Source organism: Streptomyces kunmingensis, from assembly GCF_039533535.1.
In the GTDB taxonomy this organism is placed as follows: domain Bacteria; phylum Actinomycetota; class Actinomycetes; order Streptomycetales; family Streptomycetaceae; genus Streptomyces; species Streptomyces kunmingensis.
Genome location: NZ_BAAATS010000002.1, coordinates 293095 through 347690 on the forward strand (window position 1 = coordinate 293095; position 54596 = coordinate 347690).

Here is a 54596-nt window from a genome sequence, read left to right on the forward strand (position 1 = left end):
TCGCCGCGCTGTCCCGGGAGATTGGCGGCACTGAGGTCCTTCTCGGGGTTGGCCCCGTCGTTCTGCGCGTCACTCACCGCAGCAGCCCCTTCATCTCGATCGTCGGAAGCGCCTTGAGTGCCGCTTCCTCCGCCTCGCGGGCCGCCTCCTCGGCGTTCACGCCGAGCTTGGAGGACTGGATCTTCTGATGGAGCTTGAGAATCGCGTCCATCAGCATCTCGGGCCGGGGCGGGCAGCCGGGCAGATAGATGTCGACCGGGACGACGTGGTCGACGCCCTGCACGATCGCGTAGTTGTTGAACATGCCGCCGGACGAGGCGCAGACCCCCATGGAGATGACCCACTTGGGGTTGGGCATCTGGTCGTAGACCTGGCGCAGGACGGGCGCCATCTTCTGGCTCACCCGGCCCGCGACGATCATCAGGTCCGCCTGGCGGGGTGATCCGCGGAACACCTCCATGCCGAACCGCGCCAGGTCGTAGCGGCCCGCGCCCGTCGTCATCATCTCGATGGCGCAGCAGGCGAGGCCGAACGTGGCGGGAAAGACGGACGACTTGCGCACCCAGCCCGCGGCCTGCTCGACGGTGGTCAGCAGGAATCCGCTCGGCAGCTTTTCTTCGAGTCCCATTGCTCTGTGGCTCCCGGTCTCCCCTAAACGGGGCTCAGTCCCATTCCAGGCCGCCGCGCCGCCATACGTACGCGTACGCGACGAAGACGGTGAGCACGAAGAGCAGCATCTCTACGAGCCCGAAAACCCCCAGGGCGTCGAAGGTGACGGCCCAGGGGTAGAGGAAGACGATCTCGATGTCGAAGACGATGAAGAGCATCGCCGTCAGGTAGTACTTGATGGGGAAGCGCCCGCCACCGGCCGGCGTCGGGGTCGGCTCGATCCCGCACTCATAAGCCTCTTGCTTGGCCCTGTTGTACCGCTTTGGACCGATAAGCGTGGCCATGAGTACGGAGAAGATCGCAAAGCCTGCCCCGAGGGCTCCCAGTACGAGGATGGGCGCATACGCGTTCACCGCTCCCCGCTCCTCTCAGTCGGCACTGACTGCTGGCGTTTGCAAGGGCCCGCGCCCCCGCCCCTCCCGTAAACGATCGAAGATCGCTTACATGTGAAGCAGGTCACAAGCCCAACTTGCCCCGCATACTATGCCCGCCACTCTGTGATCTGCGACACGGGGTGCGCCAACTACTTTGTGATCTCCACCACCTGACGAAGGATCATGAAGTCGGATGAGCGGTGATCTTCACACTCGAAGCGCCTGAGTGATCACCAGTGGTGACAACTTGCCTCGTCATCGCTGGTGGGAGCCACGTCGCACTATCAAGAGGTGGGTCATGCGGGCAAATTGGTGCTGGACGCGAGTGGCTGATAATGGATGCCGTTCACACATCAGAGGGAGAGGTGTGGACGGAAGTGGACGCGAGGGCGACCCCTAGGGGTCGCATGTGACCTGCATCACGCATCATGGATCGTTGCGGAAACCGGGCTTGGCCAACGGTGTCAACGAGTGGTAGGCGTCGGGCAATTCGGACGAATTGCGAAAACAGCGTGATCACAGCCTCGATCAAGGCTGTCCGTATTGCCCTTTACGGCGTCAATAAGGGCCGCCGCGCCCGGGATTCACGCCGCAGCTTCACAACTGTGGCGCACCACACGTTTCTTGATGGGAACCGTGAAGCCCTGATAGCGGTTGTACTCATGTCCCACACCGCTCACATACCCAGCCACCGGAAGCCCCGCCGCAGCGCCTCGAAGATGGCCCTGCGTGCCGGAGTCACCGGTGGCGTACTCAGCACCCTCGCCGTGGCTGGTGCGTCCGGTGCGGCGAACGCTGCCGAGCCCGTGACGCAGACGCTCGAACTGCCCACGCTCACCACCGACCTGTCCTCCCAGGTGGCCCAGTCCGCGGCCGCCACCCAGCAGGCCGCGGCCAACTACCAGCTGCAGGCCGAGCGCGACGAGGCGTTCGCCAAGGCCGCCGACCAGGCCAAGAAGGACCAGGTCGCCGCCGAGAAGAAGGCGGAGGCCAAGAAGAAGGCCGAGGCCGCCGCCAAGGAGAAGGCCGAGCGCGAAGCCGCCCAGCAGGCCGCCTCCCGCTCCAGCGAGCGCACGACGCTGTCCACCGCCACCACCACCGCGGCCGCCCCGGCCAGCGGCTCCGTCGGCGCCGTCATCGGCTTCCTTCAGGCCCAGGTCGGCGACGCGTACGTGATGGGCGGCACGGGCCCCAACTCGTGGGACTGCTCCGGCCTCGTCCAGGCCGCGTTCAAGCAGGCCGGCGTGGACCTGCCGCGCACCTCCCAGGAGCAGTCGACCTTCGGCACCTCGGTCTCCCTGTCCAACCTCGCGGTCGGCGACATCCTGTACTGGGGCGGCGCGGGCTCGGCGTACCACGTCGGCGTCTACATCGGTAACGGCCAGTACCTGGACGCCGCCAACCCCTCCAAGGGCGTCGTCATCCAGGACCTGTCGGGCTACCCGGCGAGCGGTGCGGTCCGCGCCCTGTAAAAGGCTCTGCCCTGTAAAAGGCTCTGCCCTGCAAAAGGCCTCTGCCCTGTAAAGGGCCTCTGTACGTACGGCGAAGGCCGCCGCACCCCGGGATGGGGCGCGGCGGCCTTCTCGTGTCGTGTACGCGGCGTCAGGCGGCCCTGCGGCGCATGACGAGGACGACGGCCGCACCGAGCCCCAGGACGACGACGGCGATGCCGCCGATGAGCAGCATGCCGCCGGCGCCGGTCAGCGCGAGTCCGCCGCCCGAACCGGAGCCCTGGTCGCCCGAGTCCCCGCCGGACGAGCCGGAGTTACCGGACGTACCGGAAGAACCAGACGTATCGCCGCCCGCGCTCGGCGACGGGCTCGCGGAGGCGCCTCCGTCGGACGAGCCGCCCGCGGACTGACCGTCGTCGGTGCCGTTGAGCACGATCCAGGCGGTGTTGTTGGACTGCTCAGGCTCGTTCGGGTTCTCCCAGGTCGGCAGCGCCACCTTGCCCTTGGCGCCCTTCACGACCTTGTCGATCCGCAGCTCGAAGGGGAACGTCAGCTCGGCGTCCTCCAGGAGCGGCGTGGACACCCAGCACAGGTAGCCCTTCACACCCTCCTCGATCGTGGTGGAGTTGCAACGGTCCGCAGCCTTGGTGACCGTCGCGCCCTCGGGCACCTCGACCGTGAAGGCGATCGGCTCGCCGCCGGAGCGCAGCGCGCTGAGCCAGCCCGGGCCGTCGTTGCGGAACCCGATCTCCGCCTTCACCGTGGAGCCGGCCGCGCCCTTCGCGGAGGCGCCGGTCAGGACCAGGTCGTAGGTGGTGGTGCTGGGCAGGTCCAGTTCGGCGTAGCGCGTGTAGTCGGCCGGGGCGGTGCCCGTGGCCTCCTTCAGCGTCAGGGGCGCGCCGGTGCCGGGCGTGTAGCCGTCACCGTCGAGAAGCGCCTTCGCCTTGGCGGGGGCGACCGCGGAGAAGCCGTAGTTGACGATGTCGTAGAGCGCGAAGTCGGCCGTCTTCACCTTCAGCGGCTCGGCGAGGGCGTAGGCCTTGCCCGCCTCGTAGGTGCCGGGGAAGGTGCAGATCGCGTCCGTGCCCCGGCGCAGCAGCGGGCCGTCGGTGGTCGCCTTGTACGCGCAGTTGCCGTAGCTGTCCGGGAAGCTCAGCCCGCGCGAGCCGTGGAAGCGCAGCACGGCGCCGTCGGCGGCCATGCCGCCCACGTTGCGGAAGCCCACCGGTGCCTCGTACGTGTCACCGGCCTTGAAGCCCTTCGGCTCGGCCAGCTTGTGACCGAGGAACTCCGGGCCGCCGACCAGCACGTCGGTGGTCAGCGGGGTGAAGTCGACGCCCTCGCCCTCACCGGTGACCTTGATGGAGCCGAAGTCCCCGGCCGCGCTCTCGCTGTTGACGTCGAGGCGGATGCCGCCGAGCCGGTTGTAGTCCTCGCCCGCGTTGATCTCGTAGCCCGCGCACTCGGCGGTCAGACCGCTCGCCTCGCAGGGCAGCTTCACCTTGGCGACGCCCTTGAGCCCGGTGGCATCGATCTTGATCTTGTAGTCGCCCTGGTGGACGACGGGGATCACGCCGTCGTCGCCCGGCTCGTCGCTGCCCGGCGCCGCGAGCCGCAGGGTGACCTGGGGCTCGGTCGCGTCGCCGTTGTCGCCCTGCAGGGACAGATCGACGCGGTTCTCGCCGGTGATCGCCACCGTCAGCGGGGCGTCGTCGGCGGCGAGGGCGGGCGCGGCGGCCGCGAGCCCGCCGCCGGACAGTGCCACGGCCGCGGCGAGCCCGAGGGCCGCTCGGAAGGCGGAGCTGCGCATCTGACGTCTCATCAACGCTCTCTCGTAGTCGGAGGGGGTGTGCCGGTTCACGGCACACCCCCTCCGACTACGCACCCGGGCCGAACGTTGCCCTCGGACGCGTCACAGGATCATCACAGGTCTCACGCGCACACATCGACGCCCACTTCTCGAAGTGGGCGCCGATACAAGGCAGTCGGGCTCAGTCCTGCGGGGCCAGCTCCCCCATCGCGCCCCAGCCCTCGTTCGGGATGTCGGCGTTGATGATCTCGGGGGTGGAGGCGATGAGCGGGGCCATGGCCTCGAGTCCGGCCTTGAAGTGGTCGGAGGCGACGTGCACGGCGCCCGCGTCACCGTCGCGGAAGCCCTCCAGGAGGACGAACTGGTTCGGGTTGTCGACACTGCGCGACCAGTCGAAGAAGAGGTTGCCCTCCTCGGCGCGGGTCGCCTCGGTGAACGCGGCGGTCTTCTTCAGCCAGGTATCGGCGTGCTCGGGGCGGGCGGTGAACTTCACGGCGATGAAAATCATGGCTCCACCCTGCCCCGATCCCCCCATACCGGCCAAGTCGGGAAGGCGTCAGGCCTTCGGCGCGACCTTGCTCAGGCCGTTGATGATGCGGTCCATGGCGTCGCCGCCCGTCGGGTCGGTGAGGTTCGCCAGCATCTTCAGCGTGAACTTCATCAGGATCGGGTGGGTAAGGCCGCGCTGCGTCGCGATCTTCATGATCTTCGGGTTGCCGATCACCTTCACGAAGGCGCGGCCCAGCGTGTAGTAACCCCCGTAGGTCTCCTTGAGGATCTTCGGGTAGTTCTGCAGCGCCAGTTCGCGCTGGGCGGGGGTGGCGCGCGCATGGGCCTGCACGATGACGTCGGCGGCGATCTGCCCCGACTCCATGGCGTACGCGATGCCCTCGCCGTTGAACGGGTTGACCAGACCGCCCGCGTCACCGACCAGGAGCAGCCCCTTGGTGTAGTGCGGCTGCCGGTTGAAGGCCATCGGCAGGGCGGCGCCGCGGATCGGCATCGTCATGTTCTCCGGCGTGTAGCCCCAGTCCGCCGGCATCGACGCGCACCAGGCCTTGAGGACCTCGCGCCAGTCCAGCTCCTTGAACGCCTTCGAGGAGTTGAGGATGCCGAGGCCCACGTTCGACGTACCGTCGCCCATGCCGAAGATCCAGCCGTAGCCGGGAAGCAGGCGGTCCTCGCCGGGGCCGCGCCGGTCCCACAGCTCCAGCCAGGACTCCAGGTAGTCGTCGTCGTGGCGGGGCGAGGTGAAGTACGTACGCACCGCGACACCCATCGGACGGTCCTCGCGCCGGTGCAGGCCCATGGCGAGGGAGAGCCGCGTCGAGTTGCCGTCGGCCGCGACGACGAGCGGGGCGTGGAAGGTGACCTCGGTCTTCTCCTCGCCGAGCTTGGCGTGCACGCCGGTGATGTGGCCGGTGCGGTCGTCGACGATCGGCGCGCCGACATTGCACCGCTCGTACAGCCGCGCGCCCGCCTTCTGCGCCTGGCGCGCGAGCTGCTCGTCGAAGTCGTCGCGCTTGCGGACCAGGCCGTAGTCCGGGTAGCTGGCCAGATCCGGCCAGTCCAGCTGGAGACGGACACCGCCGCCGATGATGCGCAGGCCCTTGTTGCGCAGCCAGCCCGCCTCTTCGGAGATGTCGATGCCCATGGAGACGAGCTGCTTCGTGGCGCGGGGCGTCAGACCGTCACCGCAGACCTTCTCGCGCGGGAACGCGGTCTTCTCCAGGAGCAGGACGTCGAGCCCCGCCTTCGCGAGGTAGTAGGCGGTCGTCGAACCGGCAGGACCGGCTCCGACGACGATCACGTCTGCGCTGTACTCGGAGAGGGTCTTGGGTTCGGTCACTGCGGGTTCTCCCCAAGGCTCGAAAAGAGTGTGCCGTGCGGCACGGACATGGGCAGTCTATTCAGCGGTACCGATCACCCAGCCGAAGGGCCAGCCCATGAGTCGAGTCCTGCCCGCCGTGGATCTGCGCGTCCCCACCCACGAGGACGCCTTCGCCTGGCACCGGGTCTTCGACGACCCCGACGTCATGGAGTTCCACGGGGGTGCCTCGGCCGAGCTGTCCGTGTACGAGGAACTGACCGCGCGCCAGCGCCGGCACGACGCCGAGCGCGGCTTCTGCCTGTGGACGATGACCGACGGGGACCGCCAGGTCATCGGGTTCACCGGCGCGCAGCCGTGGGACCGCCCGTGGGGCCCGACCGGCGAGATCGAGATCGGCTGGCGGCTCGGCCGCGCGCACTGGGGCCAGGGGTACGCCACGGCCGCCGCCCGCGCGACCCTGGAGCGAGTCCGGGAGGCGGGCATCACCAGCGTCGTCGCGATGGTCGACGCGCTCAACGAACGCTCGATCGCGGTGACGCGGCGCCTCGGCATGGAGCGCACGGAGACGTTCGTGACACCGTCCGGGCGCCAAGGGCACTGCTTCAGACTGGAGTTGTAGGGGCGGCGGACGGCTTCCGGCTCGAGTGGTGGGGGCGGTGGCCCGCGTCGGGGCGTTTCGCGCCGCGCCCCGCGGGGCTACCCTTCCGGTACCTCCTGGGGGTGACGTCCGTGCACATACCACCCGAGAACCCCGAGTACGCCGAAGGCCTGCCGGAAGTCCGGGTTCCGAAACTGGTCGGTCTGATGGCGGTGGACGCGCGCGACACGGCCGAGACGCACGGCGTGCGACTCACGACCCCCGACCGGCCCGACCACCCGCTGCCGACCGTCGACCACGTGGTGCGCCAGTACCCGCCGCCCGGCGCCGAGGTGCCCCGGGACGCGGCGGTCACGATCTGGTTCGACCTCGGCGAGGACGAGGGCGGCGGAGGGGGCGCGGGCGTGCGCGTGCCCCGCGAGCCGGGCCCGCGGGGCGGTGGCATCCGCCGCGAACTGGACGAACCGGCCGAGCCGTTCAGCCCGTGTCCGTTCAGCCCGTAGTCGTCCGGTCCGTGTCCGGCCCGGTCCGTTCAGTCCGTGTCCGTGAGGCGCCAGGAGTCGAGGCCGATCCGGTAGGTGCCGGCCAGCTCGGACCAGGCGTCCTCCTGACCCGTCAGGAAGATCGTGTACTCGGTGCCGTCGGCGGCGATGTACGACTGGTCGATGCCGTGGACGGTCTGCCCGCCCTCGTCCTCGTACGTGTACTCCCAGATGGCACCGGGCTCGCCCTGGAACGTGTTCGTGTCCAGGAGGATGCGCTCGTAGTTCGTCTTCTTCTTGTCCTCCTTGAGGTGCTTCTCCATGGCGAGGAGGTTGTCGTGCGACGTGTAGTCCGCGTCCGGGATGACGCCGACGACGTACTTCTCCACGCCGGTGCTGCCCGCATAGGTGATCTGGCTGCCGTTCGCGACGCCGGTGCGGTCCCAGGCGTCCGGGATGACGAACGAGAAACCCTGGTCGTCGAAGACCTGGTGGTACCCGTCGGGCACCTCCGGCATGTCGGTGGGCGCGGCGGTGTTGCCGCCGATCGCCGGGGACGGCGACTCCATCGCGGACGGTGACGCTGTCGGGGTCGGCGTCGGTGAGGTGGACGGACTCTGCCCCTCGGTCCGGCTCGTACCCGGCTTGCCGTCGTCGGTGTCCTTCTTGCCGCCGTCGTCCTGGAGCAGCAGGACCCCGGCCGCCGCGCCGCCGCCGATGACGAACGCGCCGACGATGGTGCCGACCCAGACGCCGACGCGCCGCTTCCGTGACGGGCCCGCGGCGGGCGGCGGGGCGAGCTGGAAGGTGCCCGGGGCGTACGGGTCCTGGGGGTGCCCTGGGGTGTACGGCGCCGGGACCGGCGTGTGTTCTGGTGTGTACGCCGGTGGGGTCGGCGTGTGCTCCGGCGTGTGCGCTGCCGGGTCCTGGCCGGGCAGCGCGGGCGACGAGCCGCCCTGGGTGGGCGTGGGTGGTTGGCCGCGCGGCCGGCCCGGGGTGAACGTCGGGGCCTGGCCGGGCGGCGGCCCCGGGGCGAAGACCGGAGCCTGGCCGGGCATGGCCGGGAGCGGGGCCGGGACGATCGCCGTGCCGACCCCGGCCATCTGCATCAGATACGGCGCGAGGAACGCGGCGCCGCCGATCCACAGCAGCCCGAACAGCAGCGCGTCCGGCACGCTCAGACCCAACTCGAACCGGCCCGACCCGCTGCCGAAGAAGTCGAGGTCCCCCGCGAACCGCACGCCCAGGCCGCCGACCCCGGCGAGCAGCAGGAACAAGCCGAAGAAGAGTCCCGCGGACAGGAATTGCTCGCGCCGGTCGAGCGAGCGCCGGGCCGCCAGCACGCCCACGACCAGGGCGCAGATCAGCCCGACGGCGAGGGCGTAGACCAGCGCACCCGAGCCGAGTTCGTCGCCGAGCCGGGACAGGCCGAACGACTCCTTGTCGTAGCCGCCGCCGAACGACGACGAGCCGCGCCCCTCGGCCTCCAGCGGCGCGCCCCAGCACAGGCCGAGCACGGCGAGGGCGAGGTTGGGCAGCAGCATCAGGACGGTGCCGAGCGCCGCCGCGGCCGAACCGTCGAATTCGGAGGAGTCCGCGAGGTCGGACGGGCTCGAGCCGCCGTCCTCACCGAAGATCGCGAGCCCGGTCCAGCCGAGGGCCGCGGCGATCAGCAGCACCCATCCCATGGCGCGCACGGCCGTACCGAAGGCCCGCACCAGCATGCGCAGGCCCGGGCGGGCCGCCGCCACCCGGTACTTCAGGTCATCGCCGTGCAGCACTCCCCCGGCCACCACGAGCGAGAGCAGCAGCGTCCACAGCGCGGTCAGGAACGGCGCCGTGGACAGCTCCACGCCCTGGATCCCGGGCTGCCCGATCAGCCCGAGCACCAGCGTCGCGCCGGTCACCAACAGAGCGACACGCACGGCCGCTTCGAGTCCCGCGCTCGCACCCGCCGACCCGGCCTGAGTGCCGACCGGTGTGCCGACCGGTGTGCCGACCGGTGTGCCGGGGGCCGTCCGCGCGTACAGGCGCGTGCGCAGCATCCGTACGCCGATGACGAGCGCCACGATCCACACCACCGTGACCAGCAGCGGGATCACGGAGAGCGACGCGGTGCCGGAGGAGCCGGAGTCGTAGCCGCTGTCGTAGAGGGAGTCGCCGGAGCCGCCCCCGGAGATCTCCAGGCTGCCGCCGAGGCCCTGGAGCAGCACGGCCAGCGCGATGCGCATCCGGTCCGCGAACCCGACGACGACGTCGTCGGAACCCTGCCCGTACGAGGGGACGGCGAAGGCGAACGCCGCGATCAGCAGCAGGCCGACCGGCCACAGCGCGGCCTGCGCCGCCCCGGCCCAGTCGCCGCGCAGCGCACGCCCGAAGAACTGCCCGACGGCCGAGGGCTGAGCGGGCACCGGGGCGTAGGCGGGAACGGGCGGGGCGCTGGGCGGAACGCCAGGTGGTGCGCTGGGTGGTGTGGGCGGGGGTGCGGCCGGAGACCGTTCCCGCCCACATCTCATGCAGAAGCGGGCCTCTTCAGGAGCCTCGGCTCCACAGTGCGGGCAGAACGACGGCATCGGGATGCTCCGTGATGATCCGGGGACAGCCGGGTGACACACCGTCACCGGGCGTCACCACGTAATCAACGGACTCATCTTTCCCGCGGCGCGGTTCCCGTCAACTGCATTGCCTGGAACGCGACTTACTTGATACCGCGGTGCAACGCGACGATGCCGCCGGTGAGGTCGCGCCAGGCCACCTTGGACCACCCGGCGCCCTGGAGACGGGCCGCCAGCTCCGGCTGCGTCGGCCAGGTACGGATCGACTCGGCGAGATAGACGTACGCGTCCGGGTTCGAGGAGACGGCGCGCGCGACCGGCGGCAGGGCCCGCATCAGGTACTCGGTGTAGACCGTGCGGAACGGGGCCCAGGTGGGGTGACTGAACTCGCAGATGACGACGCGGCCGCCGGGCTTGGTGACCCGGTACAGCTCGCGCAGCGCCAGGTCGGTGTCCTGGATGTTGCGCAGCCCGAAGGAGATCGTCACCGCGTCGAACGTGTCGTCCCTGAACGGCAGCCGCATACCGTCACCCGCGGTGAACGGCATCCACGGATGGCGCTGCTTGCCGACCCGGAGCATGCCGAGCGAGAAGTCACAGGGCACGACGTACGCGCCGGCCCGCACGAACGGCTGCGAGGACGTGGCCGTCCCGGCGGCCAGGTCGAGGATCTTCTGCGCCGGGCGCGCGCCGACCGCCTTCGCGACCTCCTTGCGCCACAGCCTGGCCTGTCCCAGGGACAGCACGTCATTGGTGAGGTCGTACTTCTCCGCCACGTCGTCGAACATCGAAGCGACTTCGTGCGGCTGCTTGTCCAGGGATGCGCGGGTCACTTGACCATTGTGGCAGTACGGGGTCCCTCGCCGGGTGACCGGGATCCGTCTGCCGGGCGGGGTCGCGCTGTCGGTGCCGGTCGCGTCGTGGTTGCTCGCGCCGTTCCCCGCGCCCCTGCCGAGCACGACTGCGTCTGCCCGGTGCGGTCGCACTGTCGAGTGCGGGTCACGTCGTGGCTGGTCGCGCCGTTCCCCGCGCCCCTGAGTGCCTGCGGCTTCGCCGCGCCCTCCCCGGGCGGGCGGAGCTCGCTTCCAGGGGCGCGGGGAACTGCGCGAGCAACCACGACGCACCCGCGGACGGGGACCGGGTCACACCCCTCGGCCCGCGCTCAGCGACCCCGGTACACGAGCCGGCCGCCGATCACCGTCGCCACGCAGGTACCCGCCCCCCGCGCAACAAGCTCCGCGCGATCCGCGACATCGAACACCGCGAACCGGGCCGGACGGCCCACCGCGAGGCCGGGCAGGAGCACCAGCGGCTTCGGGGAGAGGGAGACCGGCCCGGGCAGCCCGTCGGGGCGCGCCGCGAAGACCAGCCCGGACCGCTGCGCCACCTCGATGACCGGCTTGGCCCGCAACTCCCCGGCCAGGGCCACCGTCCCGTGCGCGAACAGCCGCTGCACCCCGCGCCGGGCACTCGCCCCGAGCCGGGACGGATCCGCCCGGAAGATCTCCCGCGCCCGCTCCCCGCCGATCGGCACCGTGCCGTACGTGTCGGCCTCACGCGGATCGGGGTGGTACGTGTGCTCCAGGATCTCCGGACCGTACGGGTTGAGCAGCCCGGGCGTGAGGATGCCGGGCCAGCGCCGCACCCGTGCGTCCGGGTGGGCGGCGGCCAGTTCCTCGTACGGGCCGAGCGCCTTGACGTGCTCCCCGTCCACGAGGACGGACGTCTCGGCGGTGGCGTGAAGTGTCAGCACGGAGGAGGTGTGTCCTAGTTGGTCGCCACGAGCTTCAGCTCGGGGTGCGCCGTACCGCCGTCGATCGCGGTGGACGAGATGTGCGACATGACGCGCTCGTCGACCGGGTCGTTCGCCGGGTCGTCGTGCACGACGAGGTGCTCGTACGTGGTGGCGCGCTGCGCCGGGACGCGGCCCGCCTTGCGGATCAGCTCGATGATCTCCATACGGTTGGAGCGGTGCTTGGCACCGGCCGAGGAGACCACGTTCTCCTCCAGCATGATCGAGCCGAGGTCGTCGGCGCCGTAGTGCAGGGACAGCTGACCGACCTCCTTGCCCGTCGTCAGCCAGGAACCCTGGATGTGCTGGACGTTGTCGAGGAAGATCCGGGCGATCGCGATCATGCGCAGGTACTCGAAGAGCGTCGCCTGCGTACGGCCCTTGAGGTGGTTGTTCTCCGGCTGGTACGTGTACGGGATGAAGGCGCGGAAGCCGCCCGTGCGGTCCTGTACGTCGCGGATCATGCGCAGGTGCTCGATGCGCTCCGCGTTCGTCTCGCCGGTGCCCATCAGCATGGTGGAGGTGGATTCGACGCCCAGGTTGTGGGCCGCTTCCATGATCTCCAGCCAGCGCTCGCCGGACTCCTTCAGCGGGGCGATGGCCTTGCGCGGGCGCTCGGGGAGCAGCTCGGCGCCGGCCCCGGCGAACGAGTCGAGCCCGGCGGCGTGGATGCGCTGGATCGCCTCCTCCACCGACACCTTGGAGATCCGCGCCATGTGCTCGACCTCGGACGCGCCCAGGCTGTGGATGACGAGCTGCGGGAAGTCCTTCTTGATCGCCGCGAAGTGCTTCTCGTAGTACTCGACGCCGTAGTCCGGGTGGTGCCCGCCCTGGAACATGATCTGCGTGCCGCCCAGCTCGACCGTCTCCGCGCAGCGGCGCAGGATGTCGTCGAGCTCCCGGGTCCAGCCCTTCTTGGTGTCCTTCGGGGCCGCGTAGAAGGCACAGAACTTGCACGCCGTGACGCACACGTTCGTGTAGTTGATGTTCCGCTCGATGATGTACGTCGCGATGTGTTCGATCCCCGCGTACTTACGGCGGCGGATCGCGTCGGCGGCGGCGCCCAGCGCGTGCAGCGGGGCGTCACGGTAGAGCTCGACGGCCTCTTCGGGGGTGATGCGCCCACCGGCGGCGGCACGGTCGAGGACGGCGAGGGTGGACTGCTGCGCGGCCTTCTCGGTCACCGGGCGTGCCCCTTTCGGAGGTTCTGAACAAAATCAGGGCGGACCGTCTCAGCGTACGTCAGGCCGCCAGAGCACCCAGCAGAACCCCCACGCAGGCCCCCACGATCATGAAAGGGCCGAACGGCACCTCCGACCTGCGGCCTGCTCGCCGGAACACGATCAGGACCCCGGCGTACAGACCGTTGAACAGCACCCCCGCGAACGCCCCGAGGAACAGCACACCCCACCCGTACCAGCCGAGCGCCGCCCCGAGCCCGAGCGCCAGCTTCACGTCCCCGAACCCCATCCCCTTCGGGTAGATGAGGAGCAGCAACAGGTAGCCGCCGCCCAGGCCCGCGGCGCCGAGCAGCGCGCCGCGCCAGGAGCCGCCGGGCTCGGGCAGCGCGGCGGCCGCGCCCAGCGCAAGCAGCGCGAGAGCCGCCATCGGCAGCGTCAGTACGTCGGGCAGCCGGTGCACGGCGAAGTCGACCGTGGAGAGCAGCACGCCGAGCGGCGCGAGCAGCAGCCAGGCGCCGAGTTCGGGGCGGGTGCCGGTGGCCGCGGCGAGCAGAGCGCAAACGAGGGCGGTGCAGGCCGCGAGGACCGGCGTACTCGGCCCGTACCGTGCGGTCCCGAGCCAGCCTCGGATCGGCCGGCCCGATGGATCCACCACGCGCCACGGCTCCTCCGGCTCCACGGAGAGGCGGTAGGCGGGGCGGGGCAGGAGCAGGCCTGCGGCTGCGCCCCAGAGGGCGGCGACTGTGATCAGTACGGCGGGGGAATCCAGCAATGCCATTGGTGCCATTGGTCCCATCGGTCCTGTCGAGCCCATCAGACCTGTCGAACTCATCGGTCCCGTCGAACCCATCGGTCCTGTCGAACCCATCAGTCCCGTCGAACCCATCAGACCTGTCGAACCCATCAGACCTGCCGAACCCATCAGTCCCGTCGAGCTCATCAGTCCCGTCGAGCCCATCAGTACGTGTAGGAGACCTGGCGGCACGTCAGTCCTTGGGGACGCGGGTCAGGTCCGCTGTGGGGTTGCCCGCCTGCGGATACTGCGAGGAGTACTTCAACGCCGCGCCGTCGCGTGTGAGGTGCACCGTGTGGGTGCCCTTCGCGCAGGTGCCCGGGTTGTCCGGCGCCGCCTTGCCCCCGGCCACCAGCTCCTTGCCGTCGGCGGACCTCAGCGTCAGCACGTCCACGCACTGGATGCCCAGCGGGTCCGTCGACGTCACCGTGCCGACCCGCTTGCCGACAGCGGCCTGCTTCAGGTCGACCCGGAACGTGCCGAAGGAGATGCCCGCCTGAACCGCCGGGCCGTCCCACGCGCCGAGGAAGAACTCCGGCACGGCCGCCGCCCCCGTCGGCTGCGCCGATCCCGACGGTGGGGCCGAATCCATGGGCGGGGCCGAGGTGGCGGGTGCCGTGTCGTCCGCGCCCGCTCCCTTGCCTCCGCTGTTGCTGTTGTCCGGCAGCATGTTCACCACGAACACCCCGCCCACCGTGACCGCCGCCAGCGCACCGGCCACCGCGAGCGCCACCGAGCAGCTCAGCCTGCGGCCCCGGCCGTCGGGGGACGTGGGCGTCGACGTCGCCGACACGGAGACGGAGAAGCGGCCCGGGGTGGCGTCTTCGAGGTCCGGTACCGGGCCGGGTTTCGGATTCGGTTCCGGTACCGGTTCGGGGCGCTGGCGCGGTACCGGACTCGGTTCGGGGTGCGGTACCGGTTCTGGTGCTGGTGTGTTGTGGGGCGGCGTCCCGTACGCGGGGTCCGGTGGGCCGAAGACTCCTGCCGGCGCATGGCCCCCGGTCATCGAAGGGTTCGTGAACCCGACCGGGCCCGACAACGGCGCCGCCGGAGCGCCCTCCAGGTCCAGGAGCTGCACCGCACTGCGCGACACCTGCTCCACCAGCGCCCTGGGCAGCCAGCCCGCCGCCACCAGCCGCGCCGCCCCCTCCGGCGCGAGCCTCCTCGCGATCTCCTCCGGCGTGGGCCGCGCCGCCACCTCCTTGGCCAGGCAGGCCGCGGCCACCTCACGCAAGTCGCCGGTCAGCGCGCCCAGTTCGGGCTCCTCGTGTACGACCTTGTAGAGCAGCGCCGCGGACGAGTCACCAGGGAACGGGGACGCGCCCGTCGCCGCGTACACCAGGACCGCACCCAGTGAGAACACGTCCGCCGCACCGGTCACGCCCTTGCCCAGGATCTGCTCGGGCGCCATATAACCGGGCGAGCCGATGGAGACCCCGGTCGACGTCAGCGACGCCGTGTTGTCGGTCGCCCGGGCGATGCCGAAGTCGATGAGCCGCGGCCCGTCCACCGTCAGCAGCACGTTGGAGGGCTTCACGTCCCGGTGCACAAGGCCCAGCCCGTGCACCGCCGCCAGCGCCTCCGCCAGGCCCGCGCCCAGGACCCGTACGGAATGTGGGGGGAGCGTCCTGGCGCCGGCGGGGCTGAATCCCGTACCCGTACTCGTATCGGTGTCCGGGCCCGTCGCGGGGCCCGCCGCCTGGGCCAGGGAAGGGCCCGCCACATAACCCGTCGCCACCCACGGCACCCGCGCCCCGGGGTCCGCGTCGAGCACCGGCGCGGTCCACGCCCCGCCGACCCGCCGCGCCGCGTCCACCTCACGCCTGAACCGCGCCCGGAACTCCTCGTCCAGCGCGAAGTGCGGGTGCACCACCTTCACGGCCACGGTCCGCCCGCCGGCGCTGCGGCCCAGATACACCCGGCCCATGCCGCCGTGCCCGAGCCTGCCGAGAAGCCGGTAAGGACCCAGCGTCGTCGGATCGTCGGCCTCCAGCGGCTGCATCCCGTGAACCCTCCCCCGGACTCTCCCCCAGTACGCCAGAACTGCGCGTGTGCCTCAGCAGCGTAGTCCCGTGGCACGAATGCCGTGTGTTCACGTTGATTTCATACCGGCCCCGCCCAATTCCGTCCCGGCGTTCAACCCCGGCGTTCAACTGAATTCCGTGACGCACCCCCGCCGAATTCCGCGCGAGTCCGGCAAAATGTCAGCGGGAGAGCAGTTCCACCGTCACGTCCGCGGGAAAGCCCGTCGTCGGACCGACCCGACGCGCGAACTCCGTGACGCCTTCCAGCTGCGCCGGCCCGAACCGGAAGTCGAGCGTCGTGAAGTACTCCTCCAGAACGGTCTCGTCGAAGACCTCCCAGCGCGCCGCCTGCTCGGCCACCTTGGTGACCTCCTCCAGCGACACGTCCCTCGACGTCAGGAACGCCTCGTGCACCTGCCGCGTGATCGCCGGCTCCCGCGCCACGTACTCCTTGCGCGCCGCCCACACCGCGAAGACGAACGGCAGCCCCGTCCACTCCTTCCACATGGCACCCAGGTCGTGCACCTGCAACCCGAGCCGCGGAGCATCATGCAGATTCGCCCGCAGCGCCGCGTCCCCGATGAGCACCGCCGCCTCCGCGTCCTGCATCATCAGGCCCAGATCCGGCGGGCACGTGTAGTACTCCGGCCGTACGCCGACACGCTCCTCGAGCAGCAACTGCGCCAGCCTGACGGACGTACGCGACGTGGAGCCGAGCGCCACGCGCCGTCCGTCGAGCTGGTCCAGCGGCACCTGCGACACGATCACGCACGACATCACCGGGCCGTCGCAGCCGACCGCCAGGTCCGGGAACGCGACCAGCTGGTCCGCCGCCTTCAGGAATTCGACAAGGGTGATCGGGCCGATGTCCAGGTCACCCTGGACCAGTCGCTCGCTGAGCTTCTCCGGGGTGTCCTTCGTGAGCTCGAAGTCGAGGAGCGATCCCGTCCTGGCGAGGCCCCAGTACAGGGGCATGCAGTTCAGGAACTGGATGTGGCCGACGCGCGGACGGGTACGCCGCGCCGCCTGAGGAGTCTCGGGAGAATTGTCCACATCGGTGAGGCTAGACCCCATGAGGTACGGTGCATGCTCCGGGTTGCGCACCCCGCCGGTCAACCCGCTTCGGGCCTCCGTCAAACCTCCGGGTGACGTGATCTTGCCCCCTATTGCTTTCCGCTGCCTGCGTGCTAAGCTCGCCGCAAGTTGCAGTTTGGTTTCCCTTGCAGTACAGAGCCTGCGGAGCATGTAACCGCAGGCTCTCGTCGTATTCAGACTTTTGCAGTTGTTCGCAAGTGCATTTGCAGGTTCTGGAGCAGGGCGACCCTTTGGCCCATAGGAGGGCTTATGGCTACCGGAACCGTGAAGTGGTTCAACGCTGAAAAGGGCTTTGGCTTCATCGCCCAGGAAGGCGGCGGCCCGGACGTCTTCGTCCACTACTCGGCGATCAACGCGAACGGCTTCCGCTCCCTCGAGGAGAACCAGGCCGTGACCTTTGACGTCACGCAGGGTCCGAAGGGCCCGCAGGCGGAGAACGTCACCCCCGCCTAATCTCTCCTGATCACGCGGCCAAGGCCGTGATCTGATCCGGAACCTAGCGCAGTACCCAAGGAGCCCCGCTCCCCCGCCGATCCTGTCGGCCGGGTGAGACGGGGCTCCTGCCTTTGGGGGCTCGTCCTGGGGTTTTGTTTTGTATTCCCTTGCGTCACCCGTGCATTTTTGCGCCCTTCAAAACCTTGTCCACCGCATTGCGCGGGCCGTACACCGCCATCCCCACCAGATCCAGGTCTGCGGAGGCCACCGCCCTTACCGCCGCCCTGTTGTCCGTGTCATTGCCCGTGGCGAACAGGTCCGAGGTGAACACCGCCCGCGGCAGCGCCCGCTGCAACGCCTTGCCGTGCGCCGCCGTGAGCACCTCCTTGCCGCCCTCGAAGACGAGCACCGGCTGCCGGAACATCGGCAGATACTGGGTGTCGTCCCCGTCCACGTACGGCTCCCCCACCACCTCGGGGACCTGCGTGCCGAGGCCGCTCACGAGGAACGCCGTCACGTTGAGCCGCTGCCAGGTCTCCAGGTCGTCCCGGAGCAGGACGGCGATCTTGGTGTCGAAGCGGGGTGGGCGCTGGGCGGTGTCCTCGGCGGGTGTCTCTGTGCTCATGCCTTGAGACTGCCCAACGGGGTTCCGTGCCGTCTTGTACGTTTTTTGCATGGCGGCCGGTGGCGGGCGGACCGGTGGGTCCGAGAAAATCACCGCGTGGCGTCCCGAGGTCGAGGGCGTCACGGAGGTCTTCCACGCCCACTTCACGCGGCACTCCTATCCGATGCACGTGCACGACACCTGGACGCTGCTCATCGTCGACGAGGGCGCTGTCCGCTACGACCTCGAGCGGCATGAGCACGGCACTCCTCTCGGCACGGTCTCTCTGCTGCCGCCGCACGTGCCGCACAACGGGTCCGCCGCTACTCCGCTCGGCTTCCGTAAGCGGGTGCTGTACCTGGACGCCCGGGGCGGGCCGCTCGACGCGTCGTTCATCGGGTCCGCCGTCGATACGCCCGATCTGGCGGATCCGCTGCTGCGGCGTCGTATCAGCCGGCTCCATGCGGCGCTTGCGCGTCCTGGGGACGAGCTGGAGGCGGCTGCTCGGCTTGCGCTCGTCGGGGAGCGGTTGCGTGAGCGGTTGCGGCCGCGGCTGGCCGAGGTGGCTCGGCCCGGGCCTGATCGGCGGGTGGCCTGCGCGTTGCGGGAGCTGTTGGACGCGCGGCTCGTGGAGGGCGTGGGGCTGAGTGAGGCTGCGGGGCTGGTGCATGCGCATCCTGCGCATCTGGTGCGGTCGTTCGGGGCGGCCTACGGGATCGCGCCGCATCAGTATCTGATGGCGCGGCGGGTGGACCGGGCCCGGCGGCTGCTGCTCGAGGGGCGGGCGCCTGGGGAGGTCGCCACCGACTGTGGCTTCTACGATCAGTCGCATCTGAACCGGCACTTCAAGCGGGTGGTCGGGGTGCCGCCCGGGCGGTATGCGCGCGGGCGGTGACGAGGTGGGTCGGGTGGGGCCGGGTTGGGGTACCTCCTCGGCCGGTTCGGTCTCCACCCCTGTTGTCCGCCATAGGCGAGTGATCCGGGACTGGGTTCCCGCGGAGTCCTGCGGGGGCACCCCAACCCGTCCCCACCCTCACGTCTCGTACGCGCCTGACCACCGGACCCGCCTCCCCATGCCACCCCGCCCGCCCCCCGCTCCTCAAGCCCCTCCGGCGATTGAGGAGCGGGGCCCGGGGCAGAGCCCCGTGACCTCAGCCCCATCAAGCCCCTCCGGCGATTGAGGAGCCGGGCCCGGGGCAGAGCCCCGTGACCTCAGCCCGATCAAGCCCCTCCGGCGATTGAGGAGCGGGGGCCGGGGCGGAGCCCTGTGACCTCAGTCGGGGGTCGCCCGGTCAGGCCCGTTCCAGGATCGCCGTCACGCCCTGTCCGCCCGCGGCACAAACAGAGATCAGCCCCCGCCCCGCACCCCCACGCTCCGCCAGCAATTTGCCGAGGGTCGCCACGATCCGCGCCCCCGTCGCCGCGAACGGATGCCCCGTCGCCAGCGACGACCCCGCCACATTCAGCCGCTCCCGGTCGACCGGCGCAAGCCCCCGCTTCTCCCACGCGGCCAGCGTCGCAAGGACCTGCGAGGCGAACGCCTCATGCACCTCGATCAGGTCGAAGTCCTCGATCCCGAGCCCGGCTCGCTCCAGCATCCGCGGCACCGCGTACGCAGGCGCCATCAGCAGCCCGTCCCCGCCGCCGCCCGTGACATCGCCGCCCACGAAATCGACGGCCGCCGTCTCGTACGCCGTCAGATACGCCAGCGGTTCGAGGCCGCGCGCCTCGGCCCACTCCTCGCTCGCCAGCAGCACCACGGCGGCCCCGTCCGTCAGGGGCGTCGAATTGCCCGCCGTCATGGTGGGGTTCGGGTCCTTGACGCCGAACACCGGCTCCAGCGCGGCCAGTTTGTCGGTGGTCGAGCCCGGTCGCAGGTTCTGGTCCCGTTCGAGGCCCCGGTAAGGGACGACCAGTTCGTCGAAGAAACCCCGGTCGTACGCCGCCGCCAGGCGTTGGTGGCTGGTCGCGGCCAGTTCGTCCTGGGCCTCGCGGGCTATGCCCCATTCGCGGGCCGTGACCGCCGCGTGCTCGCCCATCGACAAGCGCGTACGGGGCTCCGCGTTGCGCGGGATGTCGGGCACGAGGTGGCCCGGCCTGATCCGGGCCAGTGCCTGGAGGCGGGCGCCCGCCGATTTGGCCCGCCGCGCGGCGAGCAGGATCTTGCGCAGGTCGTCGTTGACCCCGAGCGGGGCGTCGCTCGCGGTGTCGGAGCCGCCCGCGATCGCACTGTCGGTCTGGCCCAGCGCGATCTTGTTGGCGGCCGCGGTCACGGCCTGGAGGCCGGTGCCGCACGCCTGCTGGATGTCGTACGCGGGTGTGCGCGCGTCCAGCATCGAACCGAGCACGGTCTCGCGCGCGAGGTTGAAGTCCCGGCTGTGCTTGAGCACGGCGCCGGCCACGAACTCGCCCACCGCGCCCGACTCGTGGAGTTTGAAGCGTCCGGCGAGGCCGTCGAGGGCCACGGTCAGCATCTCCTGGTTGGAGGCCGTCGCGTACGGGCCGTCGGAGCGCGCGAACGGGATCCGGCTGCCGCCGATGACGGCGACTCGGCGGGGCGGTGCCGGGGTTTTGGCGGGGCGTACCATCTCGACAACTCCTGACTACTGAGTAACCTTACTCCGAAGTAAATTTACGACCGCGCAGGGAGTTGGACAATGGCCGACCGCTATCTGAACTTCACCGGCACGGCCCCCGGCCGCTTCCTCACCCGCCGCCTGGGCCTGCCGCAACCCGCCCCCCTGCGCCGATGGAGCAACGAACACCCCGTTTTCGAGGGCCAGTTGCTGCATTTCACGGCCGGCGCGTCCTCGTTTCGAGAAGAGTTGTCGCAGCTCCTTGCCCGCACCGGTCTTCAGGTACGCGGCTCGCTCTCGGGCGGCGACGCGAGCGTGAAGCGGCCCGTCGGCGTCGTCGTGGACGCCACCGGTGTCTCCGGCCTGGACACGCTCGCCGAAGTGCACGCCGCCCTGCACCCGGTCGTTCGTTCCATCGCGGCCGGTGGGCGCGTGATCGTACTCGGCGTACCGCTCTCCGACGATGATCACCACCAGGCCGCCGCCCAGCAGGGGCTCGAAGGGTTCGTGCGCTCCCTCGGCAAGGAGATCGGGCGCGGTCGCACGGTGAACCTGGTGCGGATCGCCGGGTCCGTGGCCGGGGCCGAGTCGACGCTGCGTTTTCTGCTCTCCCCTCGGTCGGCCTACGTCAGCGGGCAGGTCATCGAAGTCGGGAGCGAGGAAAGCGGGTTGGCGGCCCCCGAAGACTGGGCGCAGCCGCTTTTCGGGCGTATCGCGCTGGTCACCGGCGCCGCGCGCGGCATCGGTGAGGCCGTCGCCGAGACCCTCGTACGGGACGGGGCGCAGGTCGTCCTCCTCGATATGCCGTCCGCCGAGGCCGACCTGGTGAAGGTCGCCGAGCGGCTGGGCGGGCGCGCGCTGCCGCTGGACATCACGGCCGAGGACGCGGGTGAGCGCATCGCGGAGTTCACGTCCGGGTCCGGCGGGCTCGATGTCGTGGTGCACAACGCGGGCATCACGCGTGACCGGCGGCTGGCCAACATGGATGCGGGCCGGTGGAGTTCCGTGCTCGATGTGAACCTCGCGAGCGTGCTGACGACGACCGACACGCTGCTGAAGGCGGGGGCCGTGCGGCGCGGCGGCGGCATCGTCGCCACGGCGTCCATCGCGGGAATCGCCGGCAACACCGGGCAGACCAACTACGCGGCGAGCAAGGCGGGCATCGTCGGTCTCGTACGTTCCCTCGCGCCCCGCGCCCTCGCCGAGCACGGTGTCACGGTGAACGCCGTGGCCCCGGGTTTCATCGAGACGAAGATGACGGCGGCCGTCCCGCTGGTCATCCGCGAGGCCGGGCGGCGGATGAACTCCCTCGGCCAGGGCGGGCTCCCGGTGGACGTCGCGGAGACCACGGCATGGTTCGCGTCGGCCGGTTCCGGTGCGGTGAACGGGCAGGTCGTCAGGGTCTGCGGGCAGAGTCTGCTCGGCGCCTGAGCCCGCCCCGCCCGTGGCCGTTCCCGTACTCCCCACCCCACAGGATCCGACATGACCGAGCCCCGCACGCTCACTCTTACGTCTCTTCCGTCGCTCCTGCCCCTCATGGCCCGCGGCGCCCTTCTGTCCCCCTTCAAGCGGCCCCGTCCCGGCCTGACCGCGCCCGGCACCCGGCTCGTGCTGCCCGGACTGCGGATCGCGCAGAGCCACCTCGCCGCCTATGAGCGTGTCTGCGCCTTCCCCACCGGGCGGGCCGAGCTGCCGATCACGTATCCGCACATCCTCGGGTTCCCGCTGGCCATGCGGCTGATGTCGGAGCGGGCGTTCCCGCTGCCGCTGCTCGGGCTCGTCCACACCTCGATCGACATCACGCAGGAACGGGATCTGGCGCCCGGCGACACGTACGAACTCGCTGTGCGTGTCGAGGAGTTGCGGGCGCATCGGCGTGGCACGGAAGCCGTCGTCAGTACCGGGCTGCGGACCGGCGGTGTCCTGGTGTGGCAGTCGACGAGTACCTATCTGGCCCGCCACAAGACGGCTGGAGTCGCGGAGTCCGTGCCGGCCGCCACCGAATCCGGCGCACCGCTGCCCCCGCTCGCGGACTGGACCCTGCGCGGTGACCTCGGCCGCCGCTACGCCGCGGCGTCCGGCGACCGCAACCCGATCCATCTGCATCCGCTCACCGCCCGCCTCTTCGGCTTCCCGCGCGCCATCGCCCACGGCATGTGGACCGTCGCCCGCTGCCTCGCACACCACGGTGCGAGCGGCCCCGTACACGTGCACGCGCGGTTCAAGGCACCCGTGCTGCTGCCGGGCACGGTCACCTACGCGGCGCAGGGGTCGTCCTTCGAGCTGCGGAACCCGAAGGGGGACCGGGTCCACGTCACCGGAGAGGTGCGGAAACCAGGAGGCGGGAACCAGGACGTGGCTGAGGTGCGTGAGCTAGGACGGGACTGACCAGCGCCGTCCGGCCATCAGGTTGCCCAGGCCCGACCACGCGAAGTTCATCATTGTCGTGGCGGCCTCCCGTGCTGAGACGGACGGGTCGGTGTTGGCCCACCCCGCCAGCGCCTCCGCCGCGCCGACCACGGCCTGCGCGAGCCCGGCGACCTCCCGCTCGGCCCGGACCGGATCCTGGTGCGCCTCGCCGGCGGCCTCCGCGATCAGGGCCGTCACGAACGCGACGATCTCGTCCCGCGCGACTCCGACCTCCGCGACGAACGGTTCCCCGCCGGAGCGTGCCTGGCTGTGCAGCACCGCCCATCCATCGGGGTGCTCGGCGGTGTGGGCGAAGAAGGCGGTGAGCCCGTCCCACAGCTGCCGGTCGGCCGCCACGTCCGTACGGACCCCTGCCCGCACCGCCGCGACCAGCGCCTGCGCCTCCCGCCGGATGCAGGCGGTGAAAAGCTCTTCCTTCGAGTTCAGATACAGGTACACCAGCGGCTTGGACACCCCGGCGAGTTCGGCTATCTCGTCCATCGACGCCGCCCGGTAGCCGCGCTCCCCGAACACCCGCACCGCGGCGTCCAGCATCTGCCGCTCGCGCTCCGCCCGGGGCAGCCGTCCCCTTGGCTTCCCCCCGGTCCCGGACTCCCCGCCCTGCCGCCCCACCACGTCGCCGCCCACCCCAGCCACCTCTCCGCCACACACCTTGCCGCGCTCACCCTACGCAGCGCGCCGGGCCCGGACACGACCGTGCCCCGCCCCCGGGGTCCGGGAGCGGGGCACGGCGGTGTGCGAGCCGGGGGACGTCAGGCGGCGGCCGTCACGGCCACCGACTGCGGCTCGTCCACCGGGGAGGAGGTCGCGTTGTCGTAGGCCTCGTGGTCGAGGATCTTCTCGCGGGCGGAGACGATCACCGGGACGAGGGCCTGCCCGGCGACGTTCGTCGCCGTGCGCATCATGTCGAGGATCGGGTCGATCGCCAGGAGCAGGCCGACGCCCTCCATCGGCAGGCCGAGCGTGGACAGCGTCAGGGTCAGCATGACCGTGGCGCCGGTCAGACCGGCCGTGGCGGCGGAACCGACCACCGAGACGAAGGCGATGAGCAGGTAGTCACCGACGTTCAGGTCGATGTCGAAGATCTGCGCGACGAAGATCGCGGCGATCGCCGGGTAGATCGCGGCGCAGCCGTCCATCTTGGTCGTGGCGCCGAACGGGACGGAGAAGGAGGCGTACTCCTTCGGGACGCCGAGGCGCTCGGTGACCTTCTGGGTCAGCGGCATGGTGCCGACCGAGGAGCGGGAGACGAAGGCGAGCTGGATCGCGGGCCAGGCGCCCTTGAAGAACTGGAGCGGGTTCAGCTTGGCGACGGTCGCGAGCAGCAGCGGGTAGACGCCGAAGAGGACCAGGGCGCAGCCGACGTAGATGTCGGCGGTGAAGGTCGCGTACTTGCTGATGAGGTCCCAGCCGTACGTGGCGATCGCGTAGCCGATGAGGCCGATGGTGCCGATGGGCGCCAGCTTGATGACCCACCACAGGGCCTTCTGGAGGAGCTCCAGGACCGACTCGGAGAGCGTGAGGATCGGCTTGGCCTTCTCGCCGATCTGGAGGATCGCGATACCGGCGACCACGGCCATGAAGACGATCTGCAGGACGTTCAGCTCGGTGAACGGCGTGATGACGTCGGTCGGGACGATGCCCGTCAGGAAGTCGATCCAGGAACCCGCGTGCTCCGGCTTCGCGCCGTCCTTCGGGGTCAGACCGGTGCCCGCGCCCGGGTTGGTGACCAGGCCGATGACGAGGCCGATGGCGACCGCGATCAGCGACGTGATCATGAACCAGAGGAGGGTGCGGGAGGCGAGCCGTGCCGCGTTGTTGACCTTGCGGAGGTTGGTGATGGACACCAGGATCGCGAAGAAGACGAGCGGGGCGACCGCCAGCTTCAGCAGCTGGATGAAGATGCCGCCGACCTTCTCCAACGTGGTGACCAGCCAGGATATGTCCTGGCTGCGGGCGAGCCAGCCGAGCAGCACACCGAGGACGAGGCCGCCCAGGATCTGCGCCCAGAACGGGATCTTCGGTATGCGGAAGCCGGACTTCGGCTCGGCCGGCTCGGTGCCGGCGGGGGCGGTGGTGTTCGCGGACACGGAAGCACTCCAGTGAAAACGCGCGGGGACAAGGCAGGGAAGTACGGGAGGTACTGGCGTACTGACGTACTGGAGCGGCGACCGTGGGACGGGTCAGCGGCGCCGCTGCATCGGGGTGGTCGCGTCAGGCGCGACAGGCCGCGGACATGCAGCGGCAGAGATCGACATGCAGGCGCGCCACGAGCGGGATGCCCGGGGCAGTGCGGTGCGCGGTCGATGTCTTCATGTCAGGAACGTTAACACCAGTGCTTTGGGAACATCAAAGGGCTTCTTTGGGGAATGTGCGACGCACGTATGCCCCTTAAGCGCATTTGCCTTGAAAACGCAGGCGCCCCCGGCGCCTGAGCGGCGTCGGGGGCGGAGTGCTCTGTGAGGTTCGTTACGCGTTCTGGGCGCGGGCGGTGTCGTCCGCCTCGTCCTCCATGGTGCGGTTCGCCTCCATGTTGGCCTTCGCGCGGTCCACGCGGGCGACGATCTTCTCGGAGGCCCGGTCCCGCTCACGGCGCAGCAGCACGAAGCTGAGCGGCGCCGAGATGACCAGGGAGAGCAGCGCGATCCACAGGTAGTTGGACCCGCCCAGGCCGCGCGGAACGATGCCGGTGGCGACGAGACCCCAGACGACGAGGAAGCAGCCCGCGAAGATCCCCAGGCGCATCAGCGTGTAGCGGAGCATCTCAATCCACTCTTCCGTTGCGATCCGTTGCTAAATGGTCCCCCCAGTGAAGCACGGGCGCGGGGAACGCTGTTGAGCGGTCCTGCATGTAATGGTTACGGTCGGGCTATGACTATTACGTCCAGGGCGCCCGCGGCTGCGCCCGCGCCCACGTCCGTGCCTGCGTCCGCGCCTCTTGCCTTCACCCTTGATCCGGCGGTCGATCCCGCTCTGCGCGACGGTGTCCTCGCGCTGTGGGCCGACGTCTCGAACGCGGGCGGCGCGGTGGGCTTCGTCCCGCCCGTCACCGCCGATGACATCCGCCCCGAGCTGGCCAAGCACCTGACGGCGATCGCCGAGGGCCGCACGCGGCTCCTGGTCGCCCATGACGAGGAGGGTGCGGTCGCGGCCACCGCGTTCCTCGCCCACAACCAGCACCGCCTCATGCGCCACCACCTGTGGCTGTACACGGTGATGGTGCATCCCCGGCACCAGGGCAAGGGGTACGGGCGAGCGCTGATGGCCGCCGTGGAACAGGTCGCCCGCGGTTTCGAGGGCGTGGAGGCGCTGCGGCTCACCTGCCGGGGCGGCACGGGCGCGGACGCCTTCTACGCGGCCTGCGGGTACAAGGAGGTCGGGCGCATCCCCGGCGCGATCCGGGTGGCCCCGGGGGACGACCGGGACGACATCCACATGATGCTGCCGCTGTGAGGGGGCGCGGTGCCGGGGGCGATGTCGGGTGCGGCCCCGGTGGGGGCTGGTCGCGCAGTTCCCCACGCCCCTGAGATGCGCACTTCGTGCGCCACCTCATGGGGCTGCGGCGCAGCCGCATGCGACCAGCCACGAACCACCCGCACCCGGCGACGGCCGAAACGTCAGACGCGCATCGGCTGCGGCTCGTCCCGGCGGGCCGGGTCCGGGCCGTCGTACTCGCGGATGATCTCGTAGCGCGTGTTGCGCTCGACGGGCTTGAAGCCGGCGTCGCGGATGAGGTCGAGCAGGTCCTCACGGGTCAGCTTGTTCGGCGTGCCGTAGTTGTCCGCGTCGTGCGTGATCTTGTACTCGACGACCGAGCCGTCCATGTCGTCGGCGCCGTGCTGGAGCGCGAGCTGCGTGGTGTGCAGGCCGTGCATGACCCAGAAGCACTTCACATGCGGCACGTTGTCGAAGAGCAGGCGCGAGACCGCGAAGGTCTTCAGCGCCTCCGCGCCCGTCGCCATCGTGGTGCGCGCCTGGAGGCGGTTCCTGACCTTGCCGTCCTTCATGTCGACGAAGTCGTGCTGGTAGCGCAGCGGGATGAAGACCTGGAACCCGCCGGTCTCGTCCTGCAGTTCACGCAGGCGCAGCACGTGGTCGACGCGGTGACGCGGCTCCTCGATGTGCCCGTACAGCATCGTCGAGGGGGTCTTGAGACCCTTCTCGTGCGCAAGACGGTGGATGCGCGACCAGTCCTCCCAGTGGGTGTCGTGGTCGACGATGTGCTGCCGGATCTCCCAGTCGAAGATCTCGGCGCCGCCGCCGGTCAGCGACTCCAGGCCCGCGTCGATCAGCTCGTCGAGGATCTCGGACGCGGTGAGGCCCGAGATCTTCTCGAAGTGGTGGATCTCCGTGGCCGTGAACGCCTTCAGGCCGACGTTCGGCAGGGCCTCCTTGAGGGCCTTCAGCGAGCGCGGGTAGTAGCGCCACGGCAGGTTCGGGTGCAGGCCGTTGACGATGTGCAGCTCGGTGAGGTTCTCCGACTCCATCGCCTGGGCGAGCTTGACGGCCTCCTCGATGCGCATCGTGTACGCGTCCTTCTCGCCCGGCTTGCGCTGGAACGAGCAGTAGGCGCACGAGGCGGTGCACACGTTCGTCATGTTGAGGTGGCGGTTGACGTTGAAGTGCACCACGTCGCCGTTCTTGCGCGTGCGCACCTCGTGGGCGAGGCCGCCGAGCCAGGCCAGGTCGTCCGACTCGTAGAGCGCGATGCCGTCCTCGCGGGACAGCCGCTCGCCGTCCCTGACCTTCTGCTCCAGCTCGCGCTTGAGTCCCGCGTCCATGCCCGTACCTCTCCTCACCAACAAGACCCGTAAGTCCGCTCCACCGTACGCCCACCCTCCGACAGGGCCGCGCTCACACCTCTTCGGGCAGCTCACCCACTCTGTTCTCCCACTTCGTGGAGAGCACGATGGTGGTGCGCGTACGGGAGACGCCCTTGGTGCCGCTGAGGCGGCGGATCGTCTTCTCCAGGCCGTCGACGTCGCCGACCCGCACCTTGAGCATGTAGGAGTCGTCGCCCGCGATGAACCAGCAGTCCTCGATCTCGTGCAGGTCCTTCAGGCGGCGCGCGACGTCCTCGTGGTCGGCCGCGTCGGAGAGCGAGATGCCGATGAGGGCGGTCACCCCGAGACCGAGCGACGCGGAGTCGACGGTGGCCCGGTAGCCGGTGATGACGCCGGCCGCCTCGAGGCGGTTGATGCGGTCCGTGACGCTCGGCCCGGACAGGCCGACGAGTCGGCCCAACTCCGCATATGAGGCGCGGCCGTTCTCGCGCAGGGCCTGGATGAGCTGCCTGTCCACGGCGTCCATAGGTCCAAAGCCTTTCATTATTCAGCGTTGACGCGAGTTTACGTGTAGAATCTAAGGCGTGCGGGGGCAACACCCCGCAAGATCTAAAGCCCAATCACCGGATCAGCGAAGATCCATCGATTTTCAGGAGTGTTGTCACCGTGTTCACGATCGAGATGGCGTACGCCCGCATGCGCGAGATGCAGGCCGAGGCCGTTCGTTCCCGTGTCCACCAGTCCGCCACCGCCGAGCGCCGCGCGGCCAAGAAGCCCGCCGCCCGCAAGAAGAGCTAGTCGCTCCGGGAGCCTCCCCCCAGCTCTCCCTCCCAACGGCGGTACAGCGTGTGCGGCACACCCGCCGCATCCAGCGCCCGCCCCGCGACGAAGTCCACCAGATCCTGGATGTGCGTCGCCCCCGCGTAGAACGCCGGTGAGGCGGGCAGCACCACCGCGCCCGCCTCGTCCAGCGTCACCAGATGTCTGAGCGTCTGCCCGCCCAGCGGCGTCTCCCGTACCGCGACCACCAGCCTGCGCCCCTCCTTGAGCGTCACGCTCGCCGCGCGCTGCAACAGGTCCTTCGACAGGCCGAGCGCCACACCCGCCACGCACGCCGTCGAAGCCGGCACGATGATCATGCCCTTGACCTGGTACGAACCCGAGGACGGCCCCGCCGCCAGATCCCCGGCCGGCCAGTGCCGTACGTCGCTCAGGTCCACGCCGTCGAACGTACCCGGCTTGCCGTCCGCGCCCCGCGCCAGCCACTGCGCCAGATCCTCACGCCAGTGCGCGTCCCGGAACGCGATGCCCGTCTCGTCCAGCAGCGTGAGCCGCGAGGCCCGCGAGACGACCAGATCCACGGCCTCGCCCGCGGCAAGAAGAGCACGCAGCACGGAGGCGGCGTACGGGGTCCCTGATGCGCCGGACACCCCGACGACCCAGGGCCTGCGGCTCGGTGCGTTAACGTGCTCCACACCACGAGCCTATCCGGCGCCCCGGGAGGGGAACTTGAGGAGGGGGCGTGGTCGTTCTTTCCCAGGGGTGGGGGCTGAGATGACGGACAGTACGAGCAGTACGAGCGGTACGCGCATGGGCATCGGCACGGGGACCGGCCGTGCGCTGGCCGCGGGCAAGCTCATGGTGGGGTGGGTCGCCCTGCTGTGGGTGCTCGAAGCGGTCGATACGGCCTCGGGCCATGCGCTCGACCGCTTCGGCATCCAGCCGCGCGACCCCGCCGAGCTGGTCGACGTCGTGCCCGCCTCGTTCATCCACTTCGGCTTCGACCACGTCGCGGCGAACTCGATACCGCTGCTCGTCCTCGGCTTCGTCGCCGCCCTCTCCGGACTGCGCCGCTTCCTGCTGGCCTGCGCCCTGATCATCGTCGCGGACGGGCTCGGCGTGTGGCTCGTCGCCCCCGCCCACTCGAACACGGCGGGCGCGTCCGGCCTCATCTTCGGCCTGTTCGGATTCGTCGTGCTCAGCGGCTTCGTCGAGCGCAGACCGCTCGGCATCGTCGTCGGCCTGCTCATAGCCGCCTACTGGGGCACGACCATCCTGGCGGGCCTGTCCCCGACCAACCAGGGCGTGAGCTGGCAGGGGCATCTCATCGGGCTGGTCGCGGGCGTGGCGGCGGCCTTTGCCGTGCGCCGGCCGCCCCGCCTCCCGAAGGGCTCCTAAACCGTCAGGCCCCGCACCAGCAGGTCCAGTAGTGCGCACACGAACAGGGCGATCCCGATGAATCCGTTGACCTGGAAGAACGCCCGGTTCAGGCGGGACAGGTCATGCGGCTTGACGATCGTGTGCTCGTACAGGAAAGCGCCCGCGACGATGACCAGGCCCACCCAGAAGAACGTGCCGGCCTCCGTGGCCAGCGCGTACCAGACGAACAGGGCCGTGACGACGGTGTGGCAGACACGGGCGCCCCAGATCGACGCCGGGATACCGAAGCGTGCCGGCACCGACATGACGCCGACCTCACGGTCGGTCTCCACGTCCTGGCACGCGTAGATCAGGTCGAAGCCGCCGATCCAGATGCCGACCGCGAGACCGAGGATCACCGCGTCCCACGACCACGAACCCGTGACCGCGATCCACGCGCCGATCGGGCCCATCGCCTGGGCCAGGCCGAGGATCGCCTGCGGGAAGTTCGTGAACCGCTTGCCGTACGGGTAGACCACCATCGGGATCACCGCGATGGGGGCGAGGGCGAGACAGAGCGGGTTCAGGAGGGCTGCCGCGCCGAGGAAGATGACCAGCGCGATCAGCGCACCCGTCCACGCCGACTTCACCGACACCGCGCCAGTGACCAGCTCACGGTGCGCGGTACGCGGGTTACGGGCGTCGATCTCCCGGTCGATGATCCGGTTCGCCGCCATCGCGAACGTACGCAGGCCCACCATGCAGATGGTGACCAGGAGCAGCCGGCCCCAGTGGATGTTCTTGTCCAGCTCGAACATCGCGGTCAGCGCCGCGGTGTAGGCGAACGGCAGCGCGAAGACCGAGTGCTCGATCATGACCAGGCGCAGGAACGCCTTGGTGCGGCCCGGCTGCTGCGGGATCGCGGCGGATGCTGAGCTCACTAGAGTCCGTACTCCTTCCAGCGGCGGTCCACCAAGGCCGCCGTTCGGGGGTCGGAGACGACCATCTCGGGCCAGCCGCCGTCCCGCGTGTAGCCCTCCTCGGGCCACTTCTTCGTCGCGTCGATGCCCGCCTTGCCGCCCCAGAACTGCTGGTAGGAGGCGTGGTCCAAGTGGTCCACGGGGCCCTCCACGACGGTCAGGTCCCGCGCGTAGTCCGTGTTGCCCAGCGCGCGCCACGAGACTTCATGAAGATCGTGGACGTCGCAATCGGAGTCGACGACGACGATCAGCTTGGTCAGCGACATCATGTGCGCGCCCCAGATCGCGTGCATCACCTTCTGCGCGTGCTTCGGGTACTTCTTGTCGATCGAGACGATCGCGCAGTTGTGGAAGCCGCCGGACTCCGGCAGGTGGTAGTCCACGATGTCCGGGACGATCACCTTGAGGAGCGGGAGGAAGAAGCGTTCGGTGGCACGGCCGAGCGGGCCGTCCTCCGTCGGCGGGCGGCCCACGACGATCGACTGGAGCAGCGGGCGCTTGCGCATCGTCACGCAGTCGATCTTGAGCGCGGGGAACGGTTCCTGCGGCGTGTAGAAACCCGTGTGGTCGCCGAACGGACCCTCCGGCAGCATCTCCCCCGGCTCCAGCCAGCCCTCGATGACCACCTCGGCATTGGCCGGGACCTGGAGCGGGACCGTCTTGCAGTCCACCATCTCCACGCGCTTGCCCTGAAGGAACCCGGCCAGCATGTACTCGTCCATGTCACCCGGCAGCGGCGCCGTCGACGCGTACGTGACCGCGGGCGGGCAGCCGAAAGCGATCGCCACCGGCAGCTTCTCGCCCTTGCGGGCCGCCACTTGGTAGTGGTTGCGGCTGTCCTTGTGGATCTGCCAGTGCATGCCGATGGTGCGCTTGTCGTGGCGCTGGAGGCGGTACAGGCCGAGGTTGCGGACGCCGGTGTCGGGGTCCTTGGTGTGCGTCAGGCCCAGGTTGAAGAACGAGCCGCCGTCCTCGGGCCACGTGAACAGCGCCGGCAGCTTGTCCAGGTCCACGTCGTCGCCGTGCAGCACGACCTCCTGCACCGGCGCGTCCTTCACCTTGCGCGGTGGTACGTGGGTCATCGCGCCGAGCTTGCCGAACGCCTCCCGGATGCCCATGAAGCCGTGGGGCAGTTCCGGCTTCAGCAAGCCGCCGATCTTCTCGCTGATCTCGCCGTACGACTTCAGGCCGAGCGCCTTGAGCAGCCTGCGGTCCGTTCCGTACACGTTCATCGCCAAGGGCATCGACGCGCCCTTCACGTTCTCGAAGAGAAGGGCCGGGCCGCCGGACTTCTGTACGCGGTCGACGATCTCACCGACCTCCAGGTGCGGGTCGACCTCGGCCTTGATGCGCAGCAGGTCGCCCTCGCGCTCCAGCGCCCGGAGCAGCGAGCGAAGATCGTCATAAGCCATGCCATCCAGTTTGTCATCCCTGGTGGGGGATCTTGCCGGGGGCCGGGGTTGTGCTGCCGCTGCCGCATGGCTGCCGGTCGTCCTGGCCGGCTCGGCCGTCGGCGCGGGTCGGGTTCAGCGGTCTGCGCAGGGCGGATTCAGCGGTCTGCCCGGGTCAGCTGCGCCGTGTGCTCCCGCAGGTCCAGCGCGACCGAACCCGCCGTCCGCAGCGAGCCGCCCGCCGCCGCCAGCGGAGCCCCGATCAGCAGCGCCGTCACCGGCGCCGGCCAGTCCCGGCTCTCCGCGCACAGCGCGATCTCGCGGCGCTCCCTCTCGTCCAGGGGGCCGTCCACGTCGTACACGCCCTCGCGGTCCGCGAAAGCCGGGCCCGAACAGTCGACGCTCCAGATCCTGGTCTCGTACGGCGTGAACAGCTGGAACGCCGCGTACACCCAGCACAGGCCCGCCACGATCAACAGACCCGTGCCCCAGGCCTTCCGGCGGCCCGCCCGGATCCGGAAACGGTCCTCGATCACCGCCGGGTGTACATCCCCCGTCATGCTCTTCCTCTTTCCCCCGTCATGGACCTTCTGTGACCCTTGTCGCGCCAGACGCTACCCTTGCCCCGCCTTCGCGCACCCAGCGAACTCGTCACACGTCCCGGGGGGACCGACACCGTCATGCTCAGGTATCTGCCGTTCCTATTGGTCCTGGCGCTGTGGATCTACGCGTTCATCGACTGTCTGAACACCCCCGAGGAGGAGGTGCGCGGGCTGCCGAAGGTGGTGTGGGTCATCATCATCCTGCTCTTCGGCGAGGTCCTCGTCGGACCCGTCGCCTGGCTCGTGGCCGGCAAGCGGCGGCACGCGCCCGCCGGGGGGTCGACCCCGTCCGAGTGGCACCGCAGCCACCGGAGCCGGTTCGTCGCGCCGGACGACAACCCCGAATTCCTCGACTCCCTCAAAGAGGACAAGAAGAAGGACGAAGCCCTTCTCAAGGACTGGGAGGCCGATCTGCGCCGCCGCGAGGAAGAACTCCGGCGTCGTGAGGACGACCAGGACAAGGGCTGACCGTTCCGGCTCCGCTGCTCCGCTGCTTCACTGCTCCGCTGCTCCGCTGCTTGGAAAGGCCCGTTCGTCATGGAACTCGATCTCGCCCGTACCTGGCTCGCCACCGCCGTGGAGGAGGCGAGGGCCGGACTCGCCGAGGGGGGCATTCCGATCGGCGCCGCGCTTTACTCGGCCGACGGCACCGTCCTCGGGCGTGGTCACAACCGGCGTGTGCAGGACGCGGACCCTTCGGTGCACGGGGAGACCGACGCGTTCCGGGCCGCCGGGCGGCAGCGCTCCTACCGGGGCACCACGATGGTGACCACGCTCAGCCCCTGCTGGTACTGCTCCGGGCTGGTACGGCAGTTCGGCATCTCCCGCGTGGTCATCGGCGAGGCCCGCTCTTTCCATGGCGGGCACGACTGGCTGGCCGAGCACGGTGTCGAGATCGTGCTGCTCGATGATGCCGCGTGCGTGGACATGATGGCGGAATTCATTGCCGCCCGGCCTGAGCTGTGGAACGAGGACATCGGCGTGTGAGTGGGTGGGGCCGGTCGGGGGCGCGGTGGGGAGCTGTCGTGAAGTCAGCTTGCCCTGTGCGGGGCGTGTGGCCCTGAAAGGTGCGTACGCCAAAAAGGCCGGTTCCCATCACCAGTCATCACCGGTAATGACTGGTGATGACTGGTGTCAGGGGGACCGGCCTCGGTGTCCGCGGGTCAGACTCCGGCGTAGGAGTGCTTGCCGGTGACGAAGATGTTCACGCCGTAGTAGTTGAACAGCCAGCAGCCGAAGGCGACGAGCGCCAGGTAGGCGGCCTTGCGGCCCTTCCAGCCCGCGGTCGCCCGCGCGTGCAGGTAGGCGGCGTACGCGACCCAGGTGATGAACGACCAGGTCTCCTTGGGGTCCCAGCCCCAGTAGCGGCCCCAGGCGTCGCCGGCCCAGATCGCGCCCGCGATGATCGTGAACGTCCACAGCGGGAAGACCGCCGCGTTCACGCGGTAGGAGAACTTGTCCAGGGACTGCGACGCGGGCAGCCGCTCCATGACGGAGGTCGCGAACCGGCCGGGCCGGCCGCCGCTCGCGAGCTTGCTCTCGTAGGAGTCCTTGAAGAGGTACAGGATCGCGCCGACCGCACCCACGTAGAAGACCGCGCCGCAGAAGATCGCCGTCGACACGTGGATGTACAGCCAGTACGAGTGAAGCGCGGGAACCAACTGGTCACTGGCGGTGTACAGGACGGTGACAGCGAGGCCGAGGTCGAGGAGGACCGTGGTGACCAGCGGGAGGCCGAGCCAGCGGACGTTCTTCTTCAGCGCGAGCAGCGTGAGGTACACGCCGACGGCGACGGTGGAGAAGGTGAGGTTGAACTCGTACATGTTGCCCCACGGCGCGCGCTGCACCGAGAGAGCACGGGTGAGGACACCGGCGAATTCGACGATGAAGCCGAGCGCGGTGAGCGAGATGGCGATACGTCCGTAGAGGTCGCCCTGCTCGTCACCGCCGGAGGCGCCTGGGCCGTCCGGCACGTCGCGGGAGCCTGAGGCGGCCCGGGTGACGACCTTGGGTCGCTCCAGTACGGCGGTGCCGCCGTTCTGCTGCTTGACCTGGACCTTCACCGCGGAGGCGGCGTCGGCGGTCTCGGCCTTGCCGGTGAGGGCGGCGGCGGTACGGCCGACCTTGCTGCGGCTGCCGAAGATCCACTCGGCCATGTTCGCGAAGAACGCCAGCAGGTACACGGCCATGGACGAGTAGATGAGGACGTTACTCGTGTGCGCCAGGTTTTCGTTGGTTGCGGCGGCGAGAGTCACTTCTCAGCCCCTTCGGCGGCGGGAACGGCAGTGGGTGGTTCGGAGGTCTTCGTGGGGTCCGGGGCAGTGGGTGCCTGCGGATGCAGCTGGTCGATCAGATTGCCCAGTTCCTCGGGGAGTTTCGCGGACTCGCTGCGGCCGAGGCCCGCCATCTCGACGACGGTCACTCCGTCGGGGCCTTCGACGGCGCGCACCCAGACGCGGCGGCGCTGGATGAACAGCGAGCCGGCCAGACCGAAGATCGCGGCGACCGCACCGCCCAGCGCCCAGGTGTCACCGGGCTGGTGGGAGATCTGGAAGGTGACCCATTCCTTGACGTCCTTGTCGAAGGTGATGGAGCCCGCCCCGTCGGGGAGCTTCATCGTCTCGCCCGGCAGCAGGCGCGACTTCAGGGCCTTGCCCTTCGAGTCCTTGAACGCCTTCATGTGGGAGGAGTCCAGTTGGTACACGTTCTGCGGGAGACCGGCGTCGACGCCGAGGTCGCCGTGGGTCGCGTTGAGCGCGAGGACCGGGAAGTCGAGTGCGGGGAACTGGGAGAACATCGTGCCCTTGCCCGCGCCCGCGAAGGTGGGGACGAACCAGGCGCTGAAGCCGAGCTGCTCCTTCTCGCCCTTCGCGTTGCGGTAGCCGTCCATCACCTTGATGGCGCCCTGCGAGGAGATGTTGGAGTCGATGGGCAGCATCGGCACCGTCTGCTGCGAGACGGTCTTGCCCTTGCCGTCGCGGACGGTGACGTTCACGGCGTAGCCGTGGCCGTTGAGGAAGATCTTGGTGCCGTCGATGTCCAGCGGGTGGTTGGACTTGATGACGGTCTTCTTCGCCTTGCCGTCGGCGCCCTGGCTGTAGCTGACGTCGGCCTCGAAGGTGCGCGGGGTGCCCTTCTCCGGGCCGGTGCGCGCGTAGGTCGCGGTGAACTTGTCGAGCGTGAAGCTGAACGGCGACAGGTCGCGGTCGCTGTCGAAGAGGTTGCCGGACTTGAAGTCGTCGTACTGCGGCAGCACGTTGGCGAAGCCGTCGCCCTCGATGACGAGCTTGCCGCCCTCGAACTTGAAGAGCTGCCCCCAGGCGAAGGCGACCAGCATCACGATCAGCGCGATGTGGAAGGCCAGGTTGCCGACCTCGCGCAGATAGCCCTTCTCGGCCGCCACCGCGTTGCCCGCGGGGTGCGCGCGGTAGCGGCGCTTCTTCAGCATGGCGAGCGCGGCGGTGCGCACCTGCTCGGGGTCGGCCTCGGTGCGCCAGGTCGCGTACGCGGGCAGCCGGTCGAGGCGCTTGGGGGCGCCCGGCGGGCGGCCGCGGAGCTGGCCCACGAACTGCCAGGTGCGCGGGACGATGCAGCCGATGAGGGAGATGAACAGCAGGATGTAGATCGCGGAGAACCACACCGAGCTGTAGACGTGGAAGAGGCCGAGCTTCTCGTAGAGCGGCCCGAGTGTGGTGTGCGCCTTCTGGAAGTCGGTGACCTTGAGCGGGTCCGTGCCGGCCTGCGGGATCAGCGAGCCGGGGATGGCGCCGAGCGACAGCAGGAACAGCAGGATGAGGGCGACCCGCATCGAGGTGAGCTGCCGCCAGAACCAGCGGACCCAGCCGACGACGCCGAGTCGGGGCAGGTTCGGGGCCTGGTCCTCCACCGGGGCCGTGCTCAGCTGGGCGCCGGCCTCCTGCTCGGTGGTCTCCGAGCCTTCAGAGCTTGCAGGGGTGTGCGTCTTGCTCATAGTTCAGATTCCCACCTGGAAGCCGGTGGACCAGGTCCGCATCTGTCCCACGAGGCTGTCCCAAGCACCCGTGAGCAGGAGGATTCCGGTCAGGATCATCATGATGCCGCCGATGCGCATCACCCATGTGTAGTGCTTCTTGACCCAGCCGAACGCACCGAGCGCCTTGCGGAAGGCGATCGCCGCGAGCACGAAGGGCACACCGAGGCCGAGGCAGTACGCGACCGTCAGTATGGCCCCGCGCCCGGCGCTGCCCTGATCCTGGGACAGGATGATCACGGAGCCGAGGGTCGGGCCGATGCACGGGGTCCAGCCGATGCCGAACAGGGCGCCGAGCAGCGGTGCGCCGACGAGCCCCGCGGCGGGCTTGCGGTGGATGCGGAACTCTCGCTGCGTCATCCAGGGCATCAGCCCCATGAAGAACACGCCCATGAGGATCATGAGTGCGCCGAGCACCTTGTTCAGGACGCCCTGGTACTCCTGCAGCGTCTGCCCGAAGTAGCCGAAGAGCGCGCCGCCCGAGACGAACACCGCGGTGAAGCCGAGGACGAACAGGCCGGCGCCGGCCGCCATCCGGCCCCGCCGCCGGTCCATGAGGTCGGTGCCGGTTATGCCCGTCACGTAGGAGAGGTAGCCGGGGACGAGCGGCAGCACGCACGGGGAGAAGAAGGAGACGAGGCCGCCGAGGAGGGCGATCGGGACGGCGAGGAGGAGCGCGCCGTCCGTGACCGTGTCACCGGCGGCGAGGGTGACGAGTGTGGGGGACACCGTCGCTCACTTCTCCGCGACGACCGGGTCGAGCATGTCGCGCAGGCTCTCCTCGCTGAGCGGCTTCAGCGAGCGCGCGGCGATCTTGCCCTCCCGGTCGACGATGATCGTGGACGGGATGGCCTGCGGGTTGAGCGTGCCCTTCTCGAACTTGAGGAGCAGCTTGCCCGTCGGGTCGTAGTAGCTCGGGTACGTGACGTCGAAGCTCTTCTCGAACTCCTTGGCCGGGCTGGTGCTGGTGTCCCGGGTGTTGATGCCGAGGAACTGCACGTTCTGCTTCTCGGTGGCCTTGGCCACCTTGACGAAGTTGGGGGCCTCGGCGCGGCAGGGCGGGCACCAGGAGCCCCAGACGTTGAGGACGACGACCTTGCCCTTGTAGTCGGCGAGGTCGAGCTGCTTGCCCTCCAGGTCCTTGCCCGTCAGGTCGGGGGCGTCGTGCCGCTCGCCCTTCTTGACCGTGGCGATGCCGCCGGAGTTGGTCACGAAGTTCGTGTTGTTGCCGCCTCCGGACGTGCCGCCGGAGGCGCACGCCGTCAGTGCGAGGGCCGCGACGGCGGCTCCCACGGTCAGCGTGGCGGCGCGGCGCGGGGTCGCGGAGTTGCGCGGGGTGCGGCTGGCGGCACTCATGTGAAAAGTTTCGCATGTCTGTTTAGGGGATCTTCCGCACCCCCCTCATGTACGGAAGATCCCTTTTCAGGAGGGGCTTTCCGCGGGGTTCGCGAGGAACTGGCGCCAGCCTTCGGCGGGCTGCCGGCCCACGTCGAGCGTCCGGAGTTTTTTGAGCACCTTCGGGTCCTGCGCGTCCATCCAGTCGACGTACTGCCGGAAGGAGACGAGGCGTACGTCGCCGTGCTTATCGGCGGTGGACGCGATGTGCTTGAGCGCTTCCTCCACGGCGTCCATGTAGATGCCGCCGTTCCACTCCTCGAAGTGGTTGCCGATGAAGAACGGCGCGCGGTTCGTCTCGTATGCACGCTTGAAGCCCGATATGTAGGCGTCGGCGGCCTGCTTGCGCCAGCCCGGGTAGTTGTGGGCGGGCGCCTTCGTGGAGTTGAGGGACTGGTTGGCCAGCATGTTGTAGTCCATCGACAGCACCTCGAAGGTGTGCCCGGGGAACGGGACGGCCTGCAGCGGCAGGTCCCAGATGCCCTGCTTCTTGTCGGGCCAGCGCTGCCGGCCGCCGGGCGAGGAGGCGTCGTAGCGCCAGCCGAGCTCACGGGCGGTGGGCAGCAGGTTCTCCTGGCCGAGCAGGCAGGGGGTGCGGCCGCCGATCAGTTCCTTGTCGTAGTCGAACGGGAGCGAGGGCAGGTCGTGCCAGCCCGAGTTCGTCCGCCACCGCTTCACGAAATCCTTGGCCTGGTCGATCTCGCTGCGCCACTGGGCGGGCGTCCAGTGGGCGACGGTGCCGGTGCCCGTGCAGAAGTGCCCGTTGAAGTGCGTGCCGATCTCGTGCCCGTCGAGCCAGGCCTGGCGTACGTGCTTGAGGGTCGCCTTGACGTGCTCGTCGGTGAGGTAGCCGATGTCGGAGGCGCCCACCGCGTTGTTCGGCCCGTGGTAGAGGCGCTTCTTCGACTCCGGGAGCAGGTAGAGGCCCGACAGGAAGAAGGTCATGTGCGCGCCGTGGTCCTTGGCGAGCTCGAGGAAGCGCGGGAAGAGTCCGTTGCCCACCTCTCCCGCGCCGTCCCAGGAGAAGATCACGAACTGCGGTGGCTTCTGCCCCGGTTCGAGCCGCTCGGGCGCGGCGGGCTGGTGCGGCTGCTTGCCGGTGTACGAGGTCGAGCCGTCGCCGATGGGCTTGGCGGCCGGCTTCTCGGGCCTCCCGGAATGTCCGGAGTGGCCGTGTCCGCCCGGAGAGACCGTCGGGGCAGCGCCCGATCCGCACCCGGCGAGCGCCGCCGCGGCCGCCGTCCCGGCCCCCAGACCGAGAAGTCCCCTACGACTGACATCGCGCATTCCGTCACCATTCCTCACGCTGTGCACCCATTCATGGCGGGCACACAGTTAGAGGGCTCGACGAAGACGCGGGTTCCGACAAGTCGGAGGTATTTGCGGTGCTTTGGGAGAGCGGGCTGCGGGCCGCCGGTGGACGGCGGCCCGCGGTCGGGACTGCGGAGAACCGGGAGCGGTCTCTCAGGCGCCGAAAGCCTTGCCGCCGCCCTGGGCGCCCTTCACCGGCTTCGCGCCCGCCAGCAGATGGGCCGGTACGAGATCACGCGCCGGCTCGGTGTAGCCGACCGACACGATCTTGTCGCCCTGGTACGTGAACGTGGTGAGCGAGGCCAGCGTGCACTGCCGCTTGCGCGGGTCGTGCCACAGCCGCCGCTTCTCGACGAAGCTGCGGACCGTCCAGATCGGCAGCTGGTGGCTGACGCACACCGCTTCGTGCCCGCGCGCCGCGTCCTTGGCGGCGTCGAGCGCGCCCATCATCCGCACGACCTGCTCGACGTAGGGCTCGCCCCACGACGGCTTGAACGGGTTGACGAGGTGCTTCCAGTTGTCCGGGTTCTTCAGCGCGCCGTCGCCGACGCCGAAGGTCTTGCCCTGGAAGACGTTGCCCGCCTCGATGAGCCGACCGTCGCTGTTCAGGTCGAGACCGTGCACCTTGGCGATCGGCGTGGCCGTCTCCTGCGCCCGCTCCAGCGGGGAGGCGACGACGTGCGTGATGTCCCGCGAGGACAGGTGCTCGGCGACCCGGTCGGCCATCTGCCGGCCCAGCTCGGAGAGGTGGTAGTCGGGCAGCCGCCCGTACAGGATCCCCTCCGGGTTCTCCACCTCGCCGTGCCGCATGAGGTGGACGACGGTGATGTCGTCGTCGCTCTTGCCGGGGACGCTGTTCTTGGTGCTGTCGCTCATGCCGTGGCCTCCGCGGCCGCGCGCGCGGCGGTCGGGAGCGCGGCCGCGATGCGCTCGATGGCCTGCTCGTCGTGGGCGGTCGAGACGAACCAGGACTCGAAGGCGGAGGGCGGGAGGTAGACACCCTGCGCCAGCATCGACTGGAAGAACGCGGTGAAGCGGAAGGACTCCTGCGCCTTCGCGTCCTCGTAGTTGCGAACCGGTTTGTCGGAGGTCTCGGTGAAGAACACGGAGAACATGTTCGAGGCGTTCTGCACGCGGTGCGCGACGCCCTCCTTGGTGAACGCCTCGGAGACCAGGGCGCGCAGCTGCTCGCTGACCGCGTCGACCTTCGCGTACGCGGCGTCGTCGAGGAGGCGCAGCTGGGCGAGGCCCGCGGCGGTGGCGACCGGGTTACCGGAGAGGGTGCCCGCCTGGTAGACCGGTCCTGCCGGGGCGAGGTGGGCCATGACGTCGGCGCGGCCGCCGAACGCGGCGGCGGGGAAGCCGCCCCCCATGACCTTGCCGAAGGTCACCAGGTCGGGGACGACACCGTCGACGCCGAACCAGCCGGCCTTCGACGTACGGAAGCCGGTCATCACCTCGTCGGAGATGTACAGCGCGCCGTTCTCCTGGCAGACGGCCTTCAGGCCGGCGTTGAAGCCGTCGCGCGGCGGCACGACGCCCATGTTGCCGGGCGAGGCCTCGGTGATGACGCAGGCGATCTCGCCGGGGTGGGCGGCGAACGCCTCGCGCACGGCCTCCAGGTCGTTGTACGGCAGGACGATCGTGTCCACGGCCTGGGCGCCGGTGACGCCGGGGGTGTCCGGCAGGGCGAACGTGGCGACACCGGAGCCGGCGGCGGCCAGCAGGGCGTCCACGTGCCCGTGGTAGCAGCCGGCGAACTTCACGACCTTCGCCCGGCCCGTGAAACCGCGGGCGAGCCGGATCGCGGACATGGTCGCCTCGGTGCCGGAGGACACCAGGCGCACCTGCTCGACCGGCGCGATCCGGTCGACGATCTCCTCGGCGAGCGCGACCTCGCCCTCCCCGGGCGTGCCGAAGGACGTGCCGCGGGCGACGGCCTCCTGGACGGCCGCGATGACCTCGGGGTGGGAATGGCCGAGGATCATCGGCCCCCACGAGCAGACGAGGTCCACATAGCTGCGGCCGTCGGCGTCCGTCAGATACGGGCCGGTACCGGACACCATGAAACGGGGCGTACCGCCCACGGCTCGGAACGCCCGCACCGGGGAGTTCACGCCACCGGGCGTGACCTTGGCCGCGCGGTCGAAGAGCCCCTGAGAAACAGGTGCCTCATAGGGATAGGGGGTGTTGTTCGCCTCTGCCATGCCTCTCAGCGTACGGCCCGCTTCCCCGCGCCCCCTCGCGCGGACCCCGGGCGCCCTAGACTCAGGCTGTCAGGGCGCTGTACAGCATCTGTACAGCGGCGGGGCCCGGCCACTCGCGCAGTTGTTTCACTCGGACGTTTCGGCGGGTGACCGTGGGGGAGGTCACTGACACGATGATCGGGTTGCGCGTCGGCGGTCGCGCGGCCTAGAAAAGGGCCTGGCGCCCTGAGAACAGCAGTCGGGTGGAGATATGCATCGCGGTGGCGGCGGACTGGGCGAGGGGACCGACGGCCTGGGTCCCCGGCGTGCCCGGCGGGGGAAGCACCGGCGCGAGGGCCACGACGAGACGGTGGCACGGGTCCAGAGAGCGACAGGCGGCGGGGACAGCGGGAATGGTGGCCGGGTGGGGGTGACGTACAAGTACTTCGGCGCGCCCGACGGCGCGACGGCCGCCCGCGTACCGATCTCCATGCGCCCCGAGGAACTCGGCGGCGACGAGCTGGGCATGGGCGGCATGTTCACGAAGATCAAGCCGGAGACGATGGCCGCGATGGTCCTCACCGGCATCCAGGGCATACCCCTGCACAAGGTTCCCCCGCTGGAGCTCGTCGTCCTGCACCCCGACTACGCGGTCGTGAAGCTGCCGATGACGGTCGTCGACCCCCTGCGCGGGGTGGGCGAGGAGGCCGTCGGCGCCGCGGCGTTCATCTGGTCCACGGTCCCCGACCGCGGCGGCCCGCGCGACGCCTTCAACGTGTACCAACTTCTGCACGAATGGCAGGACTTCAGCCACCGTCTCCACGATGCCGGACATCAGGCCTACTGCCTGGTCTGGCCCTGAGCTGCTCAAGCTCGAACGGACGGCGAGCCGGTCACAGCAGCGGCGGGCCCGCTTCGATGCGCCGCAGCACCGCTTCGTAGGAGTCGACGGTGCCGCCGGTCTGCAGTTGCCGCTCGTCCCACCAGGTGGCGCCCGCGTCGGCGAGCGGGCCGATGAGGTCGAGGGCCTCCGCCTTGCCGGCCGGGCTGCGTCCGCCGATCACGATGTCGAAGGGGTCGGCCGGGAACTCCCGGTGCCGCTGTACGTACGCGACGAGTTCCGCGAGTTCGTCCGGGCGGGGCGGGACTCCGTGCAGGGCGGTCGTGAACAGGGGCGCGGCGCCGTCCCAGCGGGCCGCCCGGCGCATGGGCCGGCGGTGCGGCCAGAAGCCCCCGATCCACACGGGCGGGCGGGGGCGCTGCGTGGTGGCGGGCAGCAGCGCCGTGTCGTGCACGCGGTAGTGGGCGCCGGAGTGCTCGACGCTCTCGCCGGTCCAGTACCGGGTGAGCAGATCCAGTGACTCGTCGAGGCGTTCGGCATGCACGGCACGGTCGACGGTGTCGCCGAAGCTGCCGTACTCGTCGTCCGCCGGCCCGCCGAGCCCCGCGCCGAGGATCACCCGGCCGCCGCTGAGCGCGTCCAGCGTGGCGACCTGACGGGCGAGCTGTTCGGGCCGGTAGCGCGGCACCGCGGCGACGAGCGGGCCCACCTTCAGCCGGGACGTGGCGAGCGCTGCCGCGGTGAGCAGCATCCAGGGGTCACCGAAGGGCTTGCCGTGCTGTTCCCGCTTGTCGTGCACGACGTGGTCCCAGACGAACAGGCCGTCCCAGCCCGCCTGTTCGGCGGCGACCGCCGTGCGGGCGACGGTGTGGGCGTCGGCGAAGTCACCGAAGTTCGGGATGTTGACGGAGAAGCGCATTACGGCATCCTGCCGGGGCCGGCCCGGGGCGGCCAGTGGATTGTCGGTCCCTGTCGGTCCTTGTCGGTCCTTGTCCGTGGCCGTCCCCCGCCCGCCACCGTGCCCGGCGGCCGTCGGCGAGCCCGGCCGGGTACCCGGACACCGCTCCCCCACCCGCCCGACCGCCCCCGTCCCCTGATCGGGTGTCGGCCAATGGGCTTCTTACCCGCATGTCACCCGGCGCGAAAGAGCGGCTTACCTGCTCCCGGCAGCCCGGGCCGGTACATCAAAGGGTGTGCGGGCCCGTGCCAGGCGCTCGCCGGGGAAGGCGCTACGTATGAAGATCGTGTTTTTGCTGCACAACGTGTACGCCGTCGGCGGCACGGTGCGCACCACCCTCAACCTCGCCACGGCGCTCGTGGAGCACGGCGGCCACGAAGTGGAGATCGTGTCGATGTCACGGCACCGCGAGGAACCCCGGTTCGCGGTCGACCCGCGGATCTCCCTCGTACCCCTTGTGGACACGCGGGCCGACGCCGCGGACACCCGGCAGGCGGCGTACGCGGAACCGTCGCGCGGCTTCCCGGCCGCCGAGAAGCGGTACCGGCAGTACTCGCTCCTGCACGACGAGCGGGTCCGCGCATATCTGGAGGAGCGCTGCACCGCCGACGTCGTGGTCGGCACCCGGCCCGGCATCAACGTCTACCTCGCCCTGTGGGGACCGCGGCGGGCGCTGCGGATCGGGCAGGAGCACCTGCGGCACGACGCGCACGGCAAGAAGCTGCGCACGCAGCTCGCCCGGCACTATCGGCAGCTCGACGCGGTCGTGACCGTGACGGAGGCCGACGCGGCGGTGTACCGGGCACGGATGCCGCTGCCGGGGGTGCGGGTCCTGGCCGTGCCGAACATCGTGCCGCCCGTTCCCTGCCCGCCCTCCGACGGCACCTCGAAAATCATCGCGGCGGCGGGACGGCTCGCCCCCGGCAAACGCTACGACCTGCTCCTGGAGGCGTTCGCCACGGTCGCCGCGGAGAATCCCGGGTGGGAGCTGCGGATCTACGGCGGCGGCGCGCAGGAACCGCATCTGCGGGCGCTGGCCGGCGAGCTCGGACTGACCGGCCGGGCGCGGCTGATGGGCACGGTGTCACCGATCGAGCCGGAGTTCGCCGCGGCGTCGATCGTGGTGAGCGCCTCCGACGCCGAGTCGTTCGGGATGACGCTCGTCGAGGCGATGCGCTGCGGGACGCCCGTCATCAGCACGGACGCGCCGCTCGGCCCCGCCGAGATCATCACGGACGGCGTCGACGGACGCCTCGTCCCGGTCGGCCAGGTGCGGCCGCTCGCCGAGGCGATGACCGAACTGATCGAGGACGCGGACCTCCGCGCGAGGATGGGCGAGGCGGCCCTCGACTCGGCCCACCGCTACGATCCCGCGCCCATTGTGGCGCGATATGACTCCCTTTTCATGGAACTTCGGGCCTCACGCCATCGTCGAGCATGGCAAAGGCTCCGTGCCCGGGCCGGTAACTGGGCGCGCAGGAAGGTCCGTTCGCTGCGCGCCGCGCGGCCGGGCGACCCAGGGGGGACACCGCATGACCGCCGACGCAGTCCTACGCATGGCACGGCGCAACCCGGACGTTCCTAGGGCTCGCGCGATGCCTACGCCACCTACCCGGCAGTCCGCGCCGCCGGCAGCCCCCGCGCCCCCGGGGCTCCCGTGGTGGCGGACGGTCACGGCGCGGGAGGAGAGCGCGGGCCCGCGAGGCGGGCGGGGCCCCGCCGCCCGTCCCGGCCCGGGCGCCGACGTCTGGCTCGCGATCGTCGCCGTCCTGTACTGCATCGCCCAACTCGCTCTGGTCGTCACCCAGTTGGGGCACGGGCTCGGCTGGGACGAGTCCGTGTACGTGTCGCAGTACGACCCCCGCAACCCGACCGTCTTCTTCAGCGCCCCGCGCTCCCGCGGCACCAGCCTGCTCACCGCGCCGCTCGTCGCGGCGACCGACTCCACCGTCGTGCTCCGCATCGCCCTCGCCGTGCTGTCGTCGGCCGCGCTGTATGCCGCGTTCCGCGTGTGGCGGCCACTGGTCGGGGCACGTACGACGGCCCTCGCGGCGCTGCTGTTCGCCGGGCTGTGGATCACGATGCTGTCCGGCGCGATGGCCATGCCGAACCTGTGGGTGGCGTTCGGCGCGGTCGGCGCCGTGGGCTGGTTCCTGCGCGACACCGGCCGGGGCCGCCACTGGTGGCTGGCCGGCTGCGTCGCCGTGGTGGCACTGTTCCGGGCACCGGACGCCGTCTGGCTGGTGCTGCCGCTGGCCGCCGCCACCCTGCTGCTCCGCGAGCGGCGGCGCACCCTGCCCTACCTCGCGGCGGGCCTCGTCGCGGGTCTCGCCCAGTGGGTCGTGGAGGCGTACATCCGCTGGGGCGGCGTGCCCGAGCGGCTGCGCGTGTCCAGCGCCACCGAGGGCGACATGGGCCTGCACCTGAACCTGGGCACGGCCTGGCGCGCGGTGAACGGCCCCCTGCTGTGCCGACCCTGCACGGCGGGCAGCCCCATGTATCCCGGACTCGCCCTGTGGTGGCTCGCCCTGCCCCTGCTCATCGCGGCCGCCGCCTACGTCGCGCTGCGCGGGCGCCGCCCCGCTGCCCCGACCGTCGTCCCGCTGGCCTGCGCCGTCGCGCTGTCCGTCCCCTACCTCCTGCTCATCGGCTACTCGGCACCGCGCTTCCTGCTGCCCTCGTACGCGCTGCTGTCCCTGCCGCTGGCGGTGCTGCTGCGCAGGCTGCGCCGCCCGCGCCCTCTCGCGATCGCGGCCGTGGCCGTCCTCGCGTTCCAGCTCACCTCGCAGTTCGTCGTGCTGGACAGCCAGGTCGCCTCGACGGCACGCACCGAAGCCCGCTACGTCGCTGCCGCCCGGGGCCTGCACGCGATGGGCCTGACACCGCCCTGCCTGGTCACGGGCCCGCGCGCGCTGCCCATCGGCTACGCGGCGGGCTGCGCGTCGGCGCAGACGAAGGGCAACAACCGCTCCACCACCCAGGCCGAACTGCTGCGCCGCGCCGCGCGGATCCCCACGGCCGTCCTCACGGAGCCCGGTCACCGGCCACCGAAGTTCGCCCGCGACTGGACCCCGTACGAACTGCCGCACACCCGCGGCTGGACGGCGTGGAAGGCACCGGTCCCCTACCGCCTCGAACTGCTCGGCCCGTAGGGGTGCCGGCCGGCGCTCGAACGGCGCTACTCGGCCCGCAGGGCCGCCAGCCGCTGCTCGAACGGGGTCACCTCGAACCCCTCCGCCGGGTCCACCGACGTGATCGCCCCCGTCAGCGAGCGGGGCGCGATCGCGGCGGTCGTGTCGACGTCCGGCGCGGCGTCCACGACGGCCGGCGCCATAAAACGGGCCAGCTCGCCGCCCGCGCGGGCGATACGCCGTTGCAGGCCCTCCTCGCCCCAGTCCTCCGACGCCGCGAACACCGCGGTCGGAAGGACGAGGGCGCGCAGGTAGGTGAAGAGCGGGCGCAGCGCGTGTTCGGTGACCAGGGAGTGCCGGGCCGTGCCACCGGTCGCGCCGACGAGGACGGGCTTGCCGGTCAGCGCGTCCTTGTCGATGACGTCGAAGAACGACTTGAACAGTCCGCTGTAGGAGCCCGCGAACACCGGGGTCACGGCGATCAGACCGTCCGCCGCGGCCACCGCGTCGAGCGCGGCGGCCAGGCGGGCCGGCGGGAACCCGGTCACGAAGTGCTGGGCGATCTCCGTGGCCAGGTCCCGGAGTTCGACGACCTCCACCTCGGCGTCCACCTGCCGCACGGTCGCCGCCGTGAGCCGGTCGGCGAGCAGCCGGGTCGAGGACGGGGAACTCAGCCCCGCCGAGACGACGACGAGCTTCATCACGAACTCCCTTACTTGCTCTCGGCCGTGTTCGACTTCTCGGACTTCTCGGACTTCTCAGCGACGCGGGCGGCGTGGGTCGGCGCGTCCGGCACGTTCGCCGGGCGCTTGTTGGCGAACTCCTTGCGCAGCACCGGCACGACCTCCTCGCCGAGCAGGTCGAGTTGCTCCAGGACGGTCTTCAGCGGCAGGCCCGCGTGGTCCATCAGGAACAGCTGGCGCTGGTAGTCACCGACGTAGTCGCGGAAGGACAGGGTCCGCTCGATGACCTCCTGCGGCGAGCCGACGGTCAGCGGCGTCTGCGAGGTGAACTCCTCCAGCGAGGGGCCGTGCCCGTAGACCGGCGCGTTGTCGAAGTACGGGCGGAACTCGCGCACCGCGTCCTGGGAGTTCTTGCGCATGAACACCTGGCCGCCGAGCCCGACGATGGCCTGCTCCGGGGTGCCGTGCCCGTAGTGGGCGTAGCGCTGGCGGTACAGGTTCACCATCTGCTTGGTGTGGGAGGCGGGCCAGAAGATGTGGTTGTGGAAGAAGCCGTCGCCGTAGTACGCGGCCTGCTCGGCGATCTCCGGGGAGCGGATGGAGCCGTGCCACACGAACGGCGCGACACCGTCCAGCGGACGCGGCGTCGAGGTGAAGGACTGCAGCGGGGTGCGGAACTTGCCCTTCCAGGTGACGACGTCCTCGTCCCACAGCCGGCGCAGCAGCGCGTAGTTCTCGATCGCGAGGTCGATGCCGTCCCGGATGTCCTTGCCGAACCAGGGATAGACCGGCCCGGTGTTGCCGCGGCCCATCATCAGGTCGACGCGGCCGTCCGCGACGTGCTGCAGCATCGCGAAGTCCTCGGCGATCTTCACCGGGTCGTTCGTCGTGATCAGCGTCGTGGACGTGGACAGGATCAGCTTCTCGGTCCGCGCGGCGATGTAGCCGAGCATCGTCGTCGGCGAGGACGGCACGAACGGCGGGTTGTGGTGCTCACCGGTCGCGAAGACGTCGAGACCCACCTCCTCCGCCTTCTGCGCGATGGCGAGCATCGCCTTGATGCGCTCGTGCTCGCTCGGCGCGCGTCCGGTCGTCGGGTCGATCGTGACGTCACCGACGGTGAAGATTCCGAACTGCATGATGCTCACCCTCCCGGGGTTTTTGTTGATGGTTCAACTATACCCCCAGAACGGCAGCCCCTGCCCCGCTATTCCCGCTGCAGTTCCCAGCCCCCTACGCCCGGCGCGGGTCCCGGCCCGTCGCCGCCAGCAGCCGCTCGAACGGCGACGCGTCCGGCCCTGCCACCACCGGCTCCCCGAACACACCCATCGCCTTCGCCGTCGGCGCCAGCTCCGCCACCGCCTCCGACAGGCGGCCCACCACCTCCGGCGGCGCCTCGTACGGCTGACCCGTCGCCCGCGCCAGATCCCACGCGTGCACCGTCAGATCCAGCAGCGCCATCGAGCCGACCAGCGGCGCCGGCATGTTCATCGAGCCGCTCGTCCCCTCCTCCGCGCCGGGCGCCGACCACGCGGCCACCAGCGCCCGCGCCTCGACGGCGAACCGCTCACGCCAGTCGCCGCCCTCCCCCACCCGGTCCACCGTCCCGGTGAAGTCCGAGTCCTTCTTCACCGCCAGCTTCTGGAACTCCACGACCACCTGAAAAAGATGGTTGACCAGGGATTTCACGTCGTAGTCCGCACACGGGGTGGGAGCGGTGAGCGCCGCGTCACCGATACCGGCCACGACCGGCACGGCCCGCGCCGCCGCCACCTCCATCAGCTCCCCGACCCCGTACGCCTTCTGCTGCATCTGCTGCTTCTTCTGCTGCTCCTGCATGCCGTTTTTGTCCATACCTCGACGCTAGGAGCCCGCCGCCCGCCCCGCTTGAACAAACGCGACGTGCACCGACGCGACGCCGCGTCGCTGTCAGTGGCCCGCCGTACGATCCGGAGATGGAACGGGATCAACCCTCACCCCGCCGCGACACCCGCGGGATCCTCGACCCGGCCGCGCTGCTGACCCGCGTACGGCTGCGCCGGCACGAACCCGCCGAGGCGCTGCGCCCGTACATCGAGACGTACTGGTTCATCGACTGGGACCTGCCCGCGCCCTACGCCTCCCACCTCGTGCCGCACCCCTCGGTGAACCTCACGTTCCAGTGGGACGAGTACGACCGGGGGACAGAGCCGTACGGGGAGTTCACCGGGGTCGCCGCACCCGGGCTGTACACACGCAAGATCAGCGGCCTGGGGAGAGTGTGCGGGGCGAAGTTCTGGCCGGGGGCGTTCCGGCCGTTCGTGCCGGACGTGCCGGTCGCCGAGTGGACGGGCCGCGTGCTGCCGTACGAGGAGGTCTTTCCCCGCGTGGACGTGGCGGCGCTGCTGTCGGGCGGGCCCCATGGTTACGGCGGGCCCGACGTCTCCGACCGCGACCGGGTCGCCGCCCTCGACTCCTACCTGCTGGCTCTCGCCCCGGCCGAACCCGATCCGGCGGCCGAGCTCGCGCGCGGCCTCGTCGCCCGGATCCGCGCCGAGCGCGGCGTGCGCCGCGTAGCCGATCTCGCGCGGGCCGAGGGGATGTCGGTGCGCTCGCTGCAACGACTGTTCCTGGGACACGTCGGCGTCAGCCCCAAATGGTGCATCCTGCGCTACCGCATCCACGAGGCCGTCGAGGCGGCCGGCTCCCGCACGGACATCGACTGGGCCGCCCTCGCCGCCGACCTCGGCTACGCGGACCAGGCCCACCTCGTCCGCGACTTCACCGCCACGGTGGGCGTCCCGCCGACCGCGTACCCGACCGCCTGAGGCGACCGGCGACGGCCGCTGCTACTTCGCGTGATGGATCGCGTAGATCATCACGAACGCGACGATGTGGATGCCGAAGAGGAAGTAGCCCAGGTACCACCACATGTACCGCTCGCCCTTCCTCTCCTGGGCGAGGCGCCGTTCGTCGTACTCCCGCTGCAACACGTCCAGCGGATCGGGCGCCGGCACGTCACTGCTCACGGTGCACCTTCGTGTTGGACGCCTGGGCGCGCGGCCGGACGACCAGCAGGTCGATGTTGACGTGGCTCGGCCGGGTGACCGCCCACGTGATCGTGTCCGCGACATCGTCCGCCGTCAGCGGCTCCGCGACGCCCGCGTACACCTTCGCCGCCTTCTCCTCGTCCCCGTCGAACCGGGTCAGCGCGAACTCGTCCGTCTTCACCATGCCGGGTGCCACCTCGATCACCCGGACCGGCGTGCCCACGATCTCCAGGCGCAGCGTCTCCGCCAGCACGTGCTCCGCGTGCTTGGCCGCCACGTAACCGCCGCCGCCCTCGTACGTGCCGTGCCCGGCGGTCGAGGACAGGACGACGACCGTGCCGTCGCCGGACGCGGTGAGCGCGGGCAGCAGGGCCTGCGTGACGTTCAGCGTGCCGATGACGTTCGTCTCGTACATCTGCCGCCACTGCTCCGGGTCACCGGAGGCCACCGGGTCCGCGCCGAGCGCGCCGCCCGCGTTGTTCACCAGCACGCCGACCGTCTTGAACGCCGTCGCGAACTCGTCCACGGCCGCCCGGTCCGTGATGTCCAGCGCGTACGCGGCGGCCTGGTGACCCGCGCCGTTGATCTCCTCCGCCAGCGCCTCGATGCGGTCCTTGCGGCGGGCCGTGAGCACCACCCGGTACCCGGCCGCGGCCAGCTGCCGCGCGGTCGCGGCGCCGATACCGCTGCTCGCGCCGGTGACGACGGCGATACGGGAAGACGCGGCGGGGGCCATGAGCTACTCCTCGAGCAGGACGGGACTGAACAGGGCGGTACTGCGGGGGCGAACGATCGACTCCGTCCAGCCTACGACCCGGATCCCCGCGCCCTTCCCCGAACCCTGGCAGCCCTCAGTCACCCCGGGGCGCGTACATGATCACGGCCATCCCGGCCAGGCAGATCAGCGCGCCCACCACGTCCCAGCGGGTCGGCCGGTACCCGTCCGCGACCATGCCCCACGCGATCGAACCCGCCACGAACACCCCGCCGTACGCCGCCAGGATCCGCCCGAACTCGGCATCCGGCTGCAACGTCGCCACGAACCCGTACAGGCCGAGCGCGATCACCCCCGCGCCGATCCACGCCCAGCCGCGCGCCTCCCGCACCCCCTGCCACACCAGCCACGCACCACCGATCTCGAACAGGGCGGCCAGGACGAACAGGGACACGGAACGGGCGACGAGCATGCGCCACAGGGTGCCACGCGGGCCCGTACCGGTGTCGCACGCACCGGCGCGTGGGATAGATCGGGCGCTCATCCCTACGTCCGGAGGCCACGTTGAAACGCGCACTCGCACACGCACTCACCCCCACCGCCCTCGCCCTCGCCCTGACCGCCACCCTCACCGCATTCACCGCACCCACGGCCCTCGCGGCACGGCCCTCCCCCGCCCCCTCAGCTCCCGTCGACGGCGACCCGCCCGAGGCCGATCTCGCCTACCACGGCCACGCCACCCTGGCCGGCACCCGCGTCACCGTCGTCCTCACCCCGCAGAACCAGGGCCCCTACGACATCCCCGACGCCACCCTGACCCTGACCCTGACCAGCCCGCTGGCCGACGCCCAGACCCTGCCCGCCGGCTGCCTGCGCAGCGGCCCGCGCTCCGTCGACTGCCGCACCGGCGCCCTGCCCGCCGCGACCCACGGCGCCCGCGTCACCGTCCCCGTCCGGCTCGCCGCCTCCCCCACCGAGGTCACCGTCGAGGTCACCACCGCCTGGAGCGGCGGCCCCGCCGACCGCAACCCCGGCAACGACCGACTCGGGGTCCTGGTCCTGGACACCGGTGACACGTACTACTTTTGAGCCGTACGCCCGACCAGCCGTACGCCCGACCAGCCGTAGGCCCGACCAGCCGTACGCCCGACCCGACGAGGGGACCCGCCAGTGCCCGCCAAAGCCAGGAAAACGGCCGAGGCCGCCACCCGCCGTCCGGCCCTGCTCGCCGAGCTGTCCACCGAGTCGCGCCGCTACATGGCCTCCTACGCCCTGTTCAACCAGGCCGTCGCCGACCACATCGGCCTGCACCCCACCGACCTGCAGTGCCTCAACCTCCTCACCCTGGAGAAGGCCCCCGTCACCACGGGCCGCATCGCCGAACTCACCGGCCTGACCACCGGCTCGGCGACCCGCCTCGTCGACCGCCTCGAAAAAGCGGGCTACGTCGTACGGGAACGGGACACGGCCGACCGCCGACGCGTCCTGGTCGTGCCCGTGCCCGCGAAGGTCGCCGAGTTCGGCCGCATGTGGGACCGGCTCGGCACCGGGTGGAGCGCCCTCTTCGACGACCTCGACGACACCGAACTCGCCCTGTTCATCCGGCATATGAAGCGCACCGTCGAGTTCAGCGCGGGCCAGGTGGAGCGGCTGCGCTCCGGCGACGGCCTCGACTGACCGCCGCGACGCCCTCGCCGTAGCGCCCTCGTCGTACGCCGCGAAGATCCGCCGGAGGTGTTCTAGCGCCCGTGGCTCTCCTGCGCCTTGCGCGGCAGCAGCGGGACGACTCCGCAGCAGGCCAGCGCGACGCAGCCGACGACGGCGAGGCTCACGACGGCGGCGTGGGCCGTGCCGTGTCCGTCGGCGGTGTGGAAGTACACGGTGGTGACGAGCGCGGCGCCCACCGCGTTGGACAGCTGCTGCACGGCCCCGAGCGCCCCGCTCGCGCTCCCGGCCTCGTCCGGCGCGATGTCGCCGATGGTGACGTCGTACGTCGACCCGAAGCAGGTGCCCATACCGAGGCCGACGACGAGGAGCGCGGGCGCGAGAGCCCAACCGCCGGTGTCCGTGCCGCTGTTGGCGACGATGGCGAGCAGCGCGACGATTCCGGCGACGGTGAGCGCCAGCCCGGCCAGTACGAGCGTCCTGCCGTACCGCCCGATCAGCCGGTAGCAGGCCACCGAGGCCACGACGATCCCGGCGGACAACGGCAGCAGTGCGACGGCGGCACCAGTGGGCGACCTGCCGAGCCCCTGTTGCAGGAACAGCGACACGACGTACAGCAGGCCGGAGACCGCCGCGAAGAACACGACTCCGAGCAACAACCCTGACGTGAAGCCCCGGTTGTGCAGGAGCGAGGGCCGGATGAGCGGGCTGGAGGCGACGCGCTGACGCAGGCAGAACGCGGCGAAGCAGACGGCCCCGGCGGCCAGGAGGACGAAGGGGACCGTGGTCCACCCCTCCCCCGCGCCCTCGATGAACCCGGCGAGCAGCCCGAGCATGGCGCACCCGAGGAGAACCGAGCCCAGCGCATCGACGACGGTACGACGGTCCCCGCGGTCCCGGGGCAGCAGCCGCACGGCGGCGAGGAACGCGGCCCCGCCGAGCACAAGGTTGATCAGGAACATGGAGCGCCAGCCGAGCCCGCCGAGATCGGCGTCGATCAGGAACCCGGCGAGCACCGGCCCGCCGACGGCCGAAAGGCCCATCACCGGTCCGAACAGGCTGAACGCCTTGCCGATCTGCTCGCGCGGCCAGGTGGCACCGAGGATGCCGAAGCCCTGCGGGATGACGAGCGCGCCGCACGCGCCCTGCAACAGCCTTGCGCTGACGAGCAGTTCGGGGTTCGGAGCGATCCCGCAGGCCACCGAGGCGACCGTGAACCCGCCGAGCCCGGCGAGGAACAGCCGCCGCCTGCCGAACTTGTCCCCGAGCCTGCCGCCCAGCACGAGCAGCACCCCGAGCGCGAGCGCGTACGAGTCCCCGAGCCACTGCACGAGTCCGGCGCCGCCGCCGAGGTCGCGGGCGATGGTCGGGGCGGCGACGTTGGTGACGGTCCCGTCGACGAGGTCGAGCACATCGGCGGCGAGCACGACCCCGAGCACGGCCCAGCGCCGCCGCGCACCGAACCCGGGTGAAGCCTCGGCCGCAGCGGCCGGAAGCGTGGAAGTCATGGGCGATCCCCAAAAGGTACGTACGGAAATGCAGCCGCGACGCCGGCACTGTGTCGAACTCCATCGGCGTCGCGCAGAAGCTGCGTGACGCAGATAAATATGCGAGCGGGGCGGCGCGCTTGTCAAGCCACTCCCACGGGTGACGCTGATCGATTGCGTGCGCGGCGGAGGAACGGGCTGGCTAGGTTCGCGATCAGACAACCGCACATAGCGCGGCCCCCGGCGGGATTGCCGTCCCGACCGAGGGCCTGACCATCAAGGAAGGAACAGCTTCCTCATGGCTGAACGCGAGCCTAGCGTCCCGCTCGAACTGGCATCGGGCATTGCCCACCCAACGAAAAAGATCACTCCACATCCCTGGGCGCAGCGCGCCGTGGAGGACCTCCGCGGGGTTCCGGCCGAGGCCCCGTCCGTGCAGACCGCACTGGCACTCAGGGGCAGGGGACACCGGCTGGTCGTCGCCTACTGCAGGGTCTCCACCGACGCGCACAAACGCGACGGGCACGCGGCGAGAGACCAGACATGGCACTGCACGCGCATCGCGGCCGCCCACAACCTGATCGTCGTCC

58 protein-coding genes and 1 pseudogene (2 of these 59 only partly in view) are annotated in these 54596 nt (G+C 70.4%); 19 read left to right on the forward strand and 40 right to left on the reverse strand.

Going from position 1 to position 54596, the window contains the following annotated elements; genetic code table 11:
• The 3 genes in view from ABD366_RS03415 to ABD366_RS03425 are tightly spaced (at most 34 nt apart) and all read right to left on the reverse strand, a layout consistent with a single transcriptional unit that may run on beyond the window.
• Window positions 1-77: the beginning of an NADH-quinone oxidoreductase subunit C gene (locus ABD366_RS03415; protein WP_324776339.1), read on the reverse strand. The gene continues 664 nt to the left of window position 1, outside the view; the window shows 77 of its 741 coding nt (coding positions 1-77); the start codon lies at window positions 75-77; its stop codon lies off the left edge, out of view.
• Window positions 74-628, reverse strand: a complete 555-nt coding sequence (locus ABD366_RS03420; protein WP_006133126.1) for a NuoB/complex I 20 kDa subunit family protein — start codon at window positions 626-628, stop codon at window positions 74-76. The genes ABD366_RS03415 and ABD366_RS03420 overlap by 4 nt, the downstream gene beginning before the upstream one ends.
• A 34-nt stretch (window positions 629-662) precedes the next feature.
• A complete protein-coding gene (locus tag ABD366_RS03425; RefSeq protein ID WP_324776336.1) occupies window positions 663-1022 on the reverse strand; it encodes an NADH-quinone oxidoreductase subunit A in 360 nt (119 codons plus the stop codon).
• Window positions 1023-1705: 683 nt separating this feature from the next.
• On the opposite strand from ABD366_RS03425, the gene ABD366_RS03430 reads away from it, so the two are divergent.
• On the forward strand, window positions 1706-2515 hold the full coding sequence (locus tag ABD366_RS03430) for a C40 family peptidase (protein WP_324776334.1): 810 nt from the start codon (window positions 1706-1708) through the stop codon (window positions 2513-2515).
• 130 nt (window positions 2516-2645) lie between these two features.
• Here ABD366_RS03430 and ABD366_RS03435 read toward each other — a convergent pair whose 3' ends face one another.
• From ABD366_RS03435 to ABD366_RS03445, 3 genes are all read right to left on the reverse strand, one after another.
• Window positions 2646-4304 (reverse strand): hypothetical protein, encoded by a 1659-nt coding sequence (locus ABD366_RS03435; RefSeq protein ID WP_324776332.1) that lies wholly within the window; start codon window positions 4302-4304, stop codon window positions 2646-2648.
• Window positions 4305-4485: 181 nt separating this feature from the next.
• Entirely contained in the window at window positions 4486-4812 is a 327-nt protein-coding gene (locus tag ABD366_RS03440) for a putative quinol monooxygenase (RefSeq protein WP_324776325.1), read from the reverse strand.
• Between the two features lie 48 nt (window positions 4813-4860).
• A complete protein-coding gene (locus tag ABD366_RS03445) occupies window positions 4861-6153 on the reverse strand; it encodes a geranylgeranyl reductase family protein (RefSeq protein WP_324776321.1) in 1293 nt (430 codons plus the stop codon).
• 97 nt (window positions 6154-6250) lie between these two features.
• Between ABD366_RS03445 and ABD366_RS03450 the strand changes: the two genes are divergently transcribed.
• Both ABD366_RS03450 and ABD366_RS03455 read left to right on the forward strand, forming a co-directional pair.
• Entirely contained in the window at window positions 6251-6754 is a 504-nt protein-coding gene (locus ABD366_RS03450) for a GNAT family N-acetyltransferase (RefSeq protein WP_324776319.1), read from the forward strand.
• A gap of 110 nt (window positions 6755-6864) precedes the next feature.
• The gene (locus tag ABD366_RS03455; RefSeq protein ID WP_411293894.1) at window positions 6865-7236 is read left to right on the forward strand and encodes a PASTA domain-containing protein; all 372 of its coding nucleotides are present in this window, start codon (window positions 6865-6867) and stop codon (window positions 7234-7236) included.
• Between the two features lie 29 nt (window positions 7237-7265).
• Here ABD366_RS03455 and ABD366_RS03460 read toward each other — a convergent pair whose 3' ends face one another.
• From ABD366_RS03460 to ABD366_RS03490, 8 genes and pseudogenes are all read right to left on the reverse strand, one after another.
• The gene (locus tag ABD366_RS03460; protein WP_324776315.1) at window positions 7266-9626 is read right to left on the reverse strand and encodes a hypothetical protein; all 2361 of its coding nucleotides are present in this window, start codon (window positions 9624-9626) and stop codon (window positions 7266-7268) included.
• 93 nt (window positions 9627-9719) lie between these two features.
• Window positions 9720-9788, reverse strand: a pseudogene (locus tag ABD366_RS43425) (zinc-ribbon domain-containing protein); the annotation flags it as partial.
• A 125-nt stretch (window positions 9789-9913) separates the two neighbouring features.
• Window positions 9914-10603 (reverse strand): demethylmenaquinone methyltransferase, encoded by a 690-nt coding sequence (locus ABD366_RS03465; RefSeq protein ID WP_324776312.1) that lies wholly within the window; start codon window positions 10601-10603, stop codon window positions 9914-9916.
• 329 nt (window positions 10604-10932) lie between these two features.
• A complete protein-coding gene (locus ABD366_RS03470) occupies window positions 10933-11523 on the reverse strand; it encodes an imidazolonepropionase-like domain-containing protein (RefSeq protein ID WP_324776310.1) in 591 nt (196 codons plus the stop codon).
• Window positions 11524-11537: 14 nt separating this feature from the next.
• Window positions 11538-12746 (reverse strand): cyclic dehypoxanthinyl futalosine synthase, encoded by a 1209-nt coding sequence (gene mqnC / locus ABD366_RS03475; RefSeq protein ID WP_324776308.1) that lies wholly within the window; start codon window positions 12744-12746, stop codon window positions 11538-11540.
• A 58-nt stretch (window positions 12747-12804) separates the two neighbouring features.
• The gene (locus ABD366_RS03480; RefSeq protein WP_324776306.1) at window positions 12805-13521 is read right to left on the reverse strand and encodes an A24 family peptidase; all 717 of its coding nucleotides are present in this window, start codon (window positions 13519-13521) and stop codon (window positions 12805-12807) included.
• 208 nt (window positions 13522-13729) lie between these two features.
• Entirely contained in the window at window positions 13730-15538 is a 1809-nt protein-coding gene (locus ABD366_RS03485) for a serine/threonine-protein kinase (RefSeq protein ID WP_324776304.1), read from the reverse strand.
• A gap of 202 nt (window positions 15539-15740) precedes the next feature.
• Window positions 15741-16634, reverse strand: coding sequence for a menaquinone biosynthetic enzyme MqnA/MqnD family protein (locus ABD366_RS03490; protein ID WP_411293893.1), 894 nt, complete (start codon window positions 16632-16634; stop codon window positions 15741-15743).
• A gap of 270 nt (window positions 16635-16904) precedes the next feature.
• Here ABD366_RS03490 and ABD366_RS03495 point away from each other — a divergent pair, with 270 nt between their 5' ends.
• Window positions 16905-17108 (forward strand): cold-shock protein, encoded by a 204-nt coding sequence (locus ABD366_RS03495; RefSeq protein ID WP_003948780.1) that lies wholly within the window; start codon window positions 16905-16907, stop codon window positions 17106-17108.
• Window positions 17109-17262: 154 nt separating this feature from the next.
• On the opposite strand, the gene ABD366_RS03500 is transcribed toward ABD366_RS03495, so the two are convergent.
• The gene (locus ABD366_RS03500) at window positions 17263-17715 is read right to left on the reverse strand and encodes a DUF2000 domain-containing protein (protein WP_324776298.1); all 453 of its coding nucleotides are present in this window, start codon (window positions 17713-17715) and stop codon (window positions 17263-17265) included.
• A gap of 49 nt (window positions 17716-17764) precedes the next feature.
• On the opposite strand from ABD366_RS03500, the gene ABD366_RS03505 reads away from it, so the two are divergent.
• Complete coding sequence (locus ABD366_RS03505; RefSeq protein ID WP_324776296.1) at window positions 17765-18589, forward strand: helix-turn-helix domain-containing protein; 825 nt, start codon at window positions 17765-17767, stop codon at window positions 18587-18589.
• Between the two features lie 397 nt (window positions 18590-18986).
• Here ABD366_RS03505 and ABD366_RS03510 read toward each other — a convergent pair whose 3' ends face one another.
• Window positions 18987-20282, reverse strand: coding sequence for an acetyl-CoA C-acetyltransferase (locus tag ABD366_RS03510; RefSeq protein ID WP_324776294.1), 1296 nt, complete (start codon window positions 20280-20282; stop codon window positions 18987-18989).
• Between the two features lie 69 nt (window positions 20283-20351).
• Here ABD366_RS03510 and ABD366_RS03515 point away from each other — a divergent pair, with 69 nt between their 5' ends.
• Both ABD366_RS03515 and ABD366_RS03520 read left to right on the forward strand, forming a co-directional pair.
• Entirely contained in the window at window positions 20352-21701 is a 1350-nt protein-coding gene (locus ABD366_RS03515; protein ID WP_324776292.1) for a 3-oxoacyl-ACP reductase, read from the forward strand.
• A 51-nt stretch (window positions 21702-21752) separates the two neighbouring features.
• On the forward strand, window positions 21753-22658 hold the full coding sequence (locus ABD366_RS03520) for a MaoC family dehydratase (RefSeq protein ID WP_324776290.1): 906 nt from the start codon (window positions 21753-21755) through the stop codon (window positions 22656-22658).
• Here the strand turns inward: ABD366_RS03520 and ABD366_RS03525 are convergent.
• From ABD366_RS03525 to ABD366_RS03535, 3 genes are all read right to left on the reverse strand, one after another.
• Window positions 22644-23261, reverse strand: coding sequence for a TetR/AcrR family transcriptional regulator (locus tag ABD366_RS03525; RefSeq protein WP_324776330.1), 618 nt, complete (start codon window positions 23259-23261; stop codon window positions 22644-22646). The genes ABD366_RS03520 and ABD366_RS03525 overlap by 15 nt on opposite strands.
• 191 nt (window positions 23262-23452) lie before the next feature.
• Entirely contained in the window at window positions 23453-24790 is a 1338-nt protein-coding gene (locus ABD366_RS03530) for a dicarboxylate/amino acid:cation symporter (RefSeq protein WP_324776288.1), read from the reverse strand.
• Between the two features lie 379 nt (window positions 24791-25169).
• Window positions 25170-25463 carry a DUF4229 domain-containing protein gene (locus ABD366_RS03535; protein WP_324776286.1) on the reverse strand — a complete coding sequence of 98 codons (294 nt, stop codon included), beginning with the start codon at window positions 25461-25463 and terminating at the stop codon, window positions 25170-25172.
• A gap of 108 nt (window positions 25464-25571) precedes the next feature.
• Here ABD366_RS03535 and ABD366_RS03540 point away from each other — a divergent pair, with 108 nt between their 5' ends.
• Window positions 25572-26153, forward strand: a complete 582-nt coding sequence (locus ABD366_RS03540) for a GNAT family N-acetyltransferase (RefSeq protein WP_324776284.1) — start codon at window positions 25572-25574, stop codon at window positions 26151-26153.
• Between the two features lie 164 nt (window positions 26154-26317).
• Here ABD366_RS03540 and mqnE read toward each other — a convergent pair whose 3' ends face one another.
• Together mqnE and ABD366_RS03550 are read right to left on the reverse strand one after the other, a co-directional pair.
• A complete protein-coding gene (mqnE, locus tag ABD366_RS03545) occupies window positions 26318-27481 on the reverse strand; it encodes an aminofutalosine synthase MqnE (RefSeq protein ID WP_324776282.1) in 1164 nt (387 codons plus the stop codon).
• 73 nt (window positions 27482-27554) lie between these two features.
• Window positions 27555-28010 carry an Lrp/AsnC family transcriptional regulator gene (locus tag ABD366_RS03550; RefSeq protein WP_324776280.1) on the reverse strand — a complete coding sequence of 152 codons (456 nt, stop codon included), beginning with the start codon at window positions 28008-28010 and terminating at the stop codon, window positions 27555-27557.
• 140 nt (window positions 28011-28150) lie between these two features.
• Between ABD366_RS03550 and ABD366_RS03555 the strand changes: the two genes are divergently transcribed.
• Window positions 28151-28282, forward strand: a complete 132-nt coding sequence (locus ABD366_RS03555; RefSeq protein ID WP_324776278.1) for a hypothetical protein — start codon at window positions 28151-28153, stop codon at window positions 28280-28282.
• Here ABD366_RS03555 and ABD366_RS03560 read toward each other — a convergent pair.
• On the reverse strand, window positions 28279-28959 hold the full coding sequence (locus ABD366_RS03560) for a UbiX family flavin prenyltransferase (RefSeq protein ID WP_324776276.1): 681 nt from the start codon (window positions 28957-28959) through the stop codon (window positions 28279-28281). The two genes, ABD366_RS03555 and ABD366_RS03560, sit on opposite strands and share 4 nt — an antisense overlap.
• A gap of 79 nt (window positions 28960-29038) precedes the next feature.
• Here ABD366_RS03560 and ABD366_RS03565 point away from each other — a divergent pair, with 79 nt between their 5' ends.
• The gene (locus ABD366_RS03565) at window positions 29039-29662 is read left to right on the forward strand and encodes a rhomboid family intramembrane serine protease (protein ID WP_324776274.1); all 624 of its coding nucleotides are present in this window, start codon (window positions 29039-29041) and stop codon (window positions 29660-29662) included.
• On the opposite strand, the gene mqnP is transcribed toward ABD366_RS03565, so the two are convergent.
• The 3 genes from mqnP to ABD366_RS03580 form a co-directional block, all read right to left on the reverse strand.
• On the reverse strand, window positions 29659-30564 hold the full coding sequence (gene mqnP, locus ABD366_RS03570) for a menaquinone biosynthesis prenyltransferase MqnP (protein WP_324776272.1): 906 nt from the start codon (window positions 30562-30564) through the stop codon (window positions 29659-29661). The two genes, ABD366_RS03565 and mqnP, sit on opposite strands and share 4 nt — an antisense overlap.
• Window positions 30564-32015 (reverse strand): menaquinone biosynthesis decarboxylase, encoded by a 1452-nt coding sequence (locus ABD366_RS03575; protein ID WP_324776270.1) that lies wholly within the window; start codon window positions 32013-32015, stop codon window positions 30564-30566. Before ABD366_RS03575 ends, mqnP begins: the two co-directional genes overlap by 1 nt.
• Window positions 32016-32152: 137 nt before the next feature.
• Window positions 32153-32554: a hypothetical protein gene (locus ABD366_RS03580; protein WP_324776268.1), complete on the reverse strand. Its 402-nt coding sequence runs from the start codon at window positions 32552-32554 to the stop codon at window positions 32153-32155.
• A 120-nt stretch (window positions 32555-32674) separates the two neighbouring features.
• Between ABD366_RS03580 and ABD366_RS03585 the strand changes: the two genes are divergently transcribed.
• Window positions 32675-33064 (forward strand): PLD nuclease N-terminal domain-containing protein, encoded by a 390-nt coding sequence (locus ABD366_RS03585; RefSeq protein WP_324776266.1) that lies wholly within the window; start codon window positions 32675-32677, stop codon window positions 33062-33064.
• Between the two features lie 69 nt (window positions 33065-33133).
• Window positions 33134-33583 carry a nucleoside deaminase gene (locus ABD366_RS03590; RefSeq protein ID WP_324776264.1) on the forward strand — a complete coding sequence of 150 codons (450 nt, stop codon included), beginning with the start codon at window positions 33134-33136 and terminating at the stop codon, window positions 33581-33583.
• 176 nt (window positions 33584-33759) lie between these two features.
• Here ABD366_RS03590 and ccsB read toward each other — a convergent pair whose 3' ends face one another.
• The 7 genes from ccsB to hemL form a co-directional block, all read right to left on the reverse strand.
• Window positions 33760-34851, reverse strand: a complete 1092-nt coding sequence (ccsB, locus tag ABD366_RS03595) for a c-type cytochrome biogenesis protein CcsB (protein ID WP_324776262.1) — start codon at window positions 34849-34851, stop codon at window positions 33760-33762.
• Window positions 34848-36566 (reverse strand): cytochrome c biogenesis protein ResB, encoded by a 1719-nt coding sequence (resB, locus tag ABD366_RS03600; protein ID WP_324776260.1) that lies wholly within the window; start codon window positions 36564-36566, stop codon window positions 34848-34850. The genes ccsB and resB overlap by 4 nt, the downstream gene beginning before the upstream one ends.
• Window positions 36567-36569: 3 nt before the next feature.
• Window positions 36570-37334: a cytochrome c biogenesis CcdA family protein gene (locus ABD366_RS03605; RefSeq protein WP_324776258.1), complete on the reverse strand. Its 765-nt coding sequence runs from the start codon at window positions 37332-37334 to the stop codon at window positions 36570-36572.
• A gap of 6 nt (window positions 37335-37340) precedes the next feature.
• A complete protein-coding gene (locus ABD366_RS03610) occupies window positions 37341-37961 on the reverse strand; it encodes a TlpA family protein disulfide reductase (RefSeq protein WP_324776256.1) in 621 nt (206 codons plus the stop codon).
• Between the two features lie 66 nt (window positions 37962-38027).
• On the reverse strand, window positions 38028-39287 hold the full coding sequence (locus ABD366_RS03615) for a polysaccharide deacetylase family protein (protein WP_324776254.1): 1260 nt from the start codon (window positions 39285-39287) through the stop codon (window positions 38028-38030).
• A gap of 177 nt (window positions 39288-39464) precedes the next feature.
• On the reverse strand, window positions 39465-40187 hold the full coding sequence (locus ABD366_RS03620) for a histidine phosphatase family protein (protein WP_324776252.1): 723 nt from the start codon (window positions 40185-40187) through the stop codon (window positions 39465-39467).
• Window positions 40184-41518, reverse strand: coding sequence for a glutamate-1-semialdehyde 2,1-aminomutase (gene hemL, locus ABD366_RS03625; protein WP_324776250.1), 1335 nt, complete (start codon window positions 41516-41518; stop codon window positions 40184-40186). Before hemL ends, ABD366_RS03620 begins: the two co-directional genes overlap by 4 nt.
• A gap of 250 nt (window positions 41519-41768) precedes the next feature.
• Between hemL and ABD366_RS03630 the strand changes: the two genes are divergently transcribed.
• Complete coding sequence (locus ABD366_RS03630) at window positions 41769-42359, forward strand: hypothetical protein (protein ID WP_324776248.1); 591 nt, start codon at window positions 41769-41771, stop codon at window positions 42357-42359.
• 31 nt (window positions 42360-42390) lie between these two features.
• Here ABD366_RS03630 and ABD366_RS03635 read toward each other — a convergent pair whose 3' ends face one another.
• Window positions 42391-43257 carry an LLM class flavin-dependent oxidoreductase gene (locus ABD366_RS03635; RefSeq protein ID WP_324776246.1) on the reverse strand — a complete coding sequence of 289 codons (867 nt, stop codon included), beginning with the start codon at window positions 43255-43257 and terminating at the stop codon, window positions 42391-42393.
• Window positions 43258-43573: 316 nt separating this feature from the next.
• On the opposite strand from ABD366_RS03635, the gene ABD366_RS03640 reads away from it, so the two are divergent.
• Together ABD366_RS03640 and ABD366_RS03645 are read left to right on the forward strand one after the other, a co-directional pair.
• Window positions 43574-44881, forward strand: a complete 1308-nt coding sequence (locus tag ABD366_RS03640) for a glycosyltransferase family 4 protein (RefSeq protein WP_324776244.1) — start codon at window positions 43574-43576, stop codon at window positions 44879-44881.
• 10 nt (window positions 44882-44891) lie between these two features.
• Window positions 44892-46448, forward strand: coding sequence for a hypothetical protein (locus ABD366_RS03645; protein ID WP_324776242.1), 1557 nt, complete (start codon window positions 44892-44894; stop codon window positions 46446-46448).
• A gap of 26 nt (window positions 46449-46474) precedes the next feature.
• On the opposite strand, the gene ABD366_RS03650 is transcribed toward ABD366_RS03645, so the two are convergent.
• The 3 genes from ABD366_RS03650 to ABD366_RS03660 all read right to left on the reverse strand — a co-directional run bounded on the left by ABD366_RS03650 (window position 46475) and on the right by ABD366_RS03660 (window position 48922).
• Window positions 46475-47128 carry a CE1759 family FMN reductase gene (locus tag ABD366_RS03650; RefSeq protein ID WP_324776240.1) on the reverse strand — a complete coding sequence of 218 codons (654 nt, stop codon included), beginning with the start codon at window positions 47126-47128 and terminating at the stop codon, window positions 46475-46477.
• An 11-nt stretch (window positions 47129-47139) separates the two neighbouring features.
• Window positions 47140-48249 (reverse strand): LLM class flavin-dependent oxidoreductase, encoded by a 1110-nt coding sequence (locus ABD366_RS03655; protein WP_324776238.1) that lies wholly within the window; start codon window positions 48247-48249, stop codon window positions 47140-47142.
• A gap of 94 nt (window positions 48250-48343) precedes the next feature.
• Complete coding sequence (locus ABD366_RS03660; protein WP_324776329.1) at window positions 48344-48922, reverse strand: TIGR03086 family metal-binding protein; 579 nt, start codon at window positions 48920-48922, stop codon at window positions 48344-48346.
• Between the two features lie 143 nt (window positions 48923-49065).
• Here ABD366_RS03660 and ABD366_RS03665 point away from each other — a divergent pair, with 143 nt between their 5' ends.
• Complete coding sequence (locus ABD366_RS03665) at window positions 49066-49917, forward strand: helix-turn-helix domain-containing protein (RefSeq protein WP_324776236.1); 852 nt, start codon at window positions 49066-49068, stop codon at window positions 49915-49917.
• A 21-nt stretch (window positions 49918-49938) separates the two neighbouring features.
• Here the strand turns inward: ABD366_RS03665 and ABD366_RS03670 are convergent, their stop codons facing one another.
• The 3 genes from ABD366_RS03670 to ABD366_RS03680 form a co-directional block, all read right to left on the reverse strand.
• Entirely contained in the window at window positions 49939-50118 is a 180-nt protein-coding gene (locus ABD366_RS03670; protein ID WP_324776234.1) for a hypothetical protein, read from the reverse strand.
• Window positions 50108-50875, reverse strand: coding sequence for an SDR family NAD(P)-dependent oxidoreductase (locus ABD366_RS03675; protein ID WP_324776232.1), 768 nt, complete (start codon window positions 50873-50875; stop codon window positions 50108-50110). Before ABD366_RS03675 ends, ABD366_RS03670 begins: the two co-directional genes overlap by 11 nt.
• Before the next feature lie 115 nt (window positions 50876-50990).
• On the reverse strand, window positions 50991-51326 hold the full coding sequence (locus tag ABD366_RS03680) for a YnfA family protein (RefSeq protein ID WP_324776230.1): 336 nt from the start codon (window positions 51324-51326) through the stop codon (window positions 50991-50993).
• A 92-nt stretch (window positions 51327-51418) separates the two neighbouring features.
• On the opposite strand from ABD366_RS03680, the gene ABD366_RS03685 reads away from it, so the two are divergent.
• On the forward strand, window positions 51419-51943 hold the full coding sequence (locus tag ABD366_RS03685; protein WP_324776228.1) for a hypothetical protein: 525 nt from the start codon (window positions 51419-51421) through the stop codon (window positions 51941-51943).
• Window positions 51944-52111: 168 nt separating this feature from the next.
• The gene (locus ABD366_RS03690) at window positions 52112-52531 is read left to right on the forward strand and encodes a MarR family winged helix-turn-helix transcriptional regulator (RefSeq protein WP_324776327.1); all 420 of its coding nucleotides are present in this window, start codon (window positions 52112-52114) and stop codon (window positions 52529-52531) included.
• 62 nt (window positions 52532-52593) lie between these two features.
• On the opposite strand, the gene ABD366_RS03695 is transcribed toward ABD366_RS03690, so the two are convergent.
• The gene (locus tag ABD366_RS03695) at window positions 52594-54027 is read right to left on the reverse strand and encodes an MFS transporter (RefSeq protein WP_324776226.1); all 1434 of its coding nucleotides are present in this window, start codon (window positions 54025-54027) and stop codon (window positions 52594-52596) included.
• Window positions 54028-54304: 277 nt separating this feature from the next.
• Between ABD366_RS03695 and ABD366_RS03700 the strand changes: the two genes are divergently transcribed.
• Window positions 54305-54596, forward strand: the 5' portion of a protein-coding gene (locus ABD366_RS03700; RefSeq protein ID WP_324776224.1) for a recombinase family protein. It continues 1334 nt past the right edge of the window; 292 of the gene's 1626 nt are visible here — the first part of the coding sequence; its start codon is at window positions 54305-54307; its stop codon lies off the right edge, out of view.

What these genes read in the sequence shown, in the direction of transcription:
- ABD366_RS03650 (WP_324776240.1), bottom strand. Translation starts at nt 47,128, where the DNA reads ATGAAGCTCGTCGTCGTCTCGGCGGGGCTGAGTTCCCCGTCCTCGACC.
- ABD366_RS03630 (WP_324776248.1), top strand. Translation starts at nt 41,769, where the DNA reads ATGCATCGCGGTGGCGGCGGACTGGGCGAGGGGACCGACGGCCTGGGT.
- ABD366_RS03490 (WP_411293893.1), bottom strand. Translation starts at nt 16,634, where the DNA reads ATGGGGTCTAGCCTCACCGATGTGGACAATTCTCCCGAGACTCCTCAG.
- ABD366_RS03660 (WP_324776329.1), bottom strand. Translation starts at nt 48,922, where the DNA reads ATGCAGCAGAAGGCGTACGGGGTCGGGGAGCTGATGGAGGTGGCGGCG.
- ABD366_RS03620 (WP_324776252.1), bottom strand. Translation starts at nt 40,187, where the DNA reads ATGAGCGACAGCACCAAGAACAGCGTCCCCGGCAAGAGCGACGACGAC.
- ABD366_RS03610 (WP_324776256.1), bottom strand. Translation starts at nt 37,961, where the DNA reads ATGAGTGCCGCCAGCCGCACCCCGCGCAACTCCGCGACCCCGCGCCGC.
- ABD366_RS03505 (WP_324776296.1), top strand. Translation starts at nt 17,765, where the DNA reads ATGGCGGCCGGTGGCGGGCGGACCGGTGGGTCCGAGAAAATCACCGCG.
- ABD366_RS03550 (WP_324776280.1), bottom strand. Translation starts at nt 28,010, where the DNA reads ATGGACGCCGTGGACAGGCAGCTCATCCAGGCCCTGCGCGAGAACGGC.
- ABD366_RS03495 (WP_003948780.1), top strand. Translation starts at nt 16,905, where the DNA reads ATGGCTACCGGAACCGTGAAGTGGTTCAACGCTGAAAAGGGCTTTGGC.
- hemL (WP_324776250.1), bottom strand. Translation starts at nt 41,518, where the DNA reads ATGGCAGAGGCGAACAACACCCCCTATCCCTATGAGGCACCTGTTTCT.
- ABD366_RS03665 (WP_324776236.1), top strand. Translation starts at nt 49,066, where the DNA reads ATGGAACGGGATCAACCCTCACCCCGCCGCGACACCCGCGGGATCCTC.
- ABD366_RS03575 (WP_324776270.1), bottom strand. Translation starts at nt 32,015, where the DNA reads ATGGCTTATGACGATCTTCGCTCGCTGCTCCGGGCGCTGGAGCGCGAG.
- ABD366_RS03580 (WP_324776268.1), bottom strand. Translation starts at nt 32,554, where the DNA reads ATGACGGGGGATGTACACCCGGCGGTGATCGAGGACCGTTTCCGGATC.
- ABD366_RS03615 (WP_324776254.1), bottom strand. Translation starts at nt 39,287, where the DNA reads ATGCGCGATGTCAGTCGTAGGGGACTTCTCGGTCTGGGGGCCGGGACG.
- ABD366_RS03500 (WP_324776298.1), bottom strand. Translation starts at nt 17,715, where the DNA reads ATGAGCACAGAGACACCCGCCGAGGACACCGCCCAGCGCCCACCCCGC.
- ABD366_RS03675 (WP_324776232.1), bottom strand. Translation starts at nt 50,875, where the DNA reads ATGGCCCCCGCCGCGTCTTCCCGTATCGCCGTCGTCACCGGCGCGAGC.
- ABD366_RS03435 (WP_324776332.1), bottom strand. Translation starts at nt 4,304, where the DNA reads ATGCGCAGCTCCGCCTTCCGAGCGGCCCTCGGGCTCGCCGCGGCCGTG.
- ABD366_RS03645 (WP_324776242.1), top strand. Translation starts at nt 44,892, where the DNA reads ATGCCTACGCCACCTACCCGGCAGTCCGCGCCGCCGGCAGCCCCCGCG.
- ABD366_RS03540 (WP_324776284.1), top strand. Translation starts at nt 25,572, where the DNA reads ATGACTATTACGTCCAGGGCGCCCGCGGCTGCGCCCGCGCCCACGTCC.
- ABD366_RS03690 (WP_324776327.1), top strand. Translation starts at nt 52,112, where the DNA reads ATGGCCTCCTACGCCCTGTTCAACCAGGCCGTCGCCGACCACATCGGC.
- ABD366_RS03450 (WP_324776319.1), top strand. Translation starts at nt 6,251, where the DNA reads ATGAGTCGAGTCCTGCCCGCCGTGGATCTGCGCGTCCCCACCCACGAG.
- ABD366_RS03420 (WP_006133126.1), bottom strand. Translation starts at nt 628, where the DNA reads ATGGGACTCGAAGAAAAGCTGCCGAGCGGATTCCTGCTGACCACCGTC.
- mqnE (WP_324776282.1), bottom strand. Translation starts at nt 27,481, where the DNA reads ATGGACGCGGGACTCAAGCGCGAGCTGGAGCAGAAGGTCAGGGACGGC.
- ABD366_RS03520 (WP_324776290.1), top strand. Translation starts at nt 21,753, where the DNA reads ATGACCGAGCCCCGCACGCTCACTCTTACGTCTCTTCCGTCGCTCCTG.
- ABD366_RS03440 (WP_324776325.1), bottom strand. Translation starts at nt 4,812, where the DNA reads ATGATTTTCATCGCCGTGAAGTTCACCGCCCGCCCCGAGCACGCCGAT.
- ABD366_RS03535 (WP_324776286.1), bottom strand. Translation starts at nt 25,463, where the DNA reads ATGCTCCGCTACACGCTGATGCGCCTGGGGATCTTCGCGGGCTGCTTC.
- ABD366_RS03430 (WP_324776334.1), top strand. Translation starts at nt 1,706, where the DNA reads ATGTCCCACACCGCTCACATACCCAGCCACCGGAAGCCCCGCCGCAGC.
- ABD366_RS03590 (WP_324776264.1), top strand. Translation starts at nt 33,134, where the DNA reads ATGGAACTCGATCTCGCCCGTACCTGGCTCGCCACCGCCGTGGAGGAG.
- ABD366_RS03485 (WP_324776304.1), bottom strand. Translation starts at nt 15,538, where the DNA reads ATGCAGCCGCTGGAGGCCGACGATCCGACGACGCTGGGTCCTTACCGG.
- ABD366_RS03515 (WP_324776292.1), top strand. Translation starts at nt 20,352, where the DNA reads ATGGCCGACCGCTATCTGAACTTCACCGGCACGGCCCCCGGCCGCTTC.
- ABD366_RS03655 (WP_324776238.1), bottom strand. Translation starts at nt 48,249, where the DNA reads ATGCAGTTCGGAATCTTCACCGTCGGTGACGTCACGATCGACCCGACG.
- ABD366_RS03585 (WP_324776266.1), top strand. Translation starts at nt 32,675, where the DNA reads ATGCTCAGGTATCTGCCGTTCCTATTGGTCCTGGCGCTGTGGATCTAC.
- ABD366_RS03510 (WP_324776294.1), bottom strand. Translation starts at nt 20,282, where the DNA reads ATGGTACGCCCCGCCAAAACCCCGGCACCGCCCCGCCGAGTCGCCGTC.
- ABD366_RS03640 (WP_324776244.1), top strand. Translation starts at nt 43,574, where the DNA reads ATGAAGATCGTGTTTTTGCTGCACAACGTGTACGCCGTCGGCGGCACG.
- ABD366_RS03680 (WP_324776230.1), bottom strand. Translation starts at nt 51,326, where the DNA reads ATGCTCGTCGCCCGTTCCGTGTCCCTGTTCGTCCTGGCCGCCCTGTTC.
- ABD366_RS03635 (WP_324776246.1), bottom strand. Translation starts at nt 43,257, where the DNA reads ATGCGCTTCTCCGTCAACATCCCGAACTTCGGTGACTTCGCCGACGCC.
- resB (WP_324776260.1), bottom strand. Translation starts at nt 36,566, where the DNA reads ATGAGCAAGACGCACACCCCTGCAAGCTCTGAAGGCTCGGAGACCACC.
- ABD366_RS03565 (WP_324776274.1), top strand. Translation starts at nt 29,039, where the DNA reads ATGACGGACAGTACGAGCAGTACGAGCGGTACGCGCATGGGCATCGGC.
- ABD366_RS03695 (WP_324776226.1), bottom strand. Translation starts at nt 54,027, where the DNA reads ATGACTTCCACGCTTCCGGCCGCTGCGGCCGAGGCTTCACCCGGGTTC.
- ABD366_RS03480 (WP_324776306.1), bottom strand. Translation starts at nt 13,521, where the DNA reads ATGGCATTGCTGGATTCCCCCGCCGTACTGATCACAGTCGCCGCCCTC.